The following is a 57671-nucleotide window of genomic DNA, read 5'->3' as shown; positions in this document are numbered from 1 at the left end:
ACGATCCAATTGTTGAACAGCCTCTTCCAGTTCACGTACACTCCACTGTTGATCAATAGTTTGTTTTGCCAGCTGCTTCACAAGGCTTTCATCTTTAACGCCGACGATAGCACGTGCATGCCCCATTGACAATGTTCCACGTGAAACATGATCCTTCACTTCTTCCGGCAATGATAACAAACGCAGGAAGTTAGCGATGTGAGAACGTGATTTGCCCACTTTTACGGAGAGCTCTTCCTGGGTTAACCCAAACTGGTCCATCAGCCCCTGATAAGCAACTGCAACTTCCATCGCATTCAGATTCTCACGCTGCAGGTTCTCGATTAAAGCAATCTCCATAACCTGCTGATCACTGAAATTACGAACTACGGCAGGCACAGTGGCATTACCGCAATACTGGGAAGCTCTGAAACGTCGTTCACCAGCAATAATTTCATAACCTCTCAAAACAGGTCGTACAATAATAGGTTGTATAACACCATGTTGACGGATCGATTCAGCGAGTTCATGTATCGCATCCTCATCAAATACTTTACGAGGTTGGTAAGGGTTTGCCCGCAGTTGACTAATCGGGATTTCTACGACTTTATCGTCGTCATTAATTGAAAGCGAAGGAATGAGGGCATCAAGACCTTTTCCAAGCCGCTTACTCATAAGAAATCACTTCCTTTGCGAGCTCTAAATAAACTTCAGCCCCTCGGGATCGAGGATCATACGTAATGATAGACTGACCATGAGAAGGCGCCTCACTAAGCCGCACATTGCGCGGAATAATGGTCTGATACACCTTTTGTTGAAAATACTTCTTCACTTCTTCAATCACTTGAATGCCCAGATTCGTTCGAGCATCAAACATCGTCAGCAATACTCCTTCAATCTGTAAGGACGTATTCAGATGTTTCTGCACCAAACGCACCGTGTTAAGCAATTGGCTCAACCCTTCGAGCGCATAATACTCACACTGAATCGGAATGATCACCGAATCGGAAGCTGTCAACGAATTGATCGTTAACATGCCGAGGGAGGGTGGACAATCGATCAGTATGTAATCATAGTTTTTTTTCACCATGGCGAGTGATTTTTTCAGGCGGACTTCCCGTGATATCGTTGATACCAGTTCAATCTCGGCTCCGGCAAGCTGAATCGTTGCAGGTATGATATGAAGGCCTTCAATCTGAGTTTCCACAATCGCTTCCTGAGGGGGGACCTCATTAATGATGACATCATATATACAATTGGCCACATCTGCTTTGTTGATTCCGACTCCGCTGGTTGTATTCCCCTGGGGGTCAATATCGACAAGCAGCACCCTTTTCCCGAGCGAAGCCAGTCCTGCACCCAAGTTAACAGATGTCGTCGTTTTCCCCACACCGCCCTTTTGATTTGCTACGGCCATAATCTTAGACAATTACTTCACCTCAAATAAAATAGGAGTCTTTTCTTGTAGGTTGTGAACTACAGTTAACAAAAAGCAGGTGGCTATCATCCACACAAACATCAACTACCGTTTCTTCATGGTGCTATTCTACGCTGTTCATGCCACTCTCAACTTTATAGACAGAAAAAGCGGCCCATTGCCGCCTTAAGCTTCAACAATTATTTGCGTTTCGGGATATGGATAACGATCTCGTAATGGTCCTCATGGTCCGCTTCCTTGGTTTTGATGTCTAGACCGGAGCCCGATACCATATCAATGGATTGACGAATCGTATTAAGTGCAAGTCTAACGTCCTTCGTGAAGGAGATACGTTTGGATTTTTTGATCTTCGAGGATTCCTTGTAAAAGGCAACTCGTGCTTCCGTTTGTTTGACATTCAACTCTTTATCAATAATTTCGCCGAGCAATTTCATTTGCAACTCTTCCGTATCCAATGATAGCAAAGCTCTGGCATGACGCTCCGAAATCTTACGTTCCATCAGTGCTGTCTTAATGCCCTCCGGAAGCTGTAACAACCGGATTTTGTTGGCGATCGTCGACTGGCTTTTGCCTAATCTCTGCGCAAGACTTTCCTGTGTGAGTTGGTGCAGGTCAATCAATTTCTGATAAGCAACAGCCTCTTCAATTGAAGTGAGTCCCTCACGCTGCAGGTTTTCGATCAATGCGATGGACGCTGCCTGAGAGTCGTTGAATTCACGCACAATGGCCGGAATATGATCCAAGCCCAGTTTTCGAACTGCACGCCAGCGACGTTCCCCGGCGATAATCTCATATGATCCATTTCGTACGCGGACGACAATCGGCTGAATAACTCCATGTGTCTTGATCGTCTGCAACAACTCATCAATTTTATCATCATCAAAAATAGTACGGGGTTGATATGGGCTGCTCACAATTTCATTGACCGGAATTTGTTTAATCTCATCTCCGTTATTGCGCTCCGCCAAACCAAACAACTTCGAAAATTGTTCTTTCATTCCGTATATTACCACCTAGTTTCGTAATAGCTCCCGCAGAATTGCAGGTGCTTCTTATTCAATATGCGACCATTCCAAATGCTGTCGTTCTTCGAATAAGTTTTGCCTTCCATGACGCTTTCTGTAACCTATACAATAATGCTCAAAAATCTATCTATACATATAATCTATGATCTCTGTAATCCAGGACCGGATACTTCTATTCTATCATCTTTTCTTCCATAATCCTATGTTTACCTATTCTTTAAACTCTTCTAATTTTCCTGCTTTTTCTTCATGAACATTAGCTATATGACCTGTTTGTACCCATTGAGATATGGAAGATCTCTGTAAACAGGACCTGCTCCTAGTAGCTACGCTGTGCGCTCGTTTAATACCATGAAAAAATGAATTTTCATAAGATAGCCTCAGTGGCAGAATAAACTCTTTCATACTTGTCTTTCTATTCTATAGCTACTACTATTGCCGATGCTCTTTCTCTATCCATAGGTCAATGACCTTCATTCAAGAATAGCTGTAACAAGAAAAGGATTTTCCATCAAAAAAACTTCTACGCTAAATGAATTAAATTTCCGATTCTGTTTTCTCTACTCTTATGTACTCGTAATGTGGATACTATCTATATCTTGATAAAAAATCAAAAAAACAAAAAGAGGATGTTTCACGTGAAACATCCTCTTTACTCTTATTCAAAGTTCTTCATTAAATAAACGAAGAATGATCCTCTTACCATTTTAATATATACGATGTTACGCCAAAAACTATACCAAAGGTGTTTTTAATGGTGTTCCTGGTTTACGTGGATATTTAAAAGGTGTCTTATCAAACTTCTGAATCAGAATGATATGCCGTGCCGACTCTTCAACAGGTAGCTGGAACGGATGAACTGCTTTTACCCGTCCTTTCAGCTGGTTAAAGCTGAATTCAGCCTCCTTCATTTCTTCGCGCGGGTCTCCGCCCTTCATTGCAGCGAATAATCCACTTTTGCGAACAAAAGGCAGACAGAATTCATTAAGCACCGCTAGCTTAGCAACTGCACGCGCAGTAACAATGTCGTAGCTGTCACGATATCCTTCTTTGCGTCCAAGTTCCTCGGCACGACCATGAATCAATTCTACATCGGTCAAGCCGAGCGTATCTACAAGATGCTGCAGAAAGCCAATACGTTTATTTAGCGAGTCAATGATCGTCAGCTTAATATGCGGGAAACAAATTTTAAGAGGTAGTCCTGGGAACCCAGCCCCTGAACCAATGTCTGCAAGTTTGTTTACCTTCGACATATCTGTATAAAATGCCAGCGATACCGAATCATAGAAATGCTTTGTATATACTTGTTCACGTTCGGTAATCCCGGTTAGATTCATCTTTTCATTCCAAGCTACCAGCTCCTGAAAATATAACTCGAATTGTTCCAACTGGCGTTCATCCAGCTCCAGTCCATGTTTCTTCAGGCGCCGTTGTAGCTGCTGTTGAATATCGTCCATTATTGTCCCCTTGCTGCGGTTACACGGTTATAATGCTCCAGGTAAACCAGCAGAATGGAGATATCCGCAGGAGTAACCCCAGCTATACGGGACGCCTGTCCTATCGAGATTGGACGAATCGTAGCGAGCTTCTGCTTTGCTTCCATAGCAAGACCATGAATTTCGTCATATATAATCGTGTCCGGAATTTTCTTTTTCTCCATTTTTTGCAAACGTTCCACGTGGATCAATTGTTTCTCAATATAACCCGCATATTTGATTTGAATTTCCACTTGCTCTTTCATATCAGCGGTCAGTTCCACCTCGGAAGGTGAGATTTGCTCAATCCAGTCATACCCGATCTCTGGCCGGCGCATCAATGTCAGAAGTGTGCTGCCATCCTGAATCGGTGTAGAACCAATCTCTTCCAGCTTCGGATTCACTTCGACAGGGCGAACTTTAGCTGCCTTCAGACGATTCACTTCCTGTTCTACTTTTGCCTTTTTGTCCAGAAATTTAGCATAACGCTCATCAGGAATCAAACCAATATCATGACCAATTTCCGTCAAACGCATATCGGCATTATCATGACGAAGCAACAAACGATATTCTGCACGAGAAGTCAGCAGACGATAAGGTTCATTCGTACCTTTGGTTACGAGATCATCGATCAGTACACCAATGTACCCTTGGGAGCGATCCAGTACGACAGGCTCTTTATCCTGTACTTTACGTGCAGCGTTGATACCGGCCATTACGCCTTGTCCTGCCGCTTCTTCGTACCCGGAGGTACCATTAATCTGCCCTGCTGTGAACAGACCTGGCAGACGTTTCGTTTCCAGTGAAGGCCACAACTGTGTAGGCACCATTGCATCATATTCAATAGCGTAGCCATTACGCATCATTTCTACTTTTTCCATACCCGGGATGGAACGAAGGACCGCCAATTGAACATCCTCTGGCAGACTTGTAGACAGACCTTGTACATAGTATTCCGATGTGTTTTTGCCTTCTGGCTCCAGGAAAATCTGATGCTTCGGCTTGTCGCTGAAACGCACAATTTTATCCTCGATCGATGGGCAATAACGCGGTCCGGTACCTTCAATAACTCCTGAGAACATTGGAGCACGGTGGAGGTTATCATTAATAATCTGGTGTGTCTCCACAGACGTATACGTCAACCAGCAAGGCAGCTGCTCATTATCGGAAGATTCCGTTTCATAAGAAAAGAACTTCGGCTTGTCATCACCTGGCTGAATTTCCGTTTTGCTAAAATCAATCGTATCCTTATGCACGCGCGGTGGTGTACCTGTTTTAAAACGAACCAGGTCAAAACCAAGCTCACGCAGATGTTCGGATAACTTAAGGGAAGGCTGTTGGTTATTTGGACCACTCTCGTACATCAACTCACCCATAATTACTTTACCGCGCAGATACGTACCTGTTGTCAAAACAACGGCTTTGGCCCGATACTCTGTACCCGTCTGAGTAACCACACCTACGCACTGTCCGTCTTCAACGATCAGCCGATCAACCATGCCCTGACGCATCGTCAGATTGCGTTCATTCTCCATCGTTTCTTTCATCGTATGCTGGTAAGAAAATTTATCCGCCTGAGCACGAAGCGCATGCACAGCAGGTCCTTTACCTGTGTTAAGCATTCGCATCTGAATAAAAGTCTTATCGATGTTCCGTCCCATTTCTCCACCAAGTGCATCAATCTCACGTACCACATGTCCTTTTGCCGGTCCCCCAATAGATGGGTTACAAGGCATGAAGGCCACCATATCCAGATTGATGGTAATCATCAGTGTTTTCGAACCCATACGGGCTGCAGCCAATGCCGATTCCACACCAGCATGTCCTGCCCCAACGACGATTACATCATAACTTCCACCATCAAAAGCCATTCCAGTTTACCTCCTTTTTGCCGCCGCACACCTAAATTCATGCAAACGATCTATTTTCTGTAAAAACTACGAAACGCAATTCACACTAAATGGAATGCATTTCGATCTATATTAAGCCATCAAGTCTATAGATACTTCAGACATATTCGCGGATTCTTTGACCACCCACAGATGGACTTTATTATCATACTACTTTTCAGAGCCGCTATGTTTGTCAGGTGTTATTTTCCGAGGCAGAATTGAGAGAAAATTTGATCAATCAACGCATCATGTGCTGTATCGCCCACGATCTCACCCAGCTGCTCCCATGCCAGACGAACATCGATCTGGATCATATCAATGGGAATCAACTGCTCTGCCGCTTCATAGGCATCAATGAGCGACTGTTTCGCTTTTTTGAGCAAAGCAATATGACGCACATTGCTGACATACGTCAGGTCGGCCGACTCAAGCTTGCCGCTAAAGAACAACGTTGAGATGGCATCTTCCAATCGGTCCACGCCCAGATCATCTTTCACCGACATCGGAACAAGCCGTTCCTCAGGGATATAACGAAGCAGCACTTCGCGGTCCGCCTGCGGCGCTAAGTCCATTTTATTCATAATAATTATGGATTGTCTACCGCGGATTTGTTCCAATAATTCAATCTCGTCCTCATGCAGCGGCTCCGCAGCATTGATAACCATCAATAACAGATCCGCCTCATTCACAGCAGAGCGAGAACGCTCCACCCCGATTCTTTCCACGACATCCATCGTTTCCCGAATACCTGCCGTATCGAGCAGTTTGAGCGGTATATTGTTAATCGTAACAAACTCCTCAATGACGTCACGCGTTGTACCCGGAATGTCCGTTACAATTGCCCGATTGTCCTGGGCCAACGTATTGAGTAATGAAGATTTCCCTACGTTTGGCCGGCCTACGATCGCAGTTGTGATCCCTTCACGCAGTATCTTTCCTTGCTCTGCTGTTACCAGCAATTTATCGATTTCAGTCATCACCTGACTGGATTTTTCTTTAATAAATTCAGAGGTTAGTGACTCTACGTCATGCTCAGGATAATCAATATTTACTTCGATGTGAGCAAGAGTCTCCACCAATGTGTATCTGAGATCACGCAGCTTGGACGACAATTTGCCCTCCACTTGCTTGAGTGCAACGGAGAACGCCCGATCAGATTTGGAACGAATGAGATCCATGACCCCTTCCGCCTGGGACAGATCAATCCGTCCATTGAGAAAGGCACGCTTTGTGAACTCGCCGGGTTCAGCGAGGCGAATATCGAGCTGCAACAACAGATCCATTACGCGCTTAACCGACACCACTCCGCCATGGGCGCTAATCTCCACGACATCCTCTGTTGTGAAGGATCGTGGCGCCCGCATCACTGTAACCAATACTTCCTCAATTTTCTCGCCAGTGCCCGGATCTACAATATGACCATAATGAACCGTGTGGGATGCTGCCTGTGTTAGTGGGGTTTTGCTGCGAAAAATCTTCTCCGTCTCCGACACCGCATCCGGGCCGCTCACCCGGATTACAGCGATACCCGCTTCTCCGACCGCTGTTGATATCGCTGTAATCGTATCACTAATCATCGTTATCTCTCCTTGCTCTATTTTAAAATTGCGCCCCTCGGGACGCTATATTAATTTCTATATATAGTTCAGTTGTTCGGTTACACAACGCTTCTTATCAATCATTCATATCTTGATATGGCTGTATTGAAGTCGCTCTATAGTTTTGGAAAAGTACTTCTGTACGAAAAAAGCAATGGCTTCTGCACCGGGCAGGAAGCCATTGCGTCTTCAATTTCGTGTTATTTCGTCGTAATGACCACGCGCCGATTAGGCTCCTCGCCCTTGCTGTATGTCTTAATCTGCGAGTGATTTTGCAATTTCGCATGAATGACTTTGCGTTCGAGTGGCGGCATTGGCTCCAGCACAACTTCCTTGCCAGTGCGAATGGCCTGTCCAGCCAAACGTTCAGCCAGATCCTCCAGCGTCTTGCGTCGACGTTGACGGAAATTCTCTGCATCAAGTACGATGCGAACGAAGCTTTCCGAATAACGATTTGCTACAATGTTCGTTAAATATTGAAGGGCATCCAGCGTCTGTCCACGTCTACCAATAATCATGCCCAGGTCTTCACCGGCAATATTGAAGATATGTCCATCCCGCTGTTTTTTGATATGCACTTCAACATCCAGTCCCATACCTGCTGCCACTTCTTTTAAGAAAGCAGCCGCTTCCTCATAGGGATTTTTAGCAGCCACACCCTCAATTGTTTCTTCAACCTGAGGTATATGTGCGGCCGGCTTGATCGGCTGTGAAACAGGTTCAGGCACAGGCAGAAGTTTCACTTCCACTTTAGCGGCCTTAACCCCGATCAAACCCAGGAATCCTTTTGACGGCTGCTCTAACACTTGTATCTCGACCTTGTCCCGGCTCACGCCAAGCTCAGCCAATCCTTGGTTTACAGCATCTTCAACGGTTTTTCCTGACGCAATGACTTTGGTCATTTCGATTTTTTGGCCCCTTTCGAACCTTTTCCAGAGACAGTTGCCTTGCCACCGTTTTTGCGTTTAGCTCCATTTCCATTTTTGGAAGAGCTGGTCTGCTTCACGTTGACCTCAGCCACGACTTTATCATTATTCCGGTAAAGGAAATAGTTTTGCACGATCGTGTAGATATTACTGTAGAACCAGTATAGTGGCAATGCAGCCGGGAACTGATACGACATAACGAAGATCAATATCGGGTACACCCACAGCATGAATTGCATCGGTCCGACTTGCTGTGCAGGATTCATACGCATCATCATCCACGTTTGGACAAATGTTGTGATGGCTGCCAGCACTGGCAAAATAAACAGGTGATCGGGTGATCCGAGTTGTAGCCACAAGAAATCATGTGTTCTCAGACTGGAGTTTCCGTAAATTGAGTTATAAAGTGCGATGTAAATCGGCATCTGAATGATAAGTGGCAGACAACCGGCCATCGGATTAACTTTGTTCTCCTGAAACAACTTCATTGTTTCTTGCTGAACTTTCTCAGGTGTATCTTTATACTTGGCTTGAATTTCTTTCAATTGCGGCTGAATAGCTTGCATCGCCTTGGAACTGCGAACCTGCTTCATTGTCAGCGGCAAGATTAACGTCCGTACAATTAACACCATCACAAGGACGGCCAGTCCATATTCACCGTTAAACCAGTTGGCAAATGTATCGAGCGCCAGTGAGAACCAATAAATAACATTGGCTTGCCAAAAAGAATCACTATTCTTCAGATCTTCCGTAGTAACCCCCGAACCTTGCGGAGTACACCCGGCTAGTACAGTGACCATTGCAATGACTGCAATGAGGAGAATCCACTTCCCCTTTGATGTCTTCAATCGCGACACTTCATAACCCCTCTCTTAACCATTCCATTCCACCGTAAATCATACCATAATTAGGAGGACAAATAAACCGAAGCTTACCGCTTGCCCGACTTCAAAAGAGAGCCCTTGCGCAACGCATGCAGCAGGCTTTTTTCCATATCCTTATAGGACATGTCCAAAGCACCTTTTCTGACGATAAAGATCAGATCCATCTGCGTGACAATCTCATTCTCATGATGACGTACAATTTCCTTAATCATGCGTCTCATCCGGTTGCGTACGACAGCGTTTCCGATTTTCTTGCTGCAGGATACACCCACTCGGAATTGTTCTGTATCTTTACGACGACAGCCATACACCACAAACTGATGATTGGCAAACGATTTCCCATACCGGTATACGCGGCTAAAGTCCGCCCGGTTTCGTAAACGCAGTCTTTTATACACGGCGCTTCTCCTTGCTGTTTTCCACCAACATTATTGACGAATGCCTAATTACTGATTTAGTATAGGCTTTCTTGAATAACGATAAACCGTCTTGGCGGCAACTTCATTATATAAGGAACGTTTTCGAAAAAACGGACATCTCATTCATTGAACATAAATGTGTACTTATGCTTTTGCGCAACCAATTCAGACCTGACCTTTACCAGCATCCAGTCTGAAATGACCTATTTAAGAAAAAAAAGACCACCTCGGTGGTCTTCACATGCATTTAAGCACTCAGGACTTTACGGCCTTTAAGGCGACGTGCAGCCAGAACTTTACGTCCGTTGCTCGTGCTCATTCTTTTCCGGAAACCATGAACTTTTTTACGTTTGCTAACGTTCGGTTTGAATGTAGGTCTCAATGTATTGCACCTCCTCACAAGGAAATACTTATGTGATGAATCACTTTCATCTTCACAGAAAACACCTTTATACATTTAACCACGAACACCTGGAAAAGTCAACTGCGAGCCACGTACCTCCCTTCTCCTTTTAATGCCTATTCCACCCTACCGAAACGGCCATGGATGCGTTCTCCTGTTTATCACCTTCATAAAGTATCATTTAGAGGCTCCAAAAGTTATCCCCAAGTCCCGGTTCATTCACTAAAAATCAAGTTTTACGGTTATCCACACCCCTCAAACCCCTTAATCTTATCTTTCATCACCTCTTCAAGTTATTCACATGTGGATAACGATTATTTAACGTTGATTTACTGTTTCATTGGCCCAGGTTTCGGTTAATACTCCTACGTTTCTGAAGAACTATAGTGAGGTAGTGATCCAATAGATGAGCAAATATTTTGGCTTTTGAATTGATATACTTTAAATTTAATGTATCCGCTTTATTCTTATGGTTTACAAGTTTTCGAGAAAGGTGTAGGATAAAAAAATCACATCTTGTATACAAGTATACTTATGGGAAGTGCAGTATAGATCCTGACACATTTAAAGGAAGACAATTATTCCTCCAGCTCTTTGATAAATCCATTTGAAGCAGTATAACGTTCCTAAATTCAGCAGGCGCACAGAGCATAGAACCACTTATTCTCATCATAAGGATTGATGTAAATCGCTCAATCTGCAAAATAGTTGTGCTATGATCAGTATTGAACTGATTACTTATAATAGGAGCGTTAGCCACTATGCTGTTTCCTTCATCCTGGCTTCAGGGAGCTTCCCGCGGGGAAGCCATTGCCTGCGAACTAAGACTGCGGATCATTAGCGGAACCCTTCGTCCTGGCGAAATTTTGTCAGAAAATCGGATTGCCGCTGATTTTGACAGCAGTCGCTCACCTGTACGTGAAGCGTTAAGAACATTGTCGAATGAAGGGCTCATTCGGCTGGAGCGTATGGGTGTCGTTGTTATTGGATTGAAAATTAAAGATGTCGAGGAATTGTACGATGTACGTTTCCTGATTGAAAGTTTTGTGCAGCAGCGGCTTGCGGGGGATGTGCCAGATCAATTGATTACCCAGCTACGTAATGTAATAGACAAAATGGACTTGGCTGGACGCCATCAAGATGCGGTTGAATTCGCATATCAGGATCTCGTTTTTCACGAGACTATTATTGAAGCTGCCCAGCATTCCCGTATTTTACATCTATGGAGAAGTATTCGTTATGTTGTCATGACGGTTATGCTGCTCACCACCCGTAGGGTCTTTGTTCAAGGCGAGCAGAAAGTAAGCGCTGTAATCGGCAAACATCGTTTGCTGATCGAGGCTCTTGAATCAGGTGATAAAACACGCATTCAAGCTGGAGTTCGCACGTATTTTCAGGATTCAGGCAAGACGCTGCACGAAAGCTTTGATTCTTAATGACTTGTAATGAAATTCCATTCGTCAATTCATGGAATATCTGTGCAGAGGGTTCGCAATCATATCCGTTGTGAATGATTGCCCTCCAACTTGTCGACAAGTATACAAAATGCGATTTGTTTCAATTTTTTGGGGCATATTAAGAGGGATTCAAGCCGCCCGTGCTACATGATCGTAAAAGTGTCTTCCCTCCACCTGGTCATGGAACCGTTGTAAGCGTTATATATCAGAAAAAAAGGAGCATACCTCATGAGCACTCTTTTTGGGCTATCCCATAATGCAACGTTATTGGTCTGGACATTAATTGCGATTGTCTTCCTGATCGTGTTGATCTCCAAATATAAATGGAATCCTTTCATTACCCTTTTGTTGTCCGCACTAATGCTTGGTTTGCTTACAGGTATGAAGCCTGCGGATGTCATTTCCTCCATTACGGGAGGACTTGGTGGAACACTTGGAACGATCGCCATCGTTATCGGTCTGGGGACCATGCTTGGTAAAATGATGGCTGAATCCGGCGGAGCCGAGCGTATTGCTACCACACTGGTGGATCGTTTTGGTGTAAAACGTGTGCACTGGGCGATGATGATTGTTGGTTTTATCGTCGGTATTCCTGTATTCTTCGAAGTCGGCGTCATTCTGCTGATTCCGATCATTTTCACCGTTGCACGTAAAACCAATATGTCGCTGCTGCAAATCGGTATTCCGATTTTGGCAGGTCTCTCTACTGTACATGGTCTCGTTCCACCTCACCCGGCTCCCATGATTGCCATCGAAGCGTTCAGCGCCGATTTGGGTAAAACGATCTTGTACTCCCTTATTGTAGGTATCCCGACTGCTATTATCGCTGGACCTCTGTTTGGTAAATTTATCGGTAAAAGAATACATACCGAACCGCCTGCAGAGCTGGCTGAACAATTCGCTACGAAAAAAAGTAACAACTTGCCCGGTTTTGGCATAACCCTGTTTACCATCTTGCTACCGGTCATTTTGATGCTGATTGGCTCCATCGCCAATATCGTAGACCCAGACGCTACAAGCGGATTTACCGTTTTCTGTGAATTTATCGGCCATGAAATTATAGCCCTGCTGATCTCCGTCGTGTTCGCCCTCTTTTCGCTCGGTTTCTCACGGGGGTTCAACAAACATGACATCTCCCGCTTCACCAGTGAATGTCTGGCGCCTACGGCGACCATCATTCTCATCATTGGCGGTGGCGGTGCGTTCAAACAGGTGTTGATCAATAGTGGTGTAGGTAATGCCATTGCTGAGGTCGCCACACATGCCAATATTAATGTGATCCTGTTCGCCTGGCTTGTAGCCGCACTCATTCGGGTTGCTACCGGTTCTGCAACTGTGGCTATGACCACAGCAGCTGGTATTGTAGCTCCGGTCCTTGCACTAACGCCTGGTGCCAATATTGAACTTGTCGTACTCGCTACCGGTGCAGGTTCACTTGTACTATCTCATGTGAACGACGCAGGCTTCTGGATGATCAAAGAATTCTTCAACATGAGTGTCTCTCAGACGCTGAAGACGTGGACCGTTATGGAAACACTATTATCTGTTGTTGGACTGATCTTTATTTTGCTGCTGAGTACAGTCGTATAAATTGACTACCTATATAGAAGAAGAAAATAAATTCACACCATTAGAGTTTTATTTTATGGGTTCAAAAGAAAGAAGGTTTATGTAAAGTGAACAACTATATGATTGGTATGGATATCGGTACAACCAGTACCAAATCCGTACTCTTTACGGAACAGGGCGAAGTTGTAAGCACCTCGACTCAGGAATATCCTTTATACACCCCAGCTCTCGATGTCGCTGAGCAGGATCCAGAACAAATTGTGCAAGCCGCCCTTCGCTCCGTACGCGGCGTGATGGATCAAAGCGGCGTAGCTGCCGAACAAATTATGTTCGTATCCTGCAGCTCTGCCATGCACAGTGTTATTGCGATGGGACAAGATGGTATGCCCCTCACTCGCTGTATCACTTGGGCTGACAACCGGAGTGCTGCCTGGGCCGCCAAACTGCAAGAGGATGGAATCGGGCATTCTATCTATTTGCGAACAGGTACACCGATCCACCCCATGTCGCCACTGACCAAATTAATGTGGCTGCGTCATGATGAACCTGAACTATTTCAACGTACCGCCAAATTTATCTCTATTAAAGAATATTTGTTCTTCCGTCTGTTCGGCCAATATGTCGTGGATCACTCCATCGCCTCATGTACCGGCCTGCTCAATCTGGAACAACTGGATTGGGATGCAGAAGCACTTGAGGTTGCAGGCATTACACCTGACCATCTATCGCAGCTCGTCCCGACCACACATATTATAGAGGGAATGGATCGCACATGGGCTGAAAAAATGGCTCTCTCCCCCTCTACTCCCTTCGTCATCGGTGCAAGTGACGGGGTATTGTCCAATCTGGGCGTAAACGCCATTGAACCTGGCGTTGTTGCAGCTACGATCGGCACCAGCGGCGCGATTCGCACCGTCGTTGACCGTCCGGTTACCGATCCAAAAGGTAGAACGTTCTGTTACGCCCTCACCGAGAATCTTTGGGTTATCGGCGGACCTGTGAATAACGGTGGCATGCTGTTCCGCTGGGTACGGGACGAATTCGCTGCCTCGGAAGTCGAAACAGCCAAACGGCTCGGCATCAATTCCTATGATGTACTCACTAAGATTGCGGAACGCGTCAGCCCCGGTTCGGAAGGACTTCTATTCCATCCGTACCTTTCAGGGGAACGCGCCCCTTTATGGAATCCGGACGCCCGGGGTTCCTTCTTTGGTTTGACCCTTCACCACCAGAAAGAGCATATGATTCGTTCCGTTTTGGAAGGGGTTATTTTCAACCTGTATACGGTACTGCTGGCCATGGAAGAACAGATCGGACAACCTACCTCCATTCAGGCAACGGGTGGTTTCGCTCGTTCCCCACTCTGGCGTCAGATGATGTCCGATATATTCAACCAGGAAGTCATTGTGCCCGAGAGCTTCGAAAGTTCCTGTCTGGGGGCCGTCGTGCTCGGTCTTTTTGCTACAGGGCGAATTAAGTCGCTTCATGCCGTTTCATCGATGGTTGGTACTACACACAAGCATACCCCTATTAAAGAACATGCATCGATCTACCAGGAGCTGCTCCCCATCTTTATTCGCATTTCGCGAAAATTGGAAGAAGAATATGCAGATATCGCGGATTTCCAACGTAAATTTTCTGCTCATAACGAGTAAATCATGCTTTTATAACCACCAAAAAGAGGTTGTTCTCTTAGACCACCATTCCGGTCTTCAGGAACAACCTCTTTTTGGCATACGCAAAACTGCTGCAATGGGGACACATCCATCTCCAAGGTTTGCACGCTTATCCATCCTACCTCTTTTAGGAATAAATCCTACGTTCAATTCATACAAATCAGTAAACGTTCCTTAGTACCAACAGGCCCTCTTCTTGATCTCCTCTGCCTTTGATTTTGTCGTTTCCTCAATTCCTCTCTTCAAAAAAGGAAAAAGGGTATGAAGAGTCACTCCCCTGTAAATCCCCAAAACGGCCATTATCACTTTACGGTTATCCACAGAGAGGTTATTCACAAACAGAGAATACTTTTACACACAATTCAGCATCATTTGACGAATAACCTGTGTATAAAATAATTTGGGTTTTTGGGTCATCTTGTCGAAAGTTAAACAATTTATAAACAATATATTGTGTTGTGATTAAAAATTATACACAAGTTATTGAATTTGTGGATAAAATCACGCGATACATTGAAATGCCGGGCTTCTTTTGCTATGATTGTATTACTTTTGGATGTGAATATGTGATCTGACCCATAATATTATCAACAGCCTGTGGATAAAGTTGTGAACAATTTTCCGTTGTTCATTCTTTTTTTGTTTTCGACCTGCGGGGGTTTGGGGATAAATTCAACAATATATCTCGTATTTCGACACTGCATCATGGCTTAAGCCACACTTGGAACATGTAAAAGGAGTGACAGTCTGTGGACAGCCATACTTCTGATTTATGGCAGCAAATTTTATCAATCATACAAAACAAGCTCAGCAAACCCAGCTTTGACACTTGGTTCAAAGCAACCAAAGCTACCAAGCTGAATGATCGTTCGATCGTCATATCCGCACCAACCACGTTTGCCGTCGAATGGCTGGAGAGCCGTTACACCAAACTGGTCGGATCGACGGTATATGAGCTGCTTGGCAAACAGGTCGATGTGAAATTTGTCATCGAGGAGAACAAGCCTGCTGAACCGGACCCTCAACTGCCAGCGCCAACGCCTACAGTTGTTCAGGAAGAAGCGGTACTCAGCATGCTGAATCCAAAATATACATTCGATACATTTGTCATTGGGCCGGGCAACCGTTTTGCCCACGCCGCATCGCTGGCGGTCGCTGAAGCGCCCGCCAAAGCATACAATCCTCTGTTTCTCTATGGAGGGGTAGGTCTCGGCAAAACTCACTTGATGCATGCGATCGGACATTACGTCTTGGAGCATGATCCGGGCAGCAAAGTTGTTTATTTGTCATCTGAGAAATTCACGAACGAATTCATTAACTCGATCCGTGATAACCGCGGGGAGAGCTTCCGTAACAAATACCGTAGTGTCGACATTCTGCTCATTGATGATATTCAGTTCTTGGCTGGAAAAGAATCGACGCAAGAGGAATTTTTCCATACGTTTAATGCGCTGCATGAGGAACGGAAACAGATCATCATCTCCAGCGACAGACCGCCGAAGGAAATTCCGACCCTGGAAGAACGGCTTCGTTCCCGTTTTGAATGGGGGTTAATTACGGATATCCAGCCTCCAGATCTGGAGACACGGATTGCTATTTTACGTAAAAAAGCTCGTGCGGAAAACCTGGATATTCCGAATGAGGCGATGATGTACATCGCCAACCAGATTGATACCAATATTCGTGAACTGGAAGGGGCACTGATTCGGGTTGTTGCCTATTCTTCGCTGACTAATCAAGATGTAACCACTCATCTAGCAGCTGAAGCACTGAAGGATATTATTCCTTCCAGTCGTCCAAAAATGATCACTATTCACGACATCCAACAAAAGGTCGGCGAGTATTACAGCCTTAAGCTTGAAGATTTCAAAGCACGGAAACGGACCAAGGCCGTTGCGTTCCCAAGACAGATTGCTATGTATCTCTCTCGTGAACTTACAGACTTTTCTTTGCCCAAAATCGGTGAAGCATTTGGAGGGCGAGATCATACCACCGTCATCCACGCGCACGAAAAGATCTCCCAGGCGATTAAAGTCGATCAGGATCTCTATAAAGTTATCAACAACTTAACCGAAAAAATTAAGAATCCAACCTGAATAAGTCCCAAGCCTGTGCACAACGTATACACATGTGGATAGGCTTGGGCTTATGGGTTTATACCCACTTATCCACATATTCAGTGCCCCTATTACTATTATTACTATAAAGATCTAAAAGATATCATCTCCAAATAAGCGATTTCGAAGCTTAGCCTTCGGCCTTTGAAAAACACCTTTCAACACCCAAACACCCAAAAAATCAGCTAGGAGTGAAACCATGAAAATCAGCATAATGAAAAACTATTTAAACGATTCCATACAGCAAGTATCCAAAGCGATCTCGAGCCGTACGACGATCCCAATTCTGAGCGGTATCAAATTCGACGTTAATCATCAAGGTGTGACGTTGACAGCAAGCGACACCGATATTTCAATTCAATCCTTCATCCCGCTTGAAGATGGTGATAAAAGTGTTGTTCAGGTAGATCAACCCGGTAGTGTAGTTTTGCCAGCCAAGTTTTTCGTGGAGATCATCAAGAAGCTGCCATCGCAGGAAGTGCACATGGAAGTCAAAGATAACTTCAACACCTTTATTTCCGCAGGAGCTACAGAAATTCAACTGGTTGGTCTTGATCCGGAAGAATTCCCAGTATTGCCAAGCATCGAAGAAAACCAAACGGTCTCCATTCCAGGAGATTTGCTCAAAAACATGATCAAACAAACCGTATTCTCCATTTCCACTCATGAAACTACGCCGATTCTAACAGGTGTACTCTGGAGTTTGGGTGACAATGAACTGAAATTTGTGGCAACTGACCGTCACCGTCTTGCTACTCGTTCAGCAATGCTGGATAATGCAGAAGGTGTGAGATTCAACAATGTGGTGATCTCGGGCAAAACGCTGAACGAACTCAGCAAAATTGTGCCGGATCAAAATACACTTGTGGATATCGTTGTCGCTGACAACCAGGTTTTGTTCAAAATCGACCGTGTTCTGTTCTATTCGCGTATTTTGGACGGAACTTATCCGGATACTTCTAGAATTATTCCGACTTCGTACAAAACAGAACTCGTTTTGGATACAAAAAAATTAAGTGAATCTATTGACCGGGCTTATTTGCTGTCGCGTGAAGAAAAAACAAATATTGTGCGGATGCAGACAATGGATTCCGGATCGATCGAAATTTCATCAAGCTCTTCCGAGCTGGGGAAAGTAAGAGAAGAGATCGAACCTGCCGACTTTAACGGCGAACCGCTGAAAATCTCGTTCAACTCCAAATATATGCTGGATGTGCTGAAAGTGGTGGAGAGTGAGCAGCTGATGATCGCTTTCACTGGCGTCATGAGTCCTATCATCCTGAAACCGCTGGACGACAGTCACAGCTTGTACGTCATATTGCCTTACCGGACGACCAACTAACGAGAGGAAGATCATAGTGAACCAAGTAGCGATTCGTACGGAATATATTAAGCTTGACCAATTTTTGAAACTGGCCGATTGCATACCAACTGGAGGTATGGCCAAAGCACTGCTTCAGGACGGACTTGTACGTGTGAATAAAGAGCCTGAGGAACGCCGGGGACGCAAGTTATACCCTGGGGATATCGTTGAGGTGGACGGAGAAGGTTCGTTCGAAGTTGTCGCACAATAAGAAGACCAGTTAGATCCTGCTGCCTCCTGACGGACGGGATAAAAGGGAGGTTACCGCGTGTTTGTAAACAGCATAGATCTGCAGCAATTCCGCAATTATGAACATCTGAGACTGGATTCATTTGGTCCTGTAAATCTTTTGATCGGGCAAAATGCCCAAGGTAAGACCAATCTTGCAGAAGCCATCTTTGTGCTTGCACTCACTAAGAGCCACCGTACATCCCGTGACAAGGAACTGATTCGTTTCGGTGAAGAACGTGCAAGGCTTGCAGCAGAGGTCGACAAAAAGTACGGATCGGTCAAGCTCGAGCTATCTTTGTCGCAACAAGGCAAAAAAGCAAAGATCAACGGTTTGGAACAGCGCAAGCTGAGTGATTTTGTCGGAGCGCTTAATGTGGTGATGTTTGCACCGGAAGATCTTGAGATTGTCAAAGGCACACCGGGGGTCCGCCGCCGGTTTCTTGACATGGAGATTGGACAGGTGGCTCCAGGTTACCTGTATCATCTGCAGCAATATCAAAAAGTGCTCGTTCAGCGTAACAATCTGCTCAAGCAATTATGGGGGCAGAACGCTTCAGCGCAGACCATGCTTGAGGTGTGGAATGAACAACTGGTGGAGCATGGTGTTAAAATCGTCAAAAAAAGGAAACAATTCATAAAGAAACTGCAAAAGTGGGCTGAAACGATTCATCAGGGCATCACCGGAGGCGGAGAAGTCCTGCGTCTGGCCTACCTTCCTTCCTTCAGCGAAGCCGCTGAGGAAGATGAAGCTGTCTTAATGGACCAATTTATGATAAAATTATCACAAATGAAAGAGCAGGAGATTCGCCGAGGCACAACGCTTAGTGGGCCGCATCGGGATGACCTGTCCTTTTTCATTAACGATCGGGAAGTACAAACGTATGGCTCGCAGGGGCAGCAGCGCACAACGGCGTTGTCCCTTAAACTTGCGGAAATTGAACTGATTCATGAAGAAATCGGAGAATATCCGGTCCTGCTGCTAGACGATGTACTGTCTGAACTGGATCCTTTTCGTCAAACGCAGCTGATCGAAACGTTCCAGAGCAAGGTGCAAACCTTTATTACGGCTACCGGCATCGAGAGTCTGAACGTTGACAAACTCAAAGATGCCAGTATTTATCACGTTCATGCCGGACAGGTTGAACGCTAAGGAGTGAGGGCTTATGTACATTCATCTGGGCGGCGAGAAGATTATCCGATCTTCCGAATTGGTCGCTATTTTTGATATATCGATTGAAAAATCCTCAAAAATTTCCAAGCAGTATGTCACGCATGCCGAGCAGGAAAAAACAGTGGAGCATATTGGTGAAGAGGAAGCCAAGTCCATTGTCGTGACCAAAAACATTGTGTACTACTCGCCTATTTCCTCAGCTACGCTCAAGAAGCGAGCTCACATTTTTCCTGATCTCTAGCCTATCGGCGGTACGAGTTATTGTACCTTTTGCTGCTTGTCTTTATTTAGATTGCTTACTGGAATTAAGGGAATATGTTCATTTCAGCATGCATTCTTAGTTAACGCATATTTACGATATTGAATCTATAGAAGTAGGTGAAAGGCATGTCTATGAATCAACCGTCATATGGTGCAGATGAAATTCAGGTACTTGAAGGGCTGGAAGCCGTACGTAAACGACCGGGGATGTATATTGGTTCCACCAGTGCCAAAGGTCTGCATCATCTCGTTTGGGAAGTAGTGGACAATAGTATTGACGAAGCACTCGCAGGTTATTGTGATCATATCGAAGTTACTATTCATGAAGATAACAGCGTCACTGTAGTCGATAACGGGCGGGGGATTCCTGTCGGTGAACATGCCAAAATGAAACGTCCTGCACTTGAGGTTGTAATGACTGTTCTGCATGCAGGCGGTAAATTTGGCGGTGGCGGGTACAAAGTATCCGGTGGTCTTCATGGTGTAGGTGTATCTGTCGTCAATGCTCTATCAGCGAAAGTAGTTGTTACAGTTAAGGTTGACGGCCATGTGTATCAACAGGAATACCGTCGCGGTGCTCCGCAGTATGATCTGAAAACGATCGGAACAACGGAGGAAACGGGAACAACGGTTACGTTCCATCCGGATCCGGAGATTTTCACGGAAACAAGAGTTTATGACTATGAAACTTTGCTGACTCGTATTCGTGAGCTCGCGTTTCTGAACAAGGGAATTGGTATGACTTTAACCGATGAACGTACAGGTGTAACCAACTCTTTCCTGTATGAGGGCGGTATTATCGAGTATGTCTCCTTCCTGAACCAGAAGCGTGAAGTACTGCACGAAAACCCGATTTATGTAGAAGGATCAAGAGACAACATTCAGGTTGAAGTTGCATTGCAATACAATGACAGCTACACCGAGAATATTTACTCTTTTGCCAACAACATCAACACACATGAGGGTGGGACGCACGAATCCGGATTCAAAAGTGCTCTTACCCGGATTATCAATGATTATGCGCGTAAAGCCGGTGTAATCAAAGACAGCACGGGTAACCTGTCCGGGGATGATGTACGTGAAGGTCTAACAGCGATTATCTCAGTCAAGATCCCTGAACCGCAATTTGAGGGACAGACGAAGACCAAGCTGGGTAACAGTGAAGTTCGCGGAATTGTGGAATCCCTGTTTGCTGAGAAGCTGCAGGAATTCCTGGAAGAGAATCCTTCCGTATCCCGTCGCATTTTGGAAAAAGGACTGCAAGCTGCCCGTGCACGTGAAGCAGCTCGTAAAGCACGTGAACTCACGCGTCGTAAAGGTGCACTCGAAGTCAGCTCTTTGCCAGGTAAATTGGCCGACTGTTCATCCAAGGATGCTTCAATCAGCGAATTGTACATCGTCGAAGGTGACTCTGCCGGTGGATCGGCGAAGCAAGGACGAGATCGTCATTTCCAAGCGATTTTGCCACTGCGTGGTAAGATTCTGAACGTGGAAAAAGCACGTCTTGACCGGATTTTGGGTAATGCGGAGATCAGAGCAATTATTACTGCAATGGGTACCGGAATTGGTGATGATTTCGATATTGCCAAAGCACGTTATCACAAAATCATTTTGATGACGGATGCCGACGTCGATGGCGCCCACATTCGGACATTGCTTCTGACATTCCTTTATCGCTATATGCGCAAAATCATTGAGGCTGGTTATGTATATATTGCCCAACCGCCATTGTTCAAGATTGAGCGCAATAAAGTGATTCGTTATGCTGGTTCCGAGAAGGAACGTGATGAAATTATCGCAACTCTCGGTGAGAATGCGAAATTCAATATCCAGCGTTATAAAGGTCTTGGCGAGATGAATGCCGGACAATTATGGGAAACGACGATGGACCCTGAAAGCCGGACCATGCTTCAAGTATCGATCAGCGATGCGATGCTGGCCGATGCCATGTTCGACACCTTGATGGGGGATAATGTTGAACCTCGTCGTGACTTTATTCAGGAAAATGCAAAATACGTGAAAAACCTCGACATCTAACGATATTCGAAGAGGCGCCTGCGAGGGCGCCTCTTTTACATTATGGGGTTAAGCTATAGAGATTTTAGGTTGGTCTCTGGAGTGCCTGTTATCGGTGTGTGCGGCTTTTGGCAGTGGAGGCCTGGGCTTTGGGGGAGGTGCGAGATGTCTTCCCTTTTTTGGAGGGTAATCTGCCGTACGCTCTCGCATAACGCTTGATCTTTCGATACGTTTCCTTATCAGGCAATAGGCCAAAAGCATAGATACCTGGTAATGTGTTGACTTCAATAATCCATGGCCGTCCATCTTCATCCAGTGCGATATCGATACCAATCTCTTTGAGCCTTGGAAATGACCTCTGCAGCTGTACCGCCGTATGAATGCCTAAACGATATAGCTCACTGCGTAGTTGCTGGAACCGATCCTGATCAAAATGAGGGCGTACCAACTCATTAAAGGTGGCCAGTCGTCCGCCGCCATGAATGTTGGTAATGATCTTGCCTGGTGCAGCAATTCTTCCCAGGATACCTGTCGTTTCCCAGTTGCGTTCTAGATTCTTCTGGGTCAGTACCCGCAGGTCAAAAGGTAATCCATCATGTTTCATCAGCGGAATACCTTGCTGAATGATGTATTCGCGATTCTGGATACGTTCAGTGAGCGCCAGATCCAGCTCATCGAGGGATTGGAAGTATTTTTCCTCCGTCCCATATCGAAGTTCATACGTGGTCAGAGGGACTTCAGCAGAGATCTCGGCACTGACTTCAGCTTCGGATGGGGAGAGTGAATCAACGGCGTTTTCCGATGTGTTTGAATCGGTAATCGGGTGTGGTTTTATACGGATGGTTTTTACCCGCATGACGCCATTGCCATAAGTTCCCCGATCCGGTTTGATATAGTTTGACTCGAATAATTCAGTCATCCGTTCCAGGGTCTGGCGATTATATTGTCGTGTTACTGGTATATATTCATTCACATTACGGCTGAGTTGTAACACAGCTGTCTTGGTCCATTTGCTGGAGACACGCTGGATGCCCAAGAGCCATCAGTCCTTTCGTGTTTTAATGGGGTTTATAAGAGTGGCAGACGCGGAGAAATCAAAGGACAAGAGATGATTTCAGTGGTATAATAGAGAAATATGGCGTTTTGTGCGGTTTTGTTGCACAGATGTAGTTTGATCGTAGAACGGGAACGGTCTAAGCCTGAATATACACAGTACAATTGCCGCTTTTTCTAGCATTGTATGTGCAAATGGGGAGGAAGGCAGGGCGAACCCCCAGACTCTCTAAAGTTCCCGGAAGAAAGGCTATTGCCCAGCGGACGTTTAATTGTTTACCTTTTGTGAAAGTAATATAATAAAGAGTAGCGTCCTTGTGCGGTTTTAGCCTTGTTAGGCTCTTCACATATAATTAATTTTGAATGATTGAATGGAATGTTTGTTGAAGGACAAGAAGGAGGTCCAGCATGGCGGAAGAAATGAACTCGCAGATTAAAGATCGGGATATTGGCGTCGAGATGCGTGAATCGTTTATGGATTATGCGATGAGCATTATTGTGAGCCGTGCCTTACCTGACGTGCGTGACGGATTGAAGCCGGTTCACCGGCGTATTCTGTACGCAATGTCCGAGCTAGGCATGACACCCGATAAACCACATAAAAAATCAGCCAGAATCGTCGGCGAAGTTATCGGTAAGTATCACCCACACGGTGACTCTGCCGTATACGAAACGATGGTACGGATGGCACAGGACTTCTCCCTGCGCTACATGCACGTAGATGGACATGGTAACTTTGGATCGGTGGATGGCGATATGGCAGCAGCCATGCGTTATACGGAAGCCCGGTTGTCCAAGATTGCGATGGAAATGCTCAGAGACATCAACAAGGATACGATTGACTTCCAGCCGAACTATGACGGTGAAGAAAGTGAACCTATCGTTCTGCCAGCTCGTTTCCCTAACTTGCTTGTCAATGGTGTCGGCGGGATTGCGGTAGGTATGGCGACCAATATTCCTCCTCATAACCTGGGAGAGGTCATTGACGGCGTACAGGCTATGATCAAAAATCCAGACATCACTTCCATGGAATTGATGGATTATATCCACGGGCCAGACTTCCCAACTTCCGGTTATATTTTGGGACGCTCCGGAATTCGCCAGGCGTATCAAACCGGACGTGGTTCAGTAACGATGCGGGCCAAAACCAACATCGAAGAAAACAACAACAAAGCACGGATTATCGTTACGGAACTTCCTTATCAGGTGAACAAGGCAAGACTCGTTGAGAAAATTGCTGAGTTGGTACGTGATAAAAAGATTGATGGTATTACGGATCTCCGTGATGAGTCTGACCGTAACGGTATGCGGATCGTAATTGAGCTTCGCAGAGACGTGAACCCGGGTGTAGTGCTGAACAACCTGTACAAGCATACAGCGATGCAGTCCACCTTTGGGATTAACATGCTCGCGATTGTAAATAAAGAACCTAAGATTCTGAATCTGCGTGAAGTGTTGTATCACTACTTGCAGCATCAGATTGAGGTTATACGTAGACGTACACAGTTCGAATTGAAAAAAGCGGAAGCACGCGCACACATTCTGGAAGGCTTGCGTATCGCGCTGGATCATATCGACGAAATTATTGCGTTGATTCGTTCATCCAGCAATACGGATGCAGCCAGAGAAGGTCTGATTGAGCGTTTCTCACTCAGTCATGATCAGGCTCAAGCTATCCTCGATATGCGTCTGCAACGCCTGACAGGTCTGGAACGTGAGCGCATCGAAAATGAGTATAACGAACTGATGGTCAAAATTAAGGAATATCGTGAAATTTTGGCCAACGAGCACCTGGTGCTCGAAATTATCAGCACGGAGCTGCAAGAAATCCGTGATCGCTTCAGCGATGATCGTCGTACCGAAATCACTGTAGGTGAAGAGAGCATTCTGGACGAGGATCTGATTCCGCGTGAAGAAGTTATCATCACTATTACCCATACAGGCTATGTGAAACGTCTGCCGGTATCCACATACCGCAGTCAGAAGCGTGGGGGACGTGGGGTTGTGGGAATGGACACCAAAGATACCGACTTTGTTGAGCATCTGTTTGTGACCAACTCTCACAATTACCTCATGTTCTTTACCGACAAAGGTAAAGTGTACCGTCTCAAAGCTTATGAGATTCCAGAGCTTGGCCGTACAGCAAGGGGGACGCCGATTATCAACCTGATTCAGATCGAACAGGGCGAATCGGTCAATGCCGTGATTCCAGTTCAGGAATTCGAGAGTGACAAGTATCTGTTCTTTGCTACCCGCCAAGGGGTTGTGAAGAAGACACCGCTTGAGGATTACACCAATATTCGTAAAGGCGGTCTAATCGGGATCTCCCTGCGTGATGATGATGCCCTTATTGATGTTAAGCTGACAGACGGACAGCAAGAGATCATTATGGGTACAGCTCACGGGATGTCCATCCGATTCTCGGAAGGAAATGTTCGTTCCATGGGACGGAGTGCAACCGGGGTTAAAGGGATCACACTGGATGAGCAGGATGTTGTAATCGGTATGGACGTTGTAGATCAGGAACTGGATGTTCTGATTGTTACAGCCAAAGGTTACGGTAAACGTACGCCTGTCAGCGATTATCGGATGCAGACTCGTGGCGGTAAAGGGATTAAAACCATTAACGTCACAGATAAGAACGGTGCGGTAGTCAGTCTGAAAATGGTTAAGACGGAAGAAGATCTAATGATCATCACTTCCAGTGGTACGTTAATTCGAATGAGTATGGAAGGCATATCCACGATGGGTCGATACACGCAAGGCGTGAAGCTGATTCATATTCGCGATGAGGATGCCGTAGCTACAGTCAGCCGAATTGATAAGAATGAGGAAGAACCAGATGACGAAGAATTGCTTGAAGGTGCAGAAGCCGCTGATTCTGAAGGTCTAGAGTCAACTCTTGATGAGGGTGCGGTTTCCGATGCTGAAGTTGAGGGCGATGATTCAGGTTCGGAAGTATAGAATCAATTTTCTATAACGAAAATCATTTCATGATTTCAATGAAATTGGAGGGCTCCCATATGGGGGCCCTTTGTTATTTTCACGGCTCCAGGACCATTCTCCTCGAAATCTGGGATGTACAGCCTGATTTTTGAGTAATATAATGGGAATTAACGTGAAAAACCGGGACTATGGTCTTGATATCATTATAGAAGAACGATGAGTGAGGGGAATAAACATGGGATTAATCACCCTGTCTGAAGTCAAACCAGGACTTAAACTGGGAAATGACGTACAAACACTTCGTGGCAATGTTCTGTTTCAGAAGGGCAAAGTCATTCTGCCTAAAGATGTGGAAGTACTCAGAGCCTTTATGATTCATCAAGTGGACATCGAGCAAGAAAGAACAGGGACAAGCAGCTCAGGTTCTAAAGCTTCATCCGCCTCTTCAGTCCATGCAGCTAATGAGAAGAACGGAGAACGGGCAGGGAAAGGCAGCAGCGCAGTCTCAGCACCCGCAGTACCGTCTCTGCATGAAGAGTATGAAAAGATGGTGGGACTGACCAAAAATGCTTTCCTATCCTCCTTGGCGGCTGAATTACCTGTATATGAGTTGCGTACACAGTTGGAAGCTTTGTTTGTTCATCTTAAACAGTATAATGTGCTTACCTTCAGTCCACGAGTGATGCAGGAACATGATTATGTGTATCATCATGCCGTCTTGAGTGCCATTACGTCTTATCAGTTGGCCCAGTGGATTGATCTTCCGTCCAAAGACTGGATGCAGGTAGCTTTTGCAGGATTGTTCCATGATATTGGTAATAACAAAGTAGATCCACAGATTCTCCATAAACCCTCTACGTTAACTGCGTCAGAGCAGGCTGAGATCCGACAGCATACGAAATATGGCTACCAGGTACTGAAACAGGCGAAGGCCATCAATGAGGGAGCTAGACTTGCAGCATTGCAGCATCATGAAAAAGTGGATGGGTCGGGTTACCCGCTGCAGCTCAGCGGCACGCAGATTCATATCTATGCCAAAATTGTAGCTATCGCTGATATCTTCCACGCTATGACTCTGGAAAAGATCTATCGTAAGGCACAGTCACCGTACCTGGTACTTGAACAAATTCAGAGTGAGGCTTTTGGCAAATTGGATCCTGCTATCGTGAATGTATTCGTCCAGCGTTCCACACAGATCCATAACGGTATCCGAGTGAAGCTCAGCAATAATCAAATTGGTGAGATTATATTCTCAGATCGGGATCATCCTACACGGCCGATGGTATCAGTAGAAGGAACAATCATCAATCTGAGGCAGCAAAGGCAGCTACATATCCAGGAAGTCATTGGGTAACTAAATTTTCAATTCATATATAAGAACAGGGCCTTTCCAATATGGAAAGGCTTTTTTATTAAACTTAAAGTAGAGTATGAGATTAGCATGTATAGGTGGAGAGATATTCTTACGAAATTAAGCAGAGTAATGTATACAGGATCAGGCTTATATGGGAGCCATATTAGAGGGAGTGTAGAAAGAAATAACTTTATTGAAAATAAAGCTTGCAATCGAAATCTGTACATGGTATATTATAATTCCGGCCAAGAAAACACGAGAAACACGGTGCGGCAAGCGAAACAAATAAGCTTCGAAAGAAACTTAAAAAAAAGAGCTTGCAAAGTTGGTTCGGATATGATAAGATATAAAAGTTGCTGAGGTGAACAACACACAGCGATGAAACAAGCTTGATCTTTGAAAACTGAACAACGAGTGAGTAAACATTCTGCTTGCAGAATGAACGCGAAAGTTTGAGACAAGCCTTGGCTTGGGTCGACTGGAGCATAAAAAGAGATTTTTAATCTCGTCAGTTTCAAAATGAGCTTATCGCTCTTTTCAATACTTTATTGGAGAGTTTGATCCTGGCTCAGGACGAACGCTGGCGGCATGCCTAATACATGCAAGTCGAGCGGACTTGATGAGAAGCTTGCTTCTCTGATGGTTAGCGGCGGACGGGTGAGTAACACGTAGGCAACCTGCCCTCAAGCTTGGGACAACTACCGGAAACGGTAGCTAATACCGAATAGTTGTTTTCTTCTCCTGAAGAGAACTGGAAAGACGGAGCAATCTGTCACTTGGGGATGGGCCTGCGGCGCATTAGCTAGTTGGTGGGGTAACGGCTCACCAAGGCGACGATGCGTAGCCGACCTGAGAGGGTGATCGGCCACACTGGGACTGAGACACGGCCCAGACTCCTACGGGAGGCAGCAGTAGGGAATCTTCCGCAATGGGCGAAAGCCTGACGGAGCAATGCCGCGTGAGTGATGAAGGTTTTCGGATCGTAAAGCTCTGTTGCCAGGGAAGAACGCTTGGGAGAGTAACTGCTCTCAAGGTGACGGTACCTGAGAAGAAAGCCCCGGCTAACTACGTGCCAGCAGCCGCGGTAATACGTAGGGGGCAAGCGTTGTCCGGAATTATTGGGCGTAAAGCGCGCGCAGGCGGTCATTTAAGTCTGGTGTTTAATCCCGGGGCTCAACCCCGGATCGCACTGGAAACTGGGTGACTTGAGTGCAGAAGAGGAGAGTGGAATTCCACGTGTAGCGGTGAAATGCGTAGATATGTGGAGGAACACCAGTGGCGAAGGCGACTCTCTGGGCTGTAACTGACGCTGAGGCGCGAAAGCGTGGGGAGCAAACAGGATTAGATACCCTGGTAGTCCACGCCGTAAACGATGAGTGCTAGGTGTTAGGGGTTTCGATACCCTTGGTGCCGAAGTTAACACATTAAGCACTCCGCCTGGGGAGTACGGTCGCAAGACTGAAACTCAAAGGAATTGACGGGGACCCGCACAAGCAGTGGAGTATGTGGTTTAATTCGAAGCAACGCGAAGAACCTTACCAGGTCTTGACATCCCTCTGATCGGTACAGAGATGTATCTTTCCTTCGGGACAGAGGAGACAGGTGGTGCATGGTTGTCGTCAGCTCGTGTCGTGAGATGTTGGGTTAAGTCCCGCAACGAGCGCAACCCTTGATCTTAGTTGCCAGCATTTCGGATGGGCACTCTAAGGTGACTGCCGGTGACAAACCGGAGGAAGGTGGGGATGACGTCAAATCATCATGCCCCTTATGACCTGGGCTACACACGTACTACAATGGCCGGTACAACGGGCTGTGAAGCCGCGAGGTGGAACGAATCCTAAAAAGCCGGTCTCAGTTCGGATTGCAGGCTGCAACTCGCCTGCATGAAGTCGGAATTGCTAGTAATCGCGGATCAGCATGCCGCGGTGAATACGTTCCCGGGTCTTGTACACACCGCCCGTCACACCACGAGAGTTTATAACACCCGAAGTCGGTGGGGTAACCGCAAGGAGCCAGCCGCCGAAGGTGGGATAGATGATTGGGGTGAAGTCGTAACAAGGTAGCCGTATCGGAAGGTGCGGCTGGATCACCTCCTTTCTATGGAGAATCGTTTCCCGAGTGGAAACATTCAAATACAAAATCTAGCCAGGTCGGCTAGTTACTCACTCGTTGCTCAGTTTTGAGAGCTCAAACTCTCAAACAGCTTGCTTTTGCATGGAGCTTGTTCTTTGAAAACTAGATATCGAAACGAAATTTTGCGAATTAGAACATTCCTTTTTAAGCTGAACTTGTGTAAACAAGTTTCAATAAAAACGGTAGATTGCATTTGCTCATCTGAGCAATTGGTTAAGCTACTAAGAGCACACGGAGGATGCCTAGGCGCTAGGAGCCGATGAAGGACGTGGCGAACAACGAAACTGCCTCGGGGAGCTGTAAGCAAGCTTTGATCCGGGGGTGTCCGAATGGGGAAACCCAGCTGGGGTAATTTCCAGTTACTCATAACTGAATACATAGGTTATGTAGAGGCATACCAGGGGAACTGAAACATCTAAGTACCTTGAGGAAGAGAAAACAATAGTGATTCCGTCAGTAGCGGCGAGCGAACGCGGAGAAGCCCAAACCAGAGAGCTTGCTCTTTGGGGTTGTGGGACATCTCACATGGAGTTACAAAGGAACCGGTTAAACGAAGAGGTCTGGAAAGGCCCGCCAAAGAAGGTAAAAGCCCTGTACTTGAAAGTTGGTTCTCTCCGAGATGTATCCCGAGTAGTGCGGGGCACGTGAAACCCCGTATGAATCCGGCAGGACCATCTGCCAAGGCTAAATACTTCCTAGCGACCGATAGTGAAGCAGTACCGTGAGGGAAAGGTGAAAAGCACCCCGGAAGGGGAGTGAAATAGAACCTGAAACCGTGTGCTTACAAAAAGTCAGAGCCCGTTTTAGGGGTGATGGCGTGCCTTTTGTAGAATGAACCGGCGAGTTACGTTCCCGTGCAAGGTTAAGGTGAAGAGCCGGAGCCGCAGCGAAAGCGAGTCTGAATAGGGCGATGTAGTACGTGGACGTAGACCCGAAACCGGGTGATCTACCCCTGTCCAGGGTGAAGGTGCGGTAACACGCACTGGAGGCCCGAACCCACGCACGTTGAAAAGTGCGGGGATGAGGTGGGGGTAGCGGAGAAATTCCAATCGAACTCGGAGATAGCTGGTTCTCCCCGAAATAGCTTTAGGGCTAGCCTCGGAAAACAGAGTCGTGGAGGTAGAGCACTGATTGGGTGCGGGGCCCGCAAGGGTTACCAAGCTCAGTCAAACTCCGAATGCCATAGACTTACTTCCGGGAGTCAGACAGTGAGTGCTAAGATCCATTGTCAAAAGGGAAACAGCCCAGACCATCAGCTAAGGTCCCCAAGTGTGTGTTAAGTGGGAAAGGATGTGGAGTTGCACAGACAACCAGGATGTTGGCTTAGAAGCAGCCACCATTGAAAGAGTGCGTAATAGCTCACTGGTCGAGTGACTCTGCGCCGAAAATGTAACGGGGCTAAACACACCACCGAAGCTATGGCTTGATGCTTGCATCAGGGGTAGGGGAGCGTTGTATAAGGGTTGAAGGTGTACCGTAAGGAGCGCTGGACATTATACAAGTGAGAATGCCGGTATGAGTAACGAAAAGATCAGTGAGAATCTGATCCGCCGAAAGCCTAAGGGTTCCTGAGGAAGGCTCGTCCGCTCAGGGTAAGTCGGGACCTAAGGCGAGGCCGAAAGGCGTAGTCGAAGGACAACAGGTCGAAATTCCTGTACCACCGTAAGCCGTTATGAGCAATGGGGGGACGCAGCAGGGTAGTGACGCGGACTGATGGATGTCCGTCTAAGCAGTGAGGCTGATGTGTAGGCAAATCCGCACATCGTAAGGCTGGGCTGTGATGGGGAGCGAAAATTATAGTAGCGAAGGTCATGATCTCACACTGCCAAGAAAAGCCTCTAGCCAGGTGATGGTGCCCGTACCGCAAACCGACACAGGTAGGCGAGAAGAGAATTCTAAGGCGCGCGGAAGAACTCTCGTTAAGGAACTCGGCAAAATGACCCCGTAACTTCGGGAGAAGGGGTGCCCCGGTAGTGTGAATAGCACGAGGGGGCCGCAGTGAAAAGGCCCAAGCGACTGTTTAGCAAAAACACAGGTCTGTGCGAAGCCGTAAGGCGAAGTATACGGGCTGACGCCTGCCCGGTGCTGGAAGGTTAAGGGGAGCGGTTAGGAGCAATCCGAAGCTGTGAACCGAAGCCCCAGTAAACGGCGGCCGTAACTATAACGGTCCTAAGGTAGCGAAATTCCTTGTCAGGTAAATTCTGACCCGCACGAATGGCGTAACGACTTGGGCGCTGTCTCAACGAGAGATCCGGTGAAATTTTAATACCTGTGAAGATGCAGGTTACCCGCGACAAGACGGAAAGACCCCATGGAGCTTTACTGCAGCTTGATATTGAATTTGGGTACGATCTGTACAGGATAGGTGGGAGCCTTTGAAGCATGAGCGCCAGCTTGTGTGGAGGCACCGTTGGGATACCACCCTGATCGTATCTAGGTTCTAACCTGGTACCGTAATCCGGTGCGGGGACAGTGTCAGGTGGGCAGTTTGACTGGGGCGGTCGCCTCCTAAAGAGTAACGGAGGCGCCCAAAGGTTCCCTCAGAATGGTTGGAAATCATTCGAAGAGTGCAAAGGCATAAGGGAGCTTGACTGCGAGACCTACAAGTCGAGCAGGGACGAAAGTCGGGCTTAGTGATCCGGTGGTACCGCATGGAAGGGCCATCGCTCAACGGATAAAAGCTACCCTGGGGATAACAGGCTTATCTCCCCCAAGAGTCCACATCGACGGGGAGGTTTGGCACCTCGATGTCGGCTCATCGCATCCTGGGGCTGAAGTAGGTCCCAAGGGTTGGGCTGTTCGCCCATTAAAGCGGTACGCGAGCTGGGTTCAGAACGTCGTGAGACAGTTCGGTCCCTATCTGTCGTGGGCGTAGGAAATTTGAGAGGAGCTGTCCTTAGTACGAGAGGACCGGGATGGACGTACCGCTGGTGTACCAGTTGTTCCGCCAGGAGCACCGCTGGGTAGCTATGTACGGACGGGATAAGCGCTGAAAGCATCTAAGCGTGAAGCCCCCCTCAAGATGAGATTTCCCAGTATGTAAGACCCCTTGAAGACGACGAGGTAGATAGGCTGGGGGTGGAAGTGCAGCAATGCATGGAGCTGACCAGTACTAATCGGTCGAGGGCTTATCCAATATGCAAGTTGTAAATCGCGAATTTCGTTTCGGATCTAGTTTTCAGAGAATGATCTCTGAATGTAAGCTAAGCTATGCGTTTGGTGGCGATGGCGGAGGGGTTCCACACGTACCCATCCCGAACACGACCGTTAAGCCCTCTAGCGCCGATGGTACTTGGACCGCAGGGTCCTGGGAGAGTAGGACGCCGCCAAGCAAAGAACCACTGCCGATGTTATTCGGTGGTGGTTTTTATTTGTTTATAAGCAAAAATAGAGGATTAGCTTTTTGAAGATGGACTGAAATTTGGCGTTGGAAGCTGATATAAATAGAGGTTGAATTGACTTTCAAAAGAGGGTAAATGAATGCTTTAAAAAGTCTTGAAATGAAGGTAACATTTTTGTTACGGAAAACGCATTCGAAACCAGTATAATAGGACTATGTTAAATATGCTAAAAGTACCTGACCACAGAGCTGGAATGTGCAGCTGTGAAAAGGAGGGTGTGTGTGACAAGTTGGCGAAGACTAGTTCTTCATTCGTTTCTCTTGCTCGGCCTGGTAGGCGTGCTTGTAGGATGTGGTGAAGCAGGATCTGCATGGACTTCTTATGAAGGAGCGGTAAACGAGAAGGGTTTCCCGGTTCCTAAAGTGGCGAATAAATCTGACCAGTCTGAAAACAATTCGGATATGGATTATGTTCGATATACGCTATCTGGTATTAGTGAGAGCACTAGTATTCCTGAGGTGTATCTAGACGAGATTAAGAGCTGGGGTTGGACAGAAAAGCAAGCCAAGAGTACATCCAATGACTCAAGTTCCCTACGTGTATTTGCTAAAGAAGGGCATACTGTACATCTAGCTGTACATGATGGCTTCTTCACAGTAATGGTTCCGAAAAGTGAAGCTGCTCAGACGACAGTAAAATCACTTGATGATGATGACTGAATGAGTTGTGCTTTGATGTAATGGTTCGACAATTAACGGTGTAATGGTCCGTATGATAGTAAAGCTCCCGATTACTGATCGGGGGCTTTTTATATTTATTTTTGTCTGTCATGAACCATATTAGATGAGCAATGGATCGTTCGGAGTTTTTCTTTTGGCGGTGACTTAACCAGGAGCTGTAGAGAGGCAGGCTTACAGCACTCACACAGGAGACATGAGGCATAGATAGCAAAGATAGTAGGTGCCTGTAGAGGCTGGTTTCAGTCGTCTGTAGAGCAACTAAACATAGAAAAGGGGAGAAGATACCGAAGGAGCGATTATGAGCCTAATACATACTCAATATCAGAAACGGTATTCAATAAGCTAGGGAGTGACGGAACGGAAATGAATGAACTCTATTGGGGATAACCATTTTAACTATACCCATGCTGTGGATAAGGGAGAAAGGGAGGGGAAATGAATAAAGGTTATCCACTGTGGATAACCTTTAAGATTTGGAAGCATGACGCAGTAATCAAAGAAGCGTGTCGTAGGGGTGGTTGCGTCAGTTTGAATAGAAGGTATGGATGAACTTTAGCGATTATGTATTACTGGGTTCTACTATATATTGCGTGTAGGCAAGGTTATAGATAACGGTTAGAAGAACAATTATTGCAGGTAGTAGGAGACATCTTGTTCATTTAATTTGATAAGCCCGTCCTTACGTTCGCGTGACAGAACAAGTACAACATATAGACGCGGTACAAGCAGCCACAGATGCCAGAAAATCAACGATAGGGTGAAGGACAAGGGTGACCATATTAAACAGACGGTAATGATGCATAATCCAATCCAGCTCATATTGAGGTGGACCCGGACGAACATACGGTAGCTGAAATGTTGGTCTGGAATATAGCCAAACCAAGGCATTTTGAGATTCCATCGCCAACGACGTGCATAGGAGGTACGGACTAGCAGTAATATGGTTCTGGCGATGACATAATGAATCCATAGTGTGATCGGGCCTGCCAGGATAAAGTAGAAGAGGCCGGTCCAGGAGAATGCTAACAGATTAAACAAAAGCATAATTACAGGTAAAGACAGATAGCTGAAGATTACGCTGCGGGCAATGGCCTTTTTTTTCAGAAGCCGGTATTGATAAAAGGTTGCTTTATTCTCCGGTTCGGCGATCATACGATTACAAATCCTCCTTCTGGGATCACGTTCATTCATAAAAGGTATTCGTTTTCATAAATAAGGAAATGGATGACGCTGAGTTGCACATTTGAACCTTGTATGTACTCCAGATTGATGTACAAGATATGGAAGTAGAATCATTCTATACAAGTATACCTTTGAAACGACCTGGCTGTCAGGTTCTGAATGGTGATGTATTATATATCGGCTGAAAATCCAAGTTTTTTTAAGATTATAGAATATAAGTTTTTCGTAGCTGTAGAAGGAGGAGATAATTACATAAGAAATACAATGAAGTGCGGGAATGTTTCTTGTAATGGCTGTCCAAAATGATTTTCATATAATAGAAGAAATTGCAGGTCTGCGAGGTTTTAGAGACGTTATAAGGTTAAGGAGAAGGGGTAACAAATGCAGGCTGTCTCGCTGAAGTATAGAACGAATGGCCTTTTTCTTATGTTTGTTTTCGGTACAGACACCCACAGAGGGGTAAGCGAATATATATATTTTATAGAAAGAAAGCACTATGAAAAGGTTTAAAATAATAGAAACTGTGCAATACTGATAGTAATACGTAAAACAAGGTGGGATGGTTGATGGAAGGACACGCCGAACACACATGCATTATCTGCGAACAGACCAAAAGAGAAGGCATTTTTATTGTATCCGAATTTATATGTGACGCTTGCGAAGCAGAAATGGTTCATACGGATGCACAAGATGCCAAGTACAATTATTTTATTCATCAAATGAAGCAGATTTGGGTGCAAAAGAACGCATAAAGAGCGTTAAATCATATTAGTGAACATCACATTGATTTGTATCGATGTGCATAGAGGCCCTAGGGGCCTTTTTCTGTTTCTATTAGGTAAATAAGGAGGGGAAAATGGAGATGATAAGCACCCATGGGGTGACTGGATATGATGCTGCTGCATCGGTAAAAACGGTGGTTTGCACGGGTGCTGGACAATTCCTGATATAATGAAAGGAGAAGTACTTTGCCTACACGTTTTGAATACAGCAGATCGTAGGAGAGAAACAAGCGTGGAGAGGTCTAGGTAGTTAGAGAGAGAGCATTGGTACGGACCGTATCAAAATTTATGAATGTACAGGATGATTATTCAATGAAGCATAAATCAAATACCGCACCTTTATATGAAGCGTTGCTTGCGTATCGTGATTCAGGGCAGCGTTCTTTTCATGTACCTGGGCATAAGAATGGACAAGTCTATCGAAGGTTACTGGAGCAAGCGGACCAGCAGCAGTTAGATGGGGGAGCTGTTGAAATTCACCGTAATGAGGGTGAGGCAAAGGGAAAACAAAGTTCGGGACGGTCAGTACCTGTTGGGGAGGATTGCTTCAGACAAGCTGAGGAAGAGAGGTATGGCAATAAAATTCACGGGCTGACGGTTCATGCTGAGAATGAAACTGACGCATCTGCAGCAGATGTTGTACCGGTGAGTGCGTTTCTGGAGATGATGCGGCTGGATGTAACGGAAATCTCGGGGACGGACGATTTGCATCATCCAGAAGGGGTTATATTGGAGGCACAGCAGCTGGCAGCGGATTGTTTTGGAGCAGAGGAGAGCTTCTTTCTTGTCGGAGGCAGTACGTCTGGTAATTTGTCTTTGCTGCTGACCGTATGTAATGAACCTAATAGTCTTGTACTGGTACAGCGTAATGTGCATAAGTCCATCATTCATGGGTTGATGCTGGCAGGCGCAAGGGCTGTATTCCTGGAGCCATGGGTTGATCCAACGAGTGGACTTGCGGTGATGCCGTCGCTTGAGACGGTGCAGGCCGCTGTCCAAGCACATCCTGAGGCAAAGGGAGTACTTGTGACTTTGCCCAATTATTATGGCATGGGTGCTGATCTGAAGCCCATTGCTGAGGTGTGCCATGAGGCAGGCATGCCGCTGCTCGTGGATGAAGCGCACGGCGCGCATTATGGGCAGCATCCGGAGCTGCCAGCCTCCGCACTGTCATGCGGAGCAGACGGTGTGGTGCAGTCGACCCACAAGATGCTGTCTGCTTTCACCATGGGAGCCATGCTGCACGTTCAAGGACCACGGTTAAACCGGTCCTTGCTGCGTCAGCGTTTGGCCATGGTGCAAAGCTCAAGCCCATCGTACCCGGTGATGGCTTCGCTTGATCTGGCGCGCCGCCTGCTGCATACGCAGGGCGCGAATGCCTTCACGGCGGGACTTGCCGCCGTGGATGCCTTTAAGCGCGGCCTCGCGGAGCTGCCGCGCTTTCGGTTGCTGCAGCCGTGGCAGCAGCTGCAGCAAGAGCCGCCAGCCGGGACGAAGCCGGTAGCTGGCGGTAATGCCGAGGCCGCCGGTGCACCGGGGCGGCTTGAAGCTCTGCCCGCGGCGGCGTTGCCTTCAGCCGCGGGGTACACCGCTCAGGACCCGTTCAAGGCCGTCATCTATGACGGCACAGGGGTGCTGAGCGGTTATGGGCTGCAGCAGCAGCTGGAAGTGCGCGGCTGCGTGCCCGAAATGAGCGACGAACGATACGTCGTCCTGCTCTTTAGCCTGGGCTCGACGCTGCGCGATGCCGAGCACCTGTTGCAGGCTTTACAGCAAATTAGCCTTGAACAGGAGCAGAGCCAATCTCTTGGTGAGCAATCACAGCGTTTAACAAAAGAGGCTATAAATTTTATTTCCACGTGGAACAATTTTCAAGAAAGCACTCCTTTTTCGGAGCCTATCCCGTTTACGTTGCAGCCGATTATGGAGGAGGATACGACAGAGGTATCCATTGATAATTGTGTAGGTCTTCGCTCTGCGGAGATGGTCACTCCGTATCCTCCCGGTATACCCCTTGTATACGCTGGTGAACGAATAAGTGCAGCCATGATAACACGTATTAAGCTGCTGAGAGATGAAGGAGCAAGGTTTCATGGTGTATCGGATACTTCGCTGCAATCATTGAAAATCATCAGGGAATAATTGAGTTTAGAAGACACGCTTTGAATTCATGCAAAATGCTCAAACAAGTTAGGACATCATTGTTGTCTGGACATAAGAAAGAAGGGAACAAACTTTGGATATTCCGCTAAAAAAATATACGGGAATAGTCCTGCAAGTCATACTGATGTACGGTTTTTATTGGATAGGAAACCTGGTTCAGGCTGTACTGCATCTGCCGTTAACAGGAAGTATTGTCGGGATGCTGCTTCTATTCATCGTCATTCAACTGGGATGGATCAGAATAAGCTGGGGTGAAGAAGGATCATCTTGGCTTCAATCGAACTTGCAATTATTATTTATCCCTCCCACGGTGGGCATAATCAATCATTTTGATTTTTTTAGAGCCAATACCGTGCTGCTTGTTCTGGGGTTAGTCGTTAGTACATTGGTTACCTGTCTGTTGTCTGCGAAAATTAGTGAATGGCTCATGGCGTGGAGATCGACGCATCAAGGCAAGAAGGAGGCGATCTCATGCTCGCATTCATCCTCGGAATCGGAATGATTGCCTTGACCGTGGCTATATATATTCCGGCGACTCATCTATATAGAAGGTTGAAGTGGCCGATCCTTATGCCCGTCTTGACGGCAACGACTGTAATCGTACTGATTCTGGTCCTTTCCGGTATTAATCTCGATACGTACATGCTTGGTGGCAAATGGATACAGGAGTTATTGGGGCCGGCTGTAGTTTCTCTGGCATTTCCTTTGGCGAAACACCTTGATGTACTGAAACGGAATATTATCCCGATATTAGGGGGGACCTTGGGTGGAAGCATCGTTGGTATGTCCACAGGGGCCGCCATATCGCTGCTGCTCGGTTATCCGCAAGATATCGTTATCGCTTTATTGCCCAAATCCATTACGACACCTGTTGCCATTCAACTGGCTGATCAGGTGGGAGGAAATTCATCCTTCACTTCGTTATTTGTGATGATAGCCGGATTTTCGGGGATATTATTGGGACCCTTGATATTGAAATGGGCCAGAGTAAGTAGCAAAAATGCGTATGGGATCGGACTCGGCTCGGCTTCCCACGCACTGGGCATGGCAAGATCCTTTGAGTATGGAGAAAATGCGGTAGCACTGAGTTCCGTATCCATGATTGTCAGTGCTATTGCCGGCTCTGTCATGCTCCCTCTATGGGTATGGTTGATTTACGGCTGATCAGGCTATGTGCCTTAACGGAAATATTGGAGAATAGCTGACCGTTAACGCGGGATCATGTATAGTAGTTATAATAAGAAAGCTTGTACCAAACTCGAAATACTTTCAAACCAATCTATGGAGTAATTCATGAACATACACCTCTGGGCGGGTTCATTCATAGTCTGGAGTATGAGAGGATCGAGATTGTAGTTATCGCAGCACAATTAGGAGCAATTATCGATATAGAAAGCAGGGAAGCATATGCAGGGCAGAGGTAAATTCATTACGTTGGAAGGGGGAGAAGGGTCCGGCAAAACAACGATGATCAGTAAGCTAGGTTCTTATTTTGAAGAACAGGGTATACCATATGTAGTTACTCGGGAACCTGGCGGGATTGAAATTGCGGAGAAAATACGTGCCATCATTCTCAATCCTCTTCATACGGCAATGGATGCAAGAACCGAAGCGCTGCTCTATGCAGCTGCACGCAGCCAGCATCTGGCAGAGAAGGTGGAGCCTGCATTGAAGGCAGGGAAGACCGTTATCTGTGACCGATTTGTCGACAGCAGTCTGGCCTATCAAGGATACGCTCGTGGTCTTGGCATAGAAAATGTTTGGGCCATCAATCGATTTGCAATAGGTGAACTGATGCCAGATGTCACACTCTATCTGGATATCGAGCCTGAAGCAGGGCTCGCCCGCATTGATGCCCACGATGGACGTGAAGTTAACCGCCTGGATCTCGAAAGTCTGGAGTTCCACCGCAAAGTGCGTGAAGGCTATTTTCTGCTGAAGGAACAGTTTCCTGACAGGATCAAAGTCATCGATGCTTCTCAAAAGCAAGAAGAGGTCTTGGCAGCAATGATTTTGTCGCTTGAGACAGGGATTTTGAAGGATTTTGACGAGTAATTGTCTAATATATAGACAGGGCATTTCACAAGGTGCTTATTATCTGAAGGAGGTTATGCAGGATGAAACTGATTGTTGCGATTATACAGGATAAAGACAGCAACCGATTATCCAGCGCATTGGTCAAAGCAAATTTTCGGGCTACGAAATTGGCCAGTACCGGTGGATTTTTGAAGGCAGGCAACACGACGTTTATGATCGGTGTCGATGATGGTCAGGTCGAGTCCGTAATGAACGTCATTCGCAGCAGCTGTAAGGTTCGTGAACAGCTCGTGACTCCCGTCACTCCGATGAGCGGAACAACCGACTCTTACCTGCCGCTACCTGTCGAAGTTCAAGTAGGTGGAGCTACCGTGTTTGTTCTTCCGGTAGATCGATTCGAACACTTTTAATGATGCATTTCGCATAAATCCTATTGAGCGTCCTTCTTGTTATCAAGATATCGCGTTCTCTGTCCGGAAAAACTTTTCAATCAGGGAAGATTTTATTTCGGACAGAGGTTGACTAACCAACGAATAGATCCATGTGGTGATATTTAACTACTATTATATATAGAGTATGATGTAGCACATATAATAAGGTCTCCTCCATGCACAGGCGCAGCGCGCACTGTGCTGATGGTCGATTGGCCTACTAAGGTAGAAAGCAGGCGTTTCCATGAAAATCAATCCTGGATTCCGACCGATGCAGAGTGGACTCAGTTCTTCCGATTCCGGCTCCAAACCGGTTCAATCCAAAAATTTCTCTGATATGATGAATCACCAGGGTGAACGGGCATCACAGGCTGAACTTACCCGCCGATTAAGTGAAATTCAGATGCAGGGTGATCGTTTGTCACGTTCCATGACCATTCGAGAATTAAAAGCATACAAGCAGCTTGTAAAAAGATTTCTGGAGGAAACGGTCCGTCGTGGTGTGTCTATGAAAGAGACTCGAGGATGGGATCGTCGGGGAAGAGGGAAACGTTACAAGTTAATTGATGAGATTGACTCTGCCTTATTATCCATGGCTGATGAGCTTTTGGAAACAGAAGAGGGCAAGATTACGTTATTACAGCAAGTAGGAGAAATTCGGGGAATGCTTATTAATTTAAGCTTCTGAGGAGGAAGTATGTCCTTTCAACAAATTATGGGTCAGCAGGCAGCCAAGCAGATGTTACAGAGCAGTTTGAGACGTCATGCCATAAGTCATGCCTATTTGTTTAGCGGACCATCCGGCAGTGGACAGTTGCAGACGGCGATCACATTTGCCAAAGCAATATTCTGTACAGAGCTTGAAGATGATGCCTGCGGACAGTGTCTTGAATGTCGTAAGGTGGAACATGGAAATCATCCGGATCTAACCATGCTTGCACCGGATGGAAATAACATTAAAATTGATCAAATTCGGGATCTGCAGCGTATCTTTTCGTACCGTTCAGAGGCGGGGCATCCCAAAGTATATATTATTGAACAGGCTGAGAAAATGACTGTCCAAGCGGCCAACAGCTTGCTGAAGTTTCTGGAAGAACCTCAGGTACCCGCAGTAGGCATTTTGATTACGGATAATGGACAGGCTATGCTGCCCACCATTCGTTCACGCTCTCAATTGGTTCCTTTCAGTGCATTGAATCCGGAAGAGATGCTGCAATCGCTGATTGCGGAAGGGCACCCTGCCAATCTGGCTCGCTCTGCCGTCCATTTAGCGTCAGGATTGGAAGCATGTAGAGAAATTCTCCAGCAGAATTGGTTTGCAGAAATTAGAAACGTAATGTTACAATTAGGGAAGGAGTCCCTGGGTAGAGGAAGTACATCATTGATCTCTGCACAGCAGAAGCTTTTTAAAACCGGACTCTCAGAACACCTGGATACGATGCTTAGCCTGTTCCATTTATGGTTCAGGGATATGCTGTATGTCCAGTATGGTAGGCATGAACATATCGTTTTTATAGATCAGTTGGACATGCTGTCTCAGTTGGCCCATACCCGCAGCACCGAGCAGTGGGTTTCCTACATGGATATGGCCGCAGCATGCAGAAAAAAATTGCGTTTCAATGTCAATGGCCAGCTTTGTCTGGAGCAATTTTTGATCGGTTTGGCATAAGACTGGGAGAGGAAGATTTTGTTCCAATCATATGCAAACGGTTATAACTTCGGCGGGTTCCCTAAGAAGACAGGGCTTCAGACGAAGTGGGATTGGCTTACGAGGGGGTTAATTTTTTGTACAGTGTAGTGGGTGTCCGTTTCAAAAAAGCGGGCAAAATTTATTACTTCGATCCCCTGGACCTTCCCATTGAAAAAGAAAACTGCGTTATCGTGGAGACAGCGCGGGGGGTAGAGTACGGTAAGGTTGTCGTTGGCAAGAAAGAAGTAGGCGAGTCTGATGTGGTGTTGCCGCTCAAAAAGGTCATCCGGGTGGCGGGCGAGACAGATGCCCGTGTCGTAGATGAGAACAAGCGCGCAGCAAAAGAAGCATTCGGTACTTGTTTAAATAAAATCAAAGACCACGGCCTCAAAATGAAGTTGGTCGATGTGGAATTTACGTTTGATCGCAATAAAATTATTTTTTATTTTACAGCTGAAGGAAGAGTAGATTTCCGGGAGCTGGTCAAGGATCTGGCAAGCATTTTCCGGACACGGATCGAACTGAGACAGATTGGTGTACGTGATGAAGCAAAGATGCTTGGAGGAATCGGACCTTGCGGCCGAGTATTATGTTGTTCTTCCTGGCTGGGAGACTTTGAGCCGGTATCAATCAAGATGGCTAAAGATCAGAGCCTGTCACTGAATCCGACGAAAATTTCCGGGTTGTGCGGAAGACTCATGTGTTGTCTGAAATTTGAGCATGATAACTATGAAAGTGTGAGAGAAGAATTGCCGGCTGTAGGCAAGTTGGTCGTCACCTCATTGGGTGAAGGAAAAGTTGTCGGCATTAATGCCGGTAATCGCACAGTCCATGTTCAACTGTTCGACATCAGTAAAGTCAAAGAACTTCCGCTGGATGACGTCGTTATCAAGTAAACCATAAAGGTTGCTTCGGGGTGGAAACTTGGAAAAGAAAAATCTGTTTACGCACATTCATGAAATGGAAACCCAATTGGGTCAGTTGCACAGTGATTTAGGAGAGTTAAAAATGATTGTTAAAGAGCTGCTTGAAGATAATCAGCGGCTTACCATCGAGAATGAGCAGTTACGCAAACTGCTGAAGCGTGAGGCCCCGGCAGATTTGCCCATCGCATCTGCACTCGCTCCGGTAGCAAGGCCTGCGGGTCCTGCTACTGGTGAAGATGTTGTAGGTGAAGGGTATGATAATCTTGCTCGGTTGTATCACGAAGGATTCCACATCTGCAATGTCTATTATGGACATTTGCGCACGGAAGGCGATTGTCTGTTCTGCCTGTCTTTTTTGAATAAATGAAGTGGCCGTAGGGATCCCCTACGGTTTTTTTTCAAGGTTAAGAACCTTGTCTGAGATATAGAGTACCGGAGGATGAGTGTATCATATGACAGAAATATCAGTAAAACTGCAAGATTCGGAGCGAATCGACGATTTGCTCTCTCATGATTTGAAGATTATTCAAAGTGATGAAGTGTTTAGTTTTTCAATGGATGCCGTATTGTTGGCCCGATTTGCTTCAGTACCGAAACGTGGTCGTGTGCTTGATTTGTGTACAGGCAATGGGGTTGTTCCCATTCTGTTGACCACACGGACTCAGGCGAGTCTGGAAGGCATTGAAATTCAGCCGCGATTGGCAGATATGGCACGCCGTAGCATTCAACTGAATGCATTGGAAGAATCCATTACGATCCATGAAGGTGATTTACGTGAACTCGTGAAAGAAACGGGCCATGCTGTATACGATGCTATAACGGTTAACCCTCCGTATATGCCCTTGAATGGAAGTGACCTCAAGATGAACACTCATCAGGCCATGGCACGTCATGAAATCGGATGTACGCTGGAGGAAGTCATTCAGGCCTGCAATCGACTGGTGCGCAATGGCGGTAAAGTATCCATGGTTCATCGTCCGCAGCGTTTAGGTGAGATCATCTCTCTGATGCGTGAGTATAAACTTGAACCGAAGCGAATTCGGATGGTACATCCCCGTGCTCATTTGGAAGCCAATATGGTGTTGATTGAAGCACTCAAGGATGGGAAACCGGAGGTACGCATGCTTCCACCACTGATTGTCTACAATGAAGAGGGGAAATACTGCGAAGAAATTATGGACATATATTACGGTGCACAGCATGCACAACGTACAACGGAAGGAGGGTTATAGATGACATTGCATATTCAGAAGAGCTACGCAGAGCGGTCAGATGATGCCGGTAAACTATATTTAGTAGGAACACCAATCGGTAATCTGGACGATATGACATTTCGAGCAATTAAAACATTGCAGAGCTGTGACATCATTGCAGCGGAAGACACACGTCAGACCCGAAAGCTGCTTACCCATTTTGAGATTACACCATCGATGTTGTTCAGTTACCATGAGCATAATAAGGGAGCCAGTGGGCCTGAACTAATACGCTATATAATAGAAGGAAAAAATTTGGCACTCGTCAGTGATGCCGGTCTGCCGGCCATTTCGGACCCTGGTTCCGATCTTGTAAAACTTGCGCTTGAAGCTGGAATTACGGTCATTCCCATCCCTGGAGCCAATGCCGCGTTATCAGCTCTGATCGTATCCGGTTTACCGACGGAGCGTTTCACATTCGGCGGTTTTTTGCCGCGGGAGAAAAAAGACATGCGAAAAGTGATGGAAGCTTTTAATGAGTCCAACGGTACGTTGTTATTTTATGAGTCCCCTCACCGTATTCGCAAAACGTTAGCCTATCTCGAAGAGATTTTGGGTGATCGCTCGATCGTACTGGCACGTGAGCTGACGAAACGTCATGAGGAGTTCGCAAGAGGCAGTATCCAAGAATGCATAGAATGGCTTGAGGAACATCCGCCCCTTGGAGAATATTGTTTGCTTGTAGAAGGTATCAGGGAAGAGGAGCGTAAGGCGGAGCGGGAAGCCTGGTGGCAGCTGCTGTCTTTGGAGGATCATGTGAGCCATTATGAGAATGAAGGACTTAGTCGAAAAGATGCGATGAAGAAAACGGCAACAGATCGGGGTTTGACGAAACGAGATGTATATAACGCGTTAATCTAATAACGAATCAATAAATAGAGAACATACACTTAAAGGAACCTTAGGTCCAACCTTAATGGAATATGAAAACGAGTAGAGCGGAGAAAAAATATATTACGAACGTCACCGCTCTTCTTTTTGGAGTTGTATAGACTCGTAGCTCTATTTTTGGGGTAATGAAAACCAATAATAAAGCAAAAAAATACCTTCCAGCGGTGGGTTCACACCGGGAAGGCGATCAAGGAATATAAAAAGGTTAGAAATAACAATTTAATAAGACTATTATAGCGGATATTTCTTATTTTGTCACAGGTGCAGGGATTTCGGAAATACATTCGTTACAAACAATTTTACCTTTGAAATAAGTAACGTTCTCTGCATTGCCACAGAAGATACAAGCTGGTTCGTATTTTTTCAACATGATGCGCTCGCCGTCAACATAGATCTCAAGAGCATCTTTTTCACCAATACCGAGCGTACGGCGCAATTCGATTGGAATAACTACCCGTCCCAGTTCATCCACTTTTCTTACAATACCTGTTGATTTCATCATTATAATCAGTGCTCCTCTCAGCTAACGATCATTGTCATTATTCGACATTATTTTATGTTTTATGATACTCATCATACCAACGATTCCCAAAACAGTCAACCTTAAAATTAGCTTAAAATAAAGGCTGTTTTTGATAAGATTACGAGTGGTAAGGGATTGGAAGCCATTTTTCGTATTTAAACATCAATGTCAGCTTTGTCGATTTGGAAAACGGCAAAACTACCTTATTCGACAAGATTCGTCAAAGCGTGTCGAATCCTTGGTGGTATTATACTGAAAAGCGACAAATACAAACGATACTTAAAGGAGTGAATAGACATGGAACAGCGTTTAACGGAAGAAAAGGTGTTTAAAGATCCGGTACATAATTATATCCATGTGCAAGATCCGATTATATGGCAGTTAATCAACACGCCCGAGTTTCAACGTTTACGCCGAATCCGTCAGTTGGGAACATCGTTTCTTACTTTCCATGGTGCAGAGCACAGCCGCTTCTCACATTCCTTGGGCGTTTACGAAATTACGCGTAAGATTATTTCCCAATTCGAAAGAAGTCACTATTCAGATTGGCCAAAGGAGGAAAAGACGGTAGCCCTTTGCGCAGCATTGCTCCATGATCTTGGACATGGGCCATTCTCTCACTCTATAGAAGAAGCTTTCAATATGAATCATGAGGATTGGACTTGTCGGATCATTACAGGTGATACCGAAGTAGGGGCGATCTTAAGACGGTATGCTCCTGATTTTCCCGAGAAGGTGGCTTCTGTTATTCAAAAAACGTATGAGCAACCTATTGTTGTTAATTTGGTTACCAGCCCGCTCGATGCGGACCGCATGGATTACTTGCTTCGGGATGCCTACTTTACAGGTGTAAATTATGGGACGATTGACCTTGACCGTATCCTGCGTATGCTTCGTCCATATCACGGACGAATTGTGGTCAAGGAGTCTGGCATGCACGCCGTGGAGGATTACTTGATGTCCAGGTACCAGATGTACTGGCAAATTTACTTTCATCCGGTTACCCGGAGTTCAGAAATTATATTGCGGCAAATATTTAAGCGGGCAAAAAGTCTCATACAGCAAGGTTTTCAATTCCGCTTCATGATTGATCCACTGCCCCAGCTATTTGATGGAGATCTATCAGTGGATGAATATTTGCAACTGGACGAAGCTTTGATTCAGACGGCATTTATGCAGTGGCGCAAAGAGGACGATACTGTTCTAAGTGAGTTATGCGAACGATTTATAGATCGCAAATTATATAAGTATGTAGAGATTGAACAGATCGACGTAAACATGATTGAAGAGATTCGGGAAGCCTTCACTGTAGCCGGTCTCAATCCCGAGTATGATCTAGAAATTGATTTTCCAACGGATAATCCGTATGATGTGTTTCGTCCGGATGAATCCACGGACAAGCAGATTTTGCTGCTTGATCGGCAAGACAAGTTACATGAGTTGTCAGAGGTGTCCGACATTGTCCGTTCAATCAGTGGTCTTCATCGCGGAAAACATCATTTGTATTATCCGCAGAATAAGGTGGATGCGATTGTTCATGAATTACCGTCCCATATTCGCCCCTATTTCTCACATTAAATGATGTGCAATGCTGTTCAAGAATCATGATGCAAAAAAGCTTTCGAAAAGAGCTATTTTTCATGATACAGTAATCTGCTTTAATGGAGAGTACATGTAGATCGACATAATTTTGTAATCTGAGCAATTAGAATACAACCCGAGTTGCTAAAAATAAGCACATATAGATATGAAGGAACTTGTTCGTTCTACATGTTGTGTTCAATAAACTAATGGAATGAAATATAAAAAAACATGATCCAATTTAGTAATATTTATGTTCTGGTTAAGATGTACAGGATACATTAAAAAGAGATAGTCGTTTATTCGACATGAAGGGAGAAATACAGCATGATGTTGTTCGACACACACACACACCTGGATGCACCACAATTCGACGAGGACCGCGAGGAAATGATTCAGCGTGCCGTGGATGCAGGCGTTGGTCGCATGATTAACGTGGGCTTTAATCGGGAGACCATTCCGTCCACGATGAAGCTGGCTGAAACCTATGATTTTATCTATGCTGCGGTAGGTTGGCACCCAGTGGATGCAATCATGATGCAGGAGGGTGATCTGGAATGGATTGCATCTTTATGCAAGCATGAAAAAGTGGTAGCCATTGGTGAAATTGGTCTAGATTATTACTGGGACACTTCACCGAAAGAGGTTCAACATCGCGTATTACGACAACAGATTGGTCTTGCCCGTGAGTTAAATATGCCAATTGTCATTCACAACCGGGATGCGCATGAGGATATTGTAAAGATTCTGCGTGAAGAGAAGGCCGGGGAAGTAGGCGGTGTTATGCATTCCTTCTCTGGCAGCTGGGAAACAGCGAAGATGTGCCTGGATTTGGGCTTTCATCTTTCCTTCGGAGGGCCAATCACGTTCAAAAATGCGAAGCAGCCCAAAGAGGTTCTTGAGAAGGTTCCTATGGACCGATTTTTCATCGAAACGGACGCCCCTTATTTGACACCGCACCCTTATCGTGGAAAACGAAATGAGACAGCGCATGTACGTCTGGTTGCAGAAGCAGCTGCGGAAATTAAAGGCATTTCGGTAGAGGAAATTGCAGCAATAACGACCAAAAATGCCATGGAACGATTTGGGATTCGTTAAAATATCGAGCAAAACAGGTGAAAAAGTGAGTTAGGCGGAGTTAATTTGCTTTTTGATCCAAATAAATCAAGAATATTACAATATTTTAACCAAATATTTAGAAAAACGTACTTGAACAACGCTTTACAACATGCATAGAAACAGGATATCATCTTTTCAGTGAATTGTTGTGCGGAAAATTGGACAGATGTTCGGGGGATGAACAAAGGGACACTTTCCGATGAAACAACATTACTTTCATGAATCAGTCTCGCTGAGTCTCCGTTAACGGAGAGCGGGGGAACCAATAGGGCTTAAACATCGGTGTTTGCAGCCGATGCGCAACATGCGCTGACCCAAAAGCAGCGTATGAATCTGCGAAGCCGTATTTGATTTCTTCTTTGGGTCTCGGGGTGAATTCAAGGGCGTCCGCCATGAGCGGATGACCGGAGATAGGGCGGCTCTCTTTCGCCCGAACCCGACAGCTAACCTCGCAAGCGGAAAAAGAGAGGCAACCTCGTGCATGAATTTCCGATATTCAGAATCATTCGGAAGCCACGAAAGAGTTCCTCTTAAACTCTTTCTTTGGCTTTTTTTGTTTTTGAATAAAAGAAATACTGTCATCATACGGTAAGTATTCAGGAAGATGACATCATGTTGCGAAGATTGATTCATGGTGCAGAACCGGATTATGTTGGTCCGATCTGTGTTCTGTAGAAAATTTGGTATAGTCGCGTCAAAGACATCATGCATTACTTTAGACGGCGAGGCTATGAAGGAGGACGGAGAAGTGGGCACATTCCAACCAGAAGAGACCCATGAGTCACGATCATCCAGTAAGTCTTTCGCGTTGCGGTGGAAGCATGAGAACATGCGTCAAATGGCATTGATCGCGATTTTCTCAATTGCGCTTACAATCATGATCTTGTTAGTCGTTTACGGTCAGGCCGGGAAACAAATTTCACTGGTTATTGATGGCAAGGCTCAAGCGGTAGAGACTCGTACAGGAATGCTTCAGGAAATGCTGGAGGAGCAGTCAATCACAGTCAGCCCTCACGATCAGGTATCCATGCCCTTGAATGGGGCGATTACAGATGGAGACCGCATCGTTATTGAGCGGGCCGTTCCAGTTAAGATTACGGCAGACGGAGACACCAAGACTCTGTATACAACCGATTCATCGGTAAAAGATGCGATTAAAAAATCAGGTATTCAGATTGCAAGTGAAGACAAAGTGTATCCGGCGCTTGGAACCACTATCGAAGCGGATATGAAAATTCGTGTAGTGCGGGTAACAAAGCGTACGGTGGAAGTGGAACAGCCGATTGCTTATAAAGTGATCAAAACGGCTGACCCTAGCTTGTACAAAGGCGACAATCGTGTCATTGTGAGCGGTAAAGAAGGCACGCTTGTACAGCATATTGAAAAGGTGTTCCAGGATGGAGAATTGGTCTCCAAAAAAATGGTGGGTAAATCGGTTGCAACGAATCGCGTTGATAAAGTGATCGCCGTTGGTACCAAAGCCAAACCTGTTGTGAAAGAGCCAGTGATTCAGACGGTATCAGCGCAGACTTCCACGACAAAAACAGCAACAACCACGAACTCGAAGAAAACCGCTGCCTCGGGCAGCAAAGTAATTACCGTCTCAGGAAGTTCTTTTAAATATTCTAAAGTGTTAAAAAATGTATCCATGACGGCTTACTCTTCTGAAGAGCCCGGTATCGGCACAAAAACAGCATCAGGTACTCGGGTAACCGAGGGACGTACCATTGCAGTTGATCCCAAAGTCATTCCAATTGGCTGGTGGGTGTATATCGAGGGCCTTGGCTTCCGTCGTGCGGAAGACACAGGTGGTGCCATTAAAGGCAACAAAATTGATGTGTATTATGATAGTGTGAAGCATGCCCTGAACTTCGGACGGAAGAAAGGCAAGACGGTATATGTGATTGGTCCGGTGAAGCCGGAAGCGAACTAAAATCGTTTTACTTTGAAATGGGAATGCTATAAAATATAAGCATGAATGATTCATGCGGAATATGCGGCGGAGGGGTCTGAATTCAGTCTCCCCCGCCGTTTGGCAGAGAAGAGGATATTCCTCTTCTTTTTGCGTTAGAAAGGAAGAAATGGAACATGATAAAAGAAGTGATCGTGGTAGAAGGTCGTGATGACACCGTAGCCATTCGACGTGCGGTTCAGGCAGATACGATCGAGACTGGTGGATCTGCCATCAACCAGCGCATTCTAAAGCGTATTGCACTTGCTCAAGAGAGACGTGGTGTCATTGTACTGACAGATCCGGATCATGCTGGTGAACGTATTCGTAAAATCATCGCCAATAAGGTACCTGGTTGCAAGCATGCTTTCATTCCGGAGGCAGATGCTACGCGCAAGGGCGATATCGGAGTGGAGAACGCCTCACCGGAGGCGATTCGTCATGCACTGGCTCGTATACACACGTCATATGAAGGCGCCCCAAGTCTGATCGATTGGGAGGATCTGATTGCGGCGGGACTGATTGTGCACCCACAGGCTGCTGCACGTCGTATGGAGATGGGCAATCTTCTGGGTATAGGTTATTGCAACGGCAAGCAGTTCCACAAGCGGTTGAGTGTATTCCAGATTACCCGGGAAGAATTCTCCGAAGCATTATCGCAAATTGAACGTGAAGGATTGTGAGCGTATGAAAGGCATGGAAGAAACCGTAGAGATTGCAACACCCAAACGAACCAAAGAAATTATTCAAAGACACGGATTTTCATTCAAGAAGAGCCTGGGTCAGAACTTTCTGATCGATCAAAATATATTAAACAAAATTGTAAATGCAGCTGATCTGGACGAGTCTAAGGGCGCACTTGAGATCGGACCAGGTATTGGCGCACTCACAGAACGTCTGGCTCGTGTAGCTGGTCCTGTAACGGCTGTAGAGATTGATCAGAGATTGATTCCGATTCTGGGTGAAGTGATGCAGCCTTATCCGAACGTTCGTGTGCATCACGGGGATGTGCTGAAGCTGGATCTAGCCGAGTTGTTCCGCACCGATTTTGGAACGGTAGATAAAGTGAGTGTTGTGGCCAATCTGCCTTACTATGTAACGACACCAATCATGATGAAGCTGCTCGAAGAGAAGCTGCCTGTAGACAGCATTGTAGTCATGATCCAGAAGGAAGTGGCTGAACGTATGGCTGCTGCACCGGGATCAAAGGACTATGGCAGTCTGAGCATTGCGGTTCAGTACTACAGTATGCCGGAATTGGTCTGTATTGTTCCGCCCACGGTTTTCATTCCGCAACCTAATGTGGAATCGGCAGTAATCAAGTTAAAGGTGCGTGAGCAACCACCGGTTGAAGTTCCCGACGAAGCACATTTCTTCGAAGTGGTACAGGCTTCCTTCGCGCAGCGTAGAAAAACAATCTCAAATAATTTGAAAGCTCGTTTCTTCACAAAGGAGAACAGAGAACAGGCTGATCAGCTGTTGGAGCAGGCCGGTATTCAACCTTCAAGACGGGGAGAAACATTGAGCCTGCAGGAGTATGCAACACTCTGTACCGTAATGTGGGAAGCTGGAGTACGCGCAGCTCTGTAAAATTCGGATGAACCAATCCGGGTTTCTGCCCATACGATGGGGTAGAGGTGATTATGTTGATGAATATCGGAGACTTGGTCGTTCGAAAGTCATACGGTGGAGATGTGACTTTTCGGGTGCAAGGCCTCCAGTCGGACGGTGCCATCATTAAAGGGACCGAGTTCCGGCTGTTAGCCGATTCCCCTGTGGACGATTTGATACAGGTTCCTTATGAACCGCAGAGTGCGAAGACGAGGCAGGCTCACGTGAAGGCACATCAGACGCTCTCACGCCTGCAGCAGAATCGAATGGAACAGGCTGAGCGCAATCGTGAAGGAATAGTTCAGGAATGGTCTGTGCAACAAGAACCGGCTTATTTCGAGATGCCTGGCAAAGTGCTGCACTTGGATGGTGACCCCAATTATCTAAAAAAAAGCATGAACCTTTATGAGCAGCTTCGTGTTCCCGCAGAGGGCCAATATGTACATGAGTCTGCCATGGCTGACACGTTATATCGTCTGCTGCCGAAAGTGCGTCCGGATATTGTTGTGATTACTGGCCATGACGGCGTACTCAAGACTCGTCAGCCCTACGACTTATATAGTCTGGGCAGCTACAAGAATTCGCAGAACTTCGTGTCCGCTATTCAAGTGGCTAGGCAGTATGAACGTCATCTCGATGCGCTCACGATTGTAGCTGGCGCGTGTCAGTCCCACTTTGAGGCCTTGCTGCGGGCTGGAGCGAACTTTGCCAGTTCACCAGGCCGAATTCTCATTCATGCTCTGGATCCAGTCTATGTGGCAGCCAAGGCAGCCTTCACGTCGGTGCGGGAAACCGTGAACATGAATGACATTTTGCATAACACGATTAGTGGTAGCCAGGGTGTGGGCGGCGTAGAGACAAGGGGAAGTTATCGCGTAGGTCTGCCCGGATTGAATGATTTATCCACGTTAAAAGTGAATCCATCAGCCGTCTGAAGATGGCGGAAAAAAGTCCCATTTAGGGGCTTTTTTTGTTTGCAAAAAAATTCATTGACAACAACTTTTTGATACTGATATAATAATTAGTTTTGATTTGACAATGACTGTAAAATCCGGTATAATGGACAAGAAAAGAGGTGGTCGTCGACAATGGCTAAAAATACGCTATTGGATATCAAACGCAATCTCGATGCACATATCGGTCAGAAAATTATGCTGCGGGCTAATGGTGGCCGCCGTAAGACCATTGAGCGTACGGGTGTATTGGAAGAAACGTACCCTTCTGTTTTTATTGTCAAGCTTGATGAGGAGCAAGAAACTTTCAAGCGAGTATCCTACAGTTATGCTGATATACTTACGGAATCGGTGGAAGTCATGGTATTTGATCCAGGCAGCCAGACGCATAGCTCCTACATGGAGACGTAAGTATCGATTTACGGCGATTCTGCCCCCTTGGGCAGGTCGCTTTTTTTATTTTTGCAATAAGCCCGCTCGATTCATCGGAGAGGCATAGTTGATCAGGAATGAGTCTGGAGAAGAAGCGGCATACTATTTGGACAGGTTCAAGGCATTTTTCTTGGCCTGAGGGCAAATAGTCCCGGATACGAATGGACTTATTATGAATGAACTATTTCGAGGAGGATGACCCATGAGCCGGAGAAGAAGAAGTGTAATGTCGGATGAACTCAAGAATGAACTGGCAAAAGACCTAGGGTTCTATGATACCGTCCAGCAGGAAGGTTGGGGCGGGATCAAAGCGAAGGATGCGGGCAATATGGTGAAACGGGCCATTCAACTTGCGGAAGAAGCGGCACGCAAATCGTAATCCGGTTCAATCGGTTTGGAGAGCGGGGCAATCCGGCAGGAATGACCTCGCTTTTTCCCCATGGATGCGGAATAGAAATGACTTGACAGCCCCATTTTGATATAATATGTTAAGTTGTCTTAGGGAAAAGGTGAGGACGGGTGAACGCCTTGAAAATTTACGAAAAAGCGCCTGCTAAAATCAATTTGATGCTAGACGTTCTACATAAAAGAAGAGATGGATTTCACGAAGTTGAGATGATTATGACGATGGTGGATCTTGCCGATCGACTGGAAATGTCTGAGCTTCCTCGTGACACGATCTTTATCTCCAGTCAGGCGGGATATATCCCCCTGGATGAGAAGAACCTGGCATTTCAGGCAGCCAGGCTTATCAAAGAGCGTTATGATGTGAAAACTGGAGTTCATATTCATCTAGACAAAAAAATACCGGTGGCCGCCGGACTTGCTGGTGGCAGCAGTGATGCAGCAGCAACGCTGCGTGGACTGAATCGCCTCTGGCGTCTTAACATTCCGGATCAAGAGCTTCAGGAGCTCGGAGCCGAACTGGGGTCTGATGTGCCTTTCTGCATTACAGGTGGAACAGCACTCGCTACAGGCCGTGGTGAGAAGCTGACACCGATGCCGAATCCCCCGCAATGTTGGGTGATCTTGGCTAAGCCGCCGATTAATGTGTCCACAGCCGACGTCTATGGACGTTTCCGCAGCGACAAGATTGTTCGTCATCCAAGTGCTGCCAAAATGGAGCAGGCCATTCGCAATCAATCCTTTGCCGAAGTGTGCGGGCAGATGGGGAATGTGCTTGAGGACGTAACGTTGAAGCTGTATCCGGAAGTTCAGCATCTGAAAGATGCCATGATTCGGCTTGGAGCAGACGGAGTATTAATGTCAGGCAGTGGTCCAACCGTGTTTGGGCTTGTCTCCAAAGAGTCCAAGGTTGCCCGAGTCTACAATGGACTGCGAGGCTTCTGTAAAGAAGTGTATGCCGTACGTATGCTAACTTAATATTCGCTTTTATAATGTACAAACACGTATAAAGGTGGTATATTTTTAAATAATTATTCGGATTTGGATGTTTTCCGTGATCGTGAGGATGGATCTCTGTGAAGAAATTAAAACGAAGCGCAAGGCTGGTTGAAATGACGCAGTACTTATTGTCTAGACCGCATACGGTTATTCCGTTGACCACATTTGCCGAACGCTATGGAGCTGCGAAGTCGTCAATCAGTGAAGATTTGGCGATTATCAAGGAAGTGTTCGAAGAAGGTGGTTCGGGAGAACTGCATACACTGGCTGGAGCAGCCGGGGGAGTGAAGTGGATTCCAAAGGTGTCCAGAGAACTGGCACTGGCTTTTGCAGAACGACTTTCTACCCAGCTCGCGCAGCCGGATCGGATACTCCCTGGTGAATATCTGTACATGTCCGACCTGCTTGGACAGCCCGCATTGATGAATGAAGCCGGCAAGATTTTTGCAACGGCCTTTGGCAACATGGATATTGATGTGGTGATGACGGTCGAGACTAAAGGGATTCCGCTAGCTTATGCTACCGGAGCCCAGCTCAATCTGCCTGTAGTGCTCGTGCGCAGGGACCATCAGGCTACGGAAGGATCGGCCGTAAGTATCAATTATGTATCCGGGTCCCATAAAAGCCTACATACCATGTCCCTATCTCGCAGGGCAATGCGTGAGCACTCCAGAGTGCTCATTGTAGATGATTTTATGAAAGCCGGGGGAACCGTCCAAGGGATGATCGACCTATTGGCCGAGTTTAATGCCACGGTAGCCGGGGTAGGCGTATTAGTAGAATCTGGATCGGTTGATTCAGAAGAACGACTGCTGACGGACTACATATCTCTGGCGAAGCTGACGGCGGTTGATGCGAAGAGCAGACACATTTCCGTCAAGCCTGGCAACTATTTTGACCTGTAGAATCATGACGAATTACATGTCGGGAAAGGTTCTTTTCCATCGACCTGGCACTAACATTGTCGAATTGTGTATTAAATAAAAAAATTCCTGAAATTAGGACATTTTTGTGGTTATAAAAAGAAGGAGTTCGCATGTGCTGTGTGGAATTATACACCAAGTTCTGATGGAAAAAGGTGGTGAACACACACATGCAAATTACGGATGTCAGACTCCGCCGTGTTAACTCTGAGGGGAGAATGAAGGCTATCGCATCCATTACCATCGATAACGAATTCGTCGTTCATGACATTCGCGTCATCGATGGCAATAACGGAATGTTTGTTGCTATGCCGAGCAAGCGGACTCCTGACGGAGAATTCCGTGATATCGCCCACCCGATCTCTTCCGGTACTCGCGAGAAGATTCAAGCAGCTGTTTTGACTGAGTATGATCGCGCAGCAACTGAGGAAGAAGTCATTGAAGAAGGTGCCTGAGAACATTATTGGGGTTCGAAGGAAAAGAGAGCCATGTCTTATGGCTCTCTTTTCTTTTTGACCGGAATAAGATATATTCAGTATTGAGTTTATTCACAGAAGAGCATTTTCGCAGCTTAAATGTTGCAAAATGTTGAAAGAACAAAAAGCGCAGCGTGCGCTTGGTAACAGGGCGGCATCTTAGGAATCATGGGAATCGGTTAAGCTCGCAGGTACACGGCGTATACATATAGGTCACGATTTGTTGGTGTCCGCGTTGTTACGCGTGATTACAGAGACAGCAGGCGATGAACAAGACCGGCGCAGGGCCGGCTGAACGTTACTCATCGGATATATACAGGTAAGGTCAAACGATGGGTTTTTCAGAACAGGAGGTCGTAAATTTTGAAAAGAATGGCAATCGTTCTTGCGGCAGGGCAAGGAAAACGGATGAAATCGAAATTGTACAAGGTACTGCATCCCGTATGCGGTAAACCGATGGTGGGTCACGTGCTGGATGCAGCTCTTCGCGCAGGCGTTGAACGCAGCGTCGTTGTGGTCGGTCATGGTGCCGAAGCGGTGCAGTCATTTTTGGGTTCCAGAGCAGAGTACGTGCTTCAGGCTGAACAATTGGGAACAGGACATGCGGTGAAGCAGGTTAAATCTCTGCTCGGCAGTGAAGCAGGGTCAACCATTGTTGTCTGTGGAGACACACCACTTGTGACCAGCGAGACGCTGGAAGGACTAATGAAGCTTCATGAGAGCCGTGGAGCAGCAGCAACGGTTCTCACAGCTGAACTGGACAATCCTAAAGGGTACGGCCGCGTTATTCGCGGAGAAGATGGTTCTGTACAACGTATTGTGGAACAGAAAGATTGCACGGAGCAGGAAGATGCTGTGAACGAAATCAACACAGGCACGTACTGCTTCGATAATGCCAAGTTGTTTGCTGCGTTGGAGAAAGTGACGAACCAGAATGCTCAGGGAGAGTATTATCTCACTGACGTGGTTGGCATATTCCGTAATGATGGAGAAGTGGTAGAAGCTTACATGTCAGATGACATCGCGGAATCCATCGGAGTTAATGATCGACTTGCCCTTTCACAAGCAGAAGCGTTCATGCGTGAACGTTTGGCGGTAAAACATATGTTGAACGGTGTTACGATCATCGATCCGGCATCGACATATATCGGGGCGGATGTTACCATTGGATCAGATACAGTATTGTATCCGGGTACCATACTCAAAGGTACAACTACCATTGGCGAAGCATGCCATATTGGTCCTCAGGCAGATGTGGAAGACAGTATCATTCAGGATGGGGTTACAATCAAGCATTCTGTATTGTCACAAGCCGAGGTTGGATCAGAAGCAACTGTAGGTCCATTTGCTTATTTGCGTCCAGGCACCAAACTGGGCCGCAAAGTAAAAATTGGTGACTTTGTTGAAGTGAAAAATGCTACAATTGATGAAGGCTCCAAAGTATCTCATCTCAGTTATATTGGGGATGCTAAAGTAGGGAAAAACGTAAATGTTGGATGTGGGGCAATAACGGTGAATTATGATGGATATAATAAAGCTGTAACGACGATTGAAGATGATGCGTTCGTAGGCAGCAATGTCAATCTGATTGCACCTGTCACGGTAGGAAAAGGCGCATATGTTGTTGCGGGCTCTACCGTTACCCATTCTGTTCCCGAAAACGATCTTGCGATTGCCCGCCCACGCCAGGAGAACAAACCTGGATATGCGGAGAAAATTCGTGGTCGTGCCAAAGCTAAGAAACAAAATGCAAAACCCGAATAAGGGGTATTGATATTAAGAATTGCCTCCCGAACATCGGGGGGTGCCGACATGTCGCAGACGCTTATAGATTCCAATGAACCAGCACGGAGGGTTTTTATTTTATGACTTATTT

At 46.2% G+C, this 57671-nt stretch carries 50 protein-coding genes, 3 rRNA genes and 1 riboswitch (2 of these 54 cut by a window edge); of the genes, 40 read left to right on the top strand and 13 right to left on the bottom strand.

Features of this window, described 5'->3' with window-relative positions; translation table 11 throughout:
• The 10 genes from ACR1R9_RS27380 to rpmH all read right to left on the bottom strand — a co-directional run.
• Positions 1 to 654: the 5' portion of a ParB/RepB/Spo0J family partition protein gene (locus ACR1R9_RS27380; RefSeq protein ID WP_024629526.1), read on the bottom strand. 192 nt of this gene lie to the left of the window's left edge; only the first 654 of its 846 coding nucleotides appear in the window; its start codon is at positions 652 to 654; its stop codon lies off the left edge, out of view.
• Positions 647 to 1408 (bottom strand): ParA family protein, encoded by a 762-nt coding sequence (locus tag ACR1R9_RS27375; RefSeq protein WP_024629525.1) that lies wholly within the window; start codon positions 1406 to 1408, stop codon positions 647 to 649. Before ACR1R9_RS27375 ends, ACR1R9_RS27380 begins: the two co-directional genes overlap by 8 nt.
• A gap of 188 nt (positions 1409 to 1596) precedes the next feature.
• The gene (noc, locus tag ACR1R9_RS27370) at positions 1597 to 2415 is read right to left on the bottom strand and encodes a nucleoid occlusion protein (protein ID WP_076287180.1); all 819 of its coding nucleotides are present in this window, start codon (positions 2413 to 2415) and stop codon (positions 1597 to 1599) included.
• 761 nt (positions 2416 to 3176) lie between these two features.
• Complete coding sequence (gene rsmG / locus ACR1R9_RS27365) at positions 3177 to 3899, bottom strand: 16S rRNA (guanine(527)-N(7))-methyltransferase RsmG (RefSeq protein ID WP_433922273.1); 723 nt, start codon at positions 3897 to 3899, stop codon at positions 3177 to 3179.
• A complete protein-coding gene (gene mnmG / locus ACR1R9_RS27360; protein ID WP_175380715.1) occupies positions 3899 to 5788 on the bottom strand; it encodes a tRNA uridine-5-carboxymethylaminomethyl(34) synthesis enzyme MnmG in 1890 nt (629 codons plus the stop codon). The genes rsmG and mnmG overlap by 1 nt, the downstream gene beginning before the upstream one ends.
• Positions 5789 to 6009: 221 nt before the next feature.
• Positions 6010 to 7386 carry a tRNA uridine-5-carboxymethylaminomethyl(34) synthesis GTPase MnmE gene (mnmE, locus tag ACR1R9_RS27355; protein ID WP_076287177.1) on the bottom strand — a complete coding sequence of 459 codons (1377 nt, stop codon included), beginning with the start codon at positions 7384 to 7386 and terminating at the stop codon, positions 6010 to 6012.
• A 221-nt stretch (positions 7387 to 7607) separates the two neighbouring features.
• Complete coding sequence (gene jag / locus ACR1R9_RS27350; RefSeq protein WP_326066632.1) at positions 7608 to 8309, bottom strand: RNA-binding cell elongation regulator Jag/EloR; 702 nt, start codon at positions 8307 to 8309, stop codon at positions 7608 to 7610.
• Positions 8306 to 9190 (bottom strand): YidC/Oxa1 family membrane protein insertase, encoded by an 885-nt coding sequence (locus ACR1R9_RS27345; protein WP_076287175.1) that lies wholly within the window; start codon positions 9188 to 9190, stop codon positions 8306 to 8308. The genes jag and ACR1R9_RS27345 overlap by 4 nt, the downstream gene beginning before the upstream one ends.
• 74 nt (positions 9191 to 9264) lie before the next feature.
• Positions 9265 to 9615, bottom strand: a complete 351-nt coding sequence (gene rnpA / locus ACR1R9_RS27340) for a ribonuclease P protein component (RefSeq protein WP_076287174.1) — start codon at positions 9613 to 9615, stop codon at positions 9265 to 9267.
• Positions 9616 to 9883: 268 nt separating this feature from the next.
• Complete coding sequence (rpmH, locus tag ACR1R9_RS27335) at positions 9884 to 10018, bottom strand: 50S ribosomal protein L34 (protein WP_024629517.1); 135 nt, start codon at positions 10016 to 10018, stop codon at positions 9884 to 9886.
• 782 nt (positions 10019 to 10800) lie between these two features.
• Here rpmH and ACR1R9_RS27330 point away from each other — a divergent pair.
• The 9 genes from ACR1R9_RS27330 to gyrB all read left to right on the top strand — a co-directional run bounded on the left by ACR1R9_RS27330 (position 10801) and on the right by gyrB (position 21921).
• Positions 10801 to 11475: a GntR family transcriptional regulator gene (locus ACR1R9_RS27330; protein WP_076287173.1), complete on the top strand. Its 675-nt coding sequence runs from the start codon at positions 10801 to 10803 to the stop codon at positions 11473 to 11475.
• A gap of 249 nt (positions 11476 to 11724) precedes the next feature.
• Entirely contained in the window at positions 11725 to 13086 is a 1362-nt protein-coding gene (locus ACR1R9_RS27325; protein WP_076287172.1) for a GntP family permease, read from the top strand.
• A 98-nt stretch (positions 13087 to 13184) separates the two neighbouring features.
• Entirely contained in the window at positions 13185 to 14720 is a 1536-nt protein-coding gene (gene gntK / locus ACR1R9_RS27320; RefSeq protein ID WP_433948970.1) for a gluconokinase, read from the top strand.
• Between the two features lie 770 nt (positions 14721 to 15490).
• The gene (dnaA, locus tag ACR1R9_RS27315; protein ID WP_024629513.1) at positions 15491 to 16837 is read left to right on the top strand and encodes a chromosomal replication initiator protein DnaA; all 1347 of its coding nucleotides are present in this window, start codon (positions 15491 to 15493) and stop codon (positions 16835 to 16837) included.
• Positions 16838 to 17057: 220 nt separating this feature from the next.
• On the top strand, positions 17058 to 18200 hold the full coding sequence (dnaN, locus tag ACR1R9_RS27310; RefSeq protein WP_099857719.1) for a DNA polymerase III subunit beta: 1143 nt from the start codon (positions 17058 to 17060) through the stop codon (positions 18198 to 18200).
• 16 nt (positions 18201 to 18216) lie between these two features.
• Positions 18217 to 18432, top strand: a complete 216-nt coding sequence (gene yaaA / locus ACR1R9_RS27305) for a S4 domain-containing protein YaaA (protein ID WP_024629511.1) — start codon at positions 18217 to 18219, stop codon at positions 18430 to 18432.
• Positions 18433 to 18489: 57 nt separating this feature from the next.
• Positions 18490 to 19602 carry a DNA replication/repair protein RecF gene (gene recF / locus ACR1R9_RS27300; RefSeq protein WP_024629510.1) on the top strand — a complete coding sequence of 371 codons (1113 nt, stop codon included), beginning with the start codon at positions 18490 to 18492 and terminating at the stop codon, positions 19600 to 19602.
• Positions 19603 to 19615: 13 nt separating this feature from the next.
• Positions 19616 to 19864 carry an extracellular matrix regulator RemB gene (remB, locus tag ACR1R9_RS27295; RefSeq protein WP_017691405.1) on the top strand — a complete coding sequence of 83 codons (249 nt, stop codon included), beginning with the start codon at positions 19616 to 19618 and terminating at the stop codon, positions 19862 to 19864.
• Positions 19865 to 20010: 146 nt separating this feature from the next.
• Positions 20011 to 21921, top strand: a complete 1911-nt coding sequence (gyrB, locus tag ACR1R9_RS27290) for a DNA topoisomerase (ATP-hydrolyzing) subunit B (RefSeq protein ID WP_076287169.1) — start codon at positions 20011 to 20013, stop codon at positions 21919 to 21921.
• 88 nt (positions 21922 to 22009) lie between these two features.
• Here the strand turns inward: gyrB and ACR1R9_RS27285 are convergent, their stop codons facing one another.
• Complete coding sequence (locus ACR1R9_RS27285; RefSeq protein ID WP_433922274.1) at positions 22010 to 22936, bottom strand: YheC/YheD family protein; 927 nt, start codon at positions 22934 to 22936, stop codon at positions 22010 to 22012.
• A gap of 425 nt (positions 22937 to 23361) precedes the next feature.
• Between ACR1R9_RS27285 and gyrA the strand changes: the two genes are divergently transcribed.
• The 6 genes from gyrA (at position 23362) to ACR1R9_RS27255 (ending at position 33446) form a co-directional block, all read left to right on the top strand.
• Positions 23362 to 25917 carry a DNA gyrase subunit A gene (gene gyrA, locus ACR1R9_RS27280; RefSeq protein ID WP_076287167.1) on the top strand — a complete coding sequence of 852 codons (2556 nt, stop codon included), beginning with the start codon at positions 23362 to 23364 and terminating at the stop codon, positions 25915 to 25917.
• A gap of 217 nt (positions 25918 to 26134) precedes the next feature.
• Entirely contained in the window at positions 26135 to 27253 is a 1119-nt protein-coding gene (locus ACR1R9_RS27275) for an HD-GYP domain-containing protein (RefSeq protein WP_433922275.1), read from the top strand.
• A gap of 545 nt (positions 27254 to 27798) precedes the next feature.
• Positions 27799 to 29350, top strand: a 16S ribosomal RNA gene (locus ACR1R9_RS27270).
• 247 nt (positions 29351 to 29597) lie between these two features.
• Positions 29598 to 32522, top strand: a 23S ribosomal RNA gene (locus ACR1R9_RS27265).
• A 79-nt stretch (positions 32523 to 32601) separates the two neighbouring features.
• Positions 32602 to 32718, top strand: a 5S ribosomal RNA gene (rrf, locus tag ACR1R9_RS27260).
• Together the 16S, 23S and 5S rRNA genes form the textbook arrangement of a ribosomal RNA operon.
• A gap of 290 nt (positions 32719 to 33008) precedes the next feature.
• The gene (locus ACR1R9_RS27255; protein ID WP_076292105.1) at positions 33009 to 33446 is read left to right on the top strand and encodes a hypothetical protein; all 438 of its coding nucleotides are present in this window, start codon (positions 33009 to 33011) and stop codon (positions 33444 to 33446) included.
• Positions 33447 to 34094: 648 nt separating this feature from the next.
• Here ACR1R9_RS27255 and ACR1R9_RS27250 read toward each other — a convergent pair.
• Complete coding sequence (locus tag ACR1R9_RS27250; protein WP_063568461.1) at positions 34095 to 34619, bottom strand: hypothetical protein; 525 nt, start codon at positions 34617 to 34619, stop codon at positions 34095 to 34097.
• A 596-nt stretch (positions 34620 to 35215) separates the two neighbouring features.
• Here ACR1R9_RS27250 and ACR1R9_RS27245 point away from each other — a divergent pair.
• From ACR1R9_RS27245 to rsmI, 12 genes are all read left to right on the top strand, one after another.
• Positions 35216 to 35401, top strand: coding sequence for a sigma factor G inhibitor Gin (locus ACR1R9_RS27245; RefSeq protein ID WP_024633689.1), 186 nt, complete (start codon positions 35216 to 35218; stop codon positions 35399 to 35401).
• A gap of 342 nt (positions 35402 to 35743) precedes the next feature.
• Positions 35744 to 37573, top strand: coding sequence for an aminotransferase class I/II-fold pyridoxal phosphate-dependent enzyme (locus tag ACR1R9_RS27240; RefSeq protein ID WP_433922276.1), 1830 nt, complete (start codon positions 35744 to 35746; stop codon positions 37571 to 37573).
• A 94-nt stretch (positions 37574 to 37667) separates the two neighbouring features.
• Positions 37668 to 38096, top strand: a complete 429-nt coding sequence (locus ACR1R9_RS27235; protein ID WP_083679149.1) for a CidA/LrgA family protein — start codon at positions 37668 to 37670, stop codon at positions 38094 to 38096.
• Positions 38066 to 38758, top strand: a complete 693-nt coding sequence (locus ACR1R9_RS27230) for an LrgB family protein (protein ID WP_076292107.1) — start codon at positions 38066 to 38068, stop codon at positions 38756 to 38758. The genes ACR1R9_RS27235 and ACR1R9_RS27230 overlap by 31 nt, the downstream gene beginning before the upstream one ends.
• Before the next feature lie 243 nt (positions 38759 to 39001).
• The gene (gene tmk, locus ACR1R9_RS27225) at positions 39002 to 39649 is read left to right on the top strand and encodes a dTMP kinase (protein ID WP_326066196.1); all 648 of its coding nucleotides are present in this window, start codon (positions 39002 to 39004) and stop codon (positions 39647 to 39649) included.
• A gap of 62 nt (positions 39650 to 39711) precedes the next feature.
• Complete coding sequence (locus ACR1R9_RS27220) at positions 39712 to 40041, top strand: cyclic-di-AMP receptor (protein WP_017691391.1); 330 nt, start codon at positions 39712 to 39714, stop codon at positions 40039 to 40041.
• Between the two features lie 265 nt (positions 40042 to 40306).
• Entirely contained in the window at positions 40307 to 40750 is a 444-nt protein-coding gene (locus tag ACR1R9_RS27215) for a YaaR family protein (RefSeq protein ID WP_024633694.1), read from the top strand.
• A 9-nt stretch (positions 40751 to 40759) separates the two neighbouring features.
• On the top strand, positions 40760 to 41731 hold the full coding sequence (gene holB, locus ACR1R9_RS27210; RefSeq protein ID WP_063567539.1) for a DNA polymerase III subunit delta': 972 nt from the start codon (positions 40760 to 40762) through the stop codon (positions 41729 to 41731).
• Between the two features lie 116 nt (positions 41732 to 41847).
• Complete coding sequence (locus ACR1R9_RS27205; RefSeq protein WP_024633696.1) at positions 41848 to 42648, top strand: PSP1 domain-containing protein; 801 nt, start codon at positions 41848 to 41850, stop codon at positions 42646 to 42648.
• 28 nt (positions 42649 to 42676) lie between these two features.
• Complete coding sequence (gene yabA, locus ACR1R9_RS27200; protein ID WP_024633697.1) at positions 42677 to 43045, top strand: DNA replication initiation control protein YabA; 369 nt, start codon at positions 42677 to 42679, stop codon at positions 43043 to 43045.
• Positions 43046 to 43130: 85 nt separating this feature from the next.
• Positions 43131 to 43910 (top strand): tRNA1(Val) (adenine(37)-N6)-methyltransferase, encoded by a 780-nt coding sequence (locus ACR1R9_RS27195; protein WP_076292110.1) that lies wholly within the window; start codon positions 43131 to 43133, stop codon positions 43908 to 43910.
• Positions 43911 to 44792: a 16S rRNA (cytidine(1402)-2'-O)-methyltransferase gene (gene rsmI, locus ACR1R9_RS27190; protein WP_175382526.1), complete on the top strand. Its 882-nt coding sequence runs from the start codon at positions 43911 to 43913 to the stop codon at positions 44790 to 44792.
• A gap of 277 nt (positions 44793 to 45069) precedes the next feature.
• On the opposite strand, the gene ACR1R9_RS27185 is transcribed toward rsmI, so the two are convergent.
• Positions 45070 to 45324, bottom strand: a complete 255-nt coding sequence (locus ACR1R9_RS27185; RefSeq protein WP_024633700.1) for an AbrB/MazE/SpoVT family DNA-binding domain-containing protein — start codon at positions 45322 to 45324, stop codon at positions 45070 to 45072.
• A gap of 318 nt (positions 45325 to 45642) precedes the next feature.
• Here ACR1R9_RS27185 and ACR1R9_RS27180 point away from each other — a divergent pair, with 318 nt between their 5' ends.
• The 13 genes from ACR1R9_RS27180 to ACR1R9_RS27120 all read left to right on the top strand — a co-directional run.
• Complete coding sequence (locus tag ACR1R9_RS27180; protein ID WP_433922277.1) at positions 45643 to 46923, top strand: HD domain-containing protein; 1281 nt, start codon at positions 45643 to 45645, stop codon at positions 46921 to 46923.
• A gap of 330 nt (positions 46924 to 47253) precedes the next feature.
• Positions 47254 to 48024 carry a TatD family hydrolase gene (locus tag ACR1R9_RS27175; protein ID WP_433922278.1) on the top strand — a complete coding sequence of 257 codons (771 nt, stop codon included), beginning with the start codon at positions 47254 to 47256 and terminating at the stop codon, positions 48022 to 48024.
• 241 nt (positions 48025 to 48265) lie between these two features.
• Positions 48266 to 48519, top strand: a riboswitch (cyclic di-AMP (ydaO/yuaA leader).
• Positions 48520 to 48793: 274 nt separating this feature from the next.
• On the top strand, positions 48794 to 49978 hold the full coding sequence (locus ACR1R9_RS27170) for a 3D domain-containing protein (RefSeq protein ID WP_076292113.1): 1185 nt from the start codon (positions 48794 to 48796) through the stop codon (positions 49976 to 49978).
• Between the two features lie 155 nt (positions 49979 to 50133).
• Entirely contained in the window at positions 50134 to 50679 is a 546-nt protein-coding gene (gene rnmV, locus ACR1R9_RS27165) for a ribonuclease M5 (protein ID WP_433922279.1), read from the top strand.
• A 4-nt stretch (positions 50680 to 50683) separates the two neighbouring features.
• A complete protein-coding gene (gene rsmA / locus ACR1R9_RS27160; RefSeq protein WP_076292114.1) occupies positions 50684 to 51586 on the top strand; it encodes a 16S rRNA (adenine(1518)-N(6)/adenine(1519)-N(6))-dimethyltransferase RsmA in 903 nt (300 codons plus the stop codon).
• A 59-nt stretch (positions 51587 to 51645) separates the two neighbouring features.
• Complete coding sequence (gene yabG, locus ACR1R9_RS27155) at positions 51646 to 52542, top strand: sporulation peptidase YabG (RefSeq protein WP_099859195.1); 897 nt, start codon at positions 51646 to 51648, stop codon at positions 52540 to 52542.
• Between the two features lie 153 nt (positions 52543 to 52695).
• The gene (veg, locus tag ACR1R9_RS27150) at positions 52696 to 52971 is read left to right on the top strand and encodes a biofilm formation stimulator Veg (protein WP_053778931.1); all 276 of its coding nucleotides are present in this window, start codon (positions 52696 to 52698) and stop codon (positions 52969 to 52971) included.
• Positions 52972 to 53194: 223 nt separating this feature from the next.
• The gene (locus ACR1R9_RS27145) at positions 53195 to 53371 is read left to right on the top strand and encodes a small, acid-soluble spore protein, alpha/beta type (RefSeq protein ID WP_053778930.1); all 177 of its coding nucleotides are present in this window, start codon (positions 53195 to 53197) and stop codon (positions 53369 to 53371) included.
• 149 nt (positions 53372 to 53520) lie between these two features.
• Positions 53521 to 54375 (top strand): 4-(cytidine 5'-diphospho)-2-C-methyl-D-erythritol kinase, encoded by an 855-nt coding sequence (ispE, locus tag ACR1R9_RS27140; RefSeq protein WP_076292144.1) that lies wholly within the window; start codon positions 53521 to 53523, stop codon positions 54373 to 54375.
• A 98-nt stretch (positions 54376 to 54473) separates the two neighbouring features.
• Positions 54474 to 55301: a pur operon repressor gene (gene purR, locus ACR1R9_RS27135; RefSeq protein WP_053778929.1), complete on the top strand. Its 828-nt coding sequence runs from the start codon at positions 54474 to 54476 to the stop codon at positions 55299 to 55301.
• Between the two features lie 188 nt (positions 55302 to 55489).
• Positions 55490 to 55774 (top strand): septation regulator SpoVG, encoded by a 285-nt coding sequence (gene spoVG / locus ACR1R9_RS27130; protein ID WP_017691372.1) that lies wholly within the window; start codon positions 55490 to 55492, stop codon positions 55772 to 55774.
• Positions 55775 to 56167: 393 nt separating this feature from the next.
• Positions 56168 to 57559, top strand: coding sequence for a bifunctional UDP-N-acetylglucosamine diphosphorylase/glucosamine-1-phosphate N-acetyltransferase GlmU (glmU, locus tag ACR1R9_RS27125; RefSeq protein ID WP_205525115.1), 1392 nt, complete (start codon positions 56168 to 56170; stop codon positions 57557 to 57559).
• A gap of 101 nt (positions 57560 to 57660) precedes the next feature.
• Positions 57661 to 57671 carry the 5' portion of a ribose-phosphate diphosphokinase gene (locus tag ACR1R9_RS27120; RefSeq protein ID WP_017691370.1) on the top strand. Its footprint extends 943 nt past the window's final position, so only the first 11 of its 954 coding nucleotides appear in the window; the start codon lies at positions 57661 to 57663; its stop codon lies beyond the right edge, outside the window.

This window comes from Paenibacillus taichungensis, from assembly GCF_050994985.1.
Classification (GTDB): domain Bacteria; phylum Bacillota; class Bacilli; order Paenibacillales; family Paenibacillaceae; genus Paenibacillus; species Paenibacillus taichungensis.
The sequence above is the reverse complement of the archived record's forward strand: the minus strand, read 5'-3'. Positions and strand labels throughout refer to the sequence as shown.

Coding starts and splice junctions, on each gene's coding strand:
- spoVG (WP_017691372.1), top strand. CDS start 55,490: ATGCAAATTACGGATGTCAGACTCCGCCGTGTTAACTCTGAGGGGAGA.
- mnmG (WP_175380715.1), bottom strand. CDS start 5,788: ATGGCTTTTGATGGTGGAAGTTATGATGTAATCGTCGTTGGGGCAGGA.
- ACR1R9_RS27195 (WP_076292110.1), top strand. CDS start 43,131: ATGACAGAAATATCAGTAAAACTGCAAGATTCGGAGCGAATCGACGAT.
- ACR1R9_RS27185 (WP_024633700.1), bottom strand. CDS start 45,324: ATGATGAAATCAACAGGTATTGTAAGAAAAGTGGATGAACTGGGACGG.
- ACR1R9_RS27325 (WP_076287172.1), top strand. CDS start 11,725: ATGAGCACTCTTTTTGGGCTATCCCATAATGCAACGTTATTGGTCTGG.
- glmU (WP_205525115.1), top strand. CDS start 56,168: ATGGCAATCGTTCTTGCGGCAGGGCAAGGAAAACGGATGAAATCGAAA.
- ACR1R9_RS27220 (WP_017691391.1), top strand. CDS start 39,712: ATGAAACTGATTGTTGCGATTATACAGGATAAAGACAGCAACCGATTA.
- rnmV (WP_433922279.1), top strand. CDS start 50,134: ATGATAAAAGAAGTGATCGTGGTAGAAGGTCGTGATGACACCGTAGCC.
- ACR1R9_RS27180 (WP_433922277.1), top strand. CDS start 45,643: ATGGAACAGCGTTTAACGGAAGAAAAGGTGTTTAAAGATCCGGTACAT.
- dnaN (WP_099857719.1), top strand. CDS start 17,058: ATGAAAATCAGCATAATGAAAAACTATTTAAACGATTCCATACAGCAA.
- ACR1R9_RS27330 (WP_076287173.1), top strand. CDS start 10,801: ATGCTGTTTCCTTCATCCTGGCTTCAGGGAGCTTCCCGCGGGGAAGCC.
- noc (WP_076287180.1), bottom strand. CDS start 2,415: ATGAAAGAACAATTTTCGAAGTTGTTTGGTTTGGCGGAGCGCAATAAC.
- jag (WP_326066632.1), bottom strand. CDS start 8,309: ATGACCAAAGTCATTGCGTCAGGAAAAACCGTTGAAGATGCTGTAAAC.
- holB (WP_063567539.1), top strand. CDS start 40,760: ATGTCCTTTCAACAAATTATGGGTCAGCAGGCAGCCAAGCAGATGTTA.
- ACR1R9_RS27275 (WP_433922275.1), top strand. CDS start 26,135: ATGGGATTAATCACCCTGTCTGAAGTCAAACCAGGACTTAAACTGGGA.
- tmk (WP_326066196.1), top strand. CDS start 39,002: ATGCAGGGCAGAGGTAAATTCATTACGTTGGAAGGGGGAGAAGGGTCC.
- ACR1R9_RS27240 (WP_433922276.1), top strand. CDS start 35,744: ATGAAGCATAAATCAAATACCGCACCTTTATATGAAGCGTTGCTTGCG.
- gyrB (WP_076287169.1), top strand. CDS start 20,011: ATGTCTATGAATCAACCGTCATATGGTGCAGATGAAATTCAGGTACTT.
- gntK (WP_433948970.1), top strand. CDS start 13,185: ATGATTGGTATGGATATCGGTACAACCAGTACCAAATCCGTACTCTTT.
- ACR1R9_RS27175 (WP_433922278.1), top strand. CDS start 47,254: ATGATGTTGTTCGACACACACACACACCTGGATGCACCACAATTCGAC.
- remB (WP_017691405.1), top strand. CDS start 19,616: ATGTACATTCATCTGGGCGGCGAGAAGATTATCCGATCTTCCGAATTG.
- mnmE (WP_076287177.1), bottom strand. CDS start 7,386: ATGATTAGTGATACGATTACAGCGATATCAACAGCGGTCGGAGAAGCG.
- ACR1R9_RS27230 (WP_076292107.1), top strand. CDS start 38,066: ATGCTCGCATTCATCCTCGGAATCGGAATGATTGCCTTGACCGTGGCT.
- ACR1R9_RS27250 (WP_063568461.1), bottom strand. CDS start 34,619: ATGATCGCCGAACCGGAGAATAAAGCAACCTTTTATCAATACCGGCTT.
- rsmA (WP_076292114.1), top strand. CDS start 50,684: ATGAAAGGCATGGAAGAAACCGTAGAGATTGCAACACCCAAACGAACC.
- gyrA (WP_076287167.1), top strand. CDS start 23,362: ATGGCGGAAGAAATGAACTCGCAGATTAAAGATCGGGATATTGGCGTC.
- ACR1R9_RS27215 (WP_024633694.1), top strand. CDS start 40,307: ATGAAAATCAATCCTGGATTCCGACCGATGCAGAGTGGACTCAGTTCT.
- ACR1R9_RS27145 (WP_053778930.1), top strand. CDS start 53,195: ATGAGCCGGAGAAGAAGAAGTGTAATGTCGGATGAACTCAAGAATGAA.
- ACR1R9_RS27245 (WP_024633689.1), top strand. CDS start 35,216: ATGGAAGGACACGCCGAACACACATGCATTATCTGCGAACAGACCAAA.
- veg (WP_053778931.1), top strand. CDS start 52,696: ATGGCTAAAAATACGCTATTGGATATCAAACGCAATCTCGATGCACAT.
- rsmI (WP_175382526.1), top strand. CDS start 43,911: ATGACATTGCATATTCAGAAGAGCTACGCAGAGCGGTCAGATGATGCC.
- rsmG (WP_433922273.1), bottom strand. CDS start 3,899: ATGGACGATATTCAACAGCAGCTACAACGGCGCCTGAAGAAACATGGA.
- yabG (WP_099859195.1), top strand. CDS start 51,646: ATGAATATCGGAGACTTGGTCGTTCGAAAGTCATACGGTGGAGATGTG.